The following is a 57,671-nucleotide window of genomic DNA, read 5'->3' on the forward strand; positions in this document are numbered from 1 at the left end:
AGTCCTCGAACACCTCGTCCGGCAAGGCGGCCGGCGTGGCATTGCGCGAAATTTCCAGCGCCTGTTCGGCAGTCATCTGCGTAGCGGTGCCGTGACCAAATTCCAGCACCCGCGCCAGCCACGCGGTCACCGCCGGATAGGCATCCACCAGCGGCGCGGTCACCGGCGTGGCCTTGAGAAACCACAGACAATGGGCCAGGGCAAAGTCGGCAATCGAAGGTTGGCCAAACAGGAAGCCCCCGGCGCCCGCGCGCAATTGCTGCTCCAGGCGCGCCATGATCGCTGGCCATTGATGCTTGGCCAGCTCGGCCGGCAACCTGCTCGCCGTGCCGCCGCTGAACAGTGCGGCGCGGTCGGCGAGAAACGCCTTGACCGCCTCCGGCGGCAATTTGCCGAAGCGCACCGCTACCGATTCGGGCTGGAACACCAGGCTCACGGCCTGGGCGAATACCACACTGTCGGCCCAGGTGGCGAAGGTTTGGGTGATCATTTCCTGGCCGGGCGGGAACAAGGCAGGACTGGCTTTTTCCTGCTCCAGACGACGCGCGATCAGCGCGGTATCGCAGTAGATATCGGCGCCCACCTGCAACACCGGAGTCTTGCGGTAACCCCCCGTCAGGGCGGTCAGGTCCGGCTTGGGCATCACCGGCGAAATATGCACCGAATGCCACGGCAGGCCTTTGAAGCCCAGCAGTAGTCGAGCTTTTTCTGCAAACGGGGACGTTGGATAGTGATGCAGGATGAGCTCAGACATGGGCAGGTCCACTTGGCAAATGAACCCGCAGCTTAACGCGCCACACGCTCAAGTGGCGTGATGAGAAGCTATCAGTCAGATCAATGCGCCACTGCCCGCCAGACATTCCTTGGCGCTCTTCTTCAACTTCTTGATCAAGCGTTCCTGGCGCAACGCCTCGCCCTTGCTCGCACATTGCTCGGTGTACACCAGCGCCACGGCCGGGCTGGACAGGAAGAACCGCGCGCCCTTGCCGCTCTGATGCATGGCAAAGCGGCGCTGCGGGTCGTTGCTGATGCCGCAATAGAGGGCGCCATTGGCGGCACGCACCAGATAGACAAACCAGGGCTTGGCTTCAGCGGGAGGGGTCATGGATCGAGTCGGCACAATGAGAAAGCGCCAAGCTTATCCACGACCGGCCTGAAATGCCTGCAAGCCTTTGCGCGCCTGGGCGCGTACGGCGTTTTTCAGCGCGGGCGACCAGCCCAGCAGCCAGCCTTTCAGGCCCAGGGCCTGGCGCGACCAACGCCACAGGTCGAAGTGGTCGTGGTGTTCGCAAATTTTGCCGTCGCGAAACACGAACCGCGCGCCAATGTCGTTGACCACCGTGTTGCCGGTCGCGCTGAACAGGTACGTGGCGACCCAATGGGCGCTGCCGGTGCTGTCATCGCTGCGTACATGATCGAAGGTCAGGGAGAAATCCTTGGCCCGCGTGGTGAGCATGCGCCACATATCACCGGCGTCGCGACCCCGTAATTCGCCGAACGCCGGATCGCTGAAGACCACGTCGTCGGTATAGCAGGCGGCCATGGCTTCGGCGTCCAGACGCTGGAATGCCTCGTAGAAACGGGTGATCAATGCGGTGTGTGCATCACTCATGTGCGGCTCCGTGAATCGTTTTTTGTAGGAACGCACAATAGTCCGCACGGCAGCGGAAAGCCACGGCATTCACTAAGGCACCATCCCTGCATCCCGCGCATAGGCAAACAAGTCCACATCGGTGGAAATGCACAAGCGGTGCATGGCGGTACTTTTCTGTTTGCTGATCGTGGAAATACTGCGATTGACCCGCGCGGCAATCTGGCTGACCGTCATGCCGCTGGCCAGCATCCTCACCACTTCCTGCTCCTTGCCCGACAGTTGCGGTGCCTGCGTCGGCTGGCCCAGGCCTGCAAGGTCGAGCTGCGCACGCAAGGACTCACTGATAAAGGTGCGCCCCTGCACCACGGTCTGCAGGGCCTGGGGCAACTCGCGCGCCGAAGCACTCTTGGCCACCACCGCTCGTGCGCCATGGGCCAGCGCGGTGCGCAGGGTGGCGACGTTGGCAAACATGGTCACCACGATCACCGGCACCTTGGGGAACTGGCGGTGCAACAAGCCCAGCAAACCGTAGCCATCAGCCTGTTGGTCACCCGGCATGGCGAAGTCCGTCACGATCACATCACAGGGGGTCCTGGCCACCAGCGCCAGCAGCTCATCAGGGCCATTGGCCTCGCCCACGACTTTGCATTTACCACTCGCCTCTATCACGACTTTTTGCCCGACTCGAACGATAGGGTGATCGTCAGCAATAATTATGCGGAGCATCGGTTTTTTCCCATGATGGCAATTAGTTAGTAGCAAAATATCCCGACTGGCTGTAGGCAACAACCGTCAATAACTGCGTGAAATTTGCCTCCCCCCAATGTTTTAAGTGCCGTCAGTTGTTACCCACAGAAATAAAAGAAATTACATACAGAACGGTACTACATTGCAGTGGACGATATTCCTACAAGAACTAAGGATCAGAGGCTTCTCAAGTACTGTAGGTAATGTTCCACATCACGAAAAAAATCCCGCAGCGCCCCTACATTGTCCGAAACCCCCAACTGATTGACCTGTTCCATCAACTGCACGGCCCGTGGTTCAAGGCCCGTGTTTCCCAGAAACGCGACGCTGCCCATCAGACGGTGCAGACGTTGACTGACCAACGTCGCATCCAGGCACGTCAGGGCCTGCTCCAGGATGTCGAGGTCATGACGGGCTTCCTGGATCAGGCTATGTAACAGCGGCTGGGTCATTTCCCAGGAACCGAACATGGCAACCACGCTTGCGCGCGTGGGCCGCCTGGCATGCGCAGACAATGAAAAAGATTCGCCTGCGCCCGTGCGTGCCTGAGGCGCTGCCAACCAATAGCGCAACACTTCACGGAGTTGGGCCAGGCCGATCGGCTTCATCAGCCAGCCATCCATACCGCAGGCCAGGCAACGCTGGATGTCCCCAGGGCCAAGGCTGGCGGTAAGGGCCAATACGCAACAGGCAGGGCTGCGCGCCGCACGTTCGCGACGGCGCAGCTCGCGAGTCATCGCGTACCCGTCCATCACCGGCATGCAACAGTCGGTGATAACCACGTCAAAATGCAGCGCTTGCATCACCATCAACGCCTGTCGACCGTCGCTGCAACAGAGGTGTAATACGCCGAGTTTCTTCAACAGCGAACCGAGCAACAGTCGATACGTGGCGTGATCGTCCACCACCAACACGCGAACGCCGCTTTCAGGCCACACCAGCGCGCCGTCGGGCTCTGCCTGGCATGAACTCCTATCTGGCAACGTGCCCGGCATAAAGCCCTCTTCACGAGAGCGAACTGCTCAGCCGGCATGACGGGGGTCACACGTGAACCTTTCGCCCAAAGACGACGCCCTGAACCTCAACCATGAGATTCAAATAAATGCGCTTCGAGCTTTGAACATATCCGGACGAATGCACATCAGCCATACAACAAGTACGAAAACTCCAGTAGGCGCTTCCCATCTGATAAAGCGATCCGACATTGCCGATCGTGGCTGTACGACATTCGCTCAGTCTCGTATTAGTTGCATTTCCCCGCTCTCCCCCTGGCGATAAATTCCGCAGCCCCCCCTCAAGAGCCAGGCCGCCGATCACTGACGGCGGTCGCCACTGCCTATGCCCCACTTAACGAAAACAGACACGGGAGTTGCCTCATGTCCCCAACAACACGCACTCACTTTTATTGCCACCGTGTCATTCGTATTAGTTGTATTTCCGCCGTCCCACCCCGGCGCTAAATTCCCTGCCGCGCGCCGAGCCGTGCTTTAACGACGGCCTTGAGCAACTGCACCCGGGTGGTTTGTTTTACCCGTGAAATTTTCTTAAACCCCAAGGACGTGTACCTATGGACAGAATCACTCTCGCCTTCCTGCTTGCGGCCTGTGCGCCAGGCGTCTTCGCCGCCAGCCATACCGACCTGAGCGTCTCCGGGGCGATTGTGCCCAGTTCCTGCACGCCCAGCCTTAGCGATGAAGGCTTGATTGACCACGGCAAGATGACCTCCAAGGACTTGCAGGCAACCAAACCCACGCTGCTGGCTCCGGCTGAGTTGCGCCTGGAAGTGCACTGCGAGGGCAAGACTTTTTTTACCCTGTCCACCATCGATAACCGCGCCGGCACTTCGGCCATCAACTGGCGAGACCACGGCCTGGGCCTGAGTCCGAATGACGAGAAGCTCGGCAGCGTGACGTTCACCCTGTTCGACCCGGTGGCGGATGAAAACGCGGTCAACGTGATTGTCTCGAGCAATGGCGCAAGCAGCTGGTCGACATCCAATTACCTGGGCCACGAAGGGCTGACTTCGTTCGCCGCCCTCGGCACCAAAACCCCGATCGCCGTCAAGGACCTGAGCGCGCGGTTGCGGGCGTTCTCGATCATCGTGCCGGCCAACGAATTGACGCTGCTTGATGAAGTGCCGGTCGATGGCCAGGCCACGCTGCAGCTCAAGTACCTGTAAATCCGTTCACTTCCCTTCCCCTGTAGGAGCACCACCATGAAGTCCCTCCATACCCTGTTCGCCGCCTTGCTGCTGACCACTGCCGGCACTGCCGTCGCGGCCTCCAGCGTTGACCTGACCGTGCGCGGCATCATCACCCCCAGCGCCTGTGAGCCTGCGTTGTCCAACGGTGGCGCCGTGGATATCGGCAAGCTGTCAGCGAAGGACCTGAAAGTCGACAAGCCGACTTTTCTGCCCTACCAGACGCTGCAACTGACCGTGACCTGTGACGCGGCGACCCTCATGGCCCTTGAGCCCAAAGACAACCGCGATGGTTCGGAATATGCCAATGATGCGTCCGTGTTTGGATTCGGCATGATCAACGACAGTGAAAAACTCGGCGGCATGGAGCTGACGCTCCTGAATGCGACGGCTGATGGCGTCGCTTCCCGAGTGATCTCATCGCGCAACAACGGCACCAGTTGGACAGCGATACCGTCGTTTGAGAAGGGCTCCATTCTTTCGGTCGCCGCGAGTGACGTGAACACACCCACGCCGGTGCGCCTGATGACCGCCAACGTGCGCATCCTCCCAATCATTGCACCCGCCGCCGGCCTGACCCTGAACAACGAAGTGGCCATCGACGGCTCCGTCACCCTGACCGTCAAGTACCTCTAACGCCCGGTCCGCCATGCCTGCACGGCGTGGCGCGATTGCCACGGATGTCTCCTTAAATCACGGTTTCAAACCTGACCATGAACATGCTCTCGCGCCGTCTGCTGACGCTGTGCCTCTGCCTGCCCGCCACACCTGCGCTGTGTGCGTCGTCCACCGAGATGACATTCACCGGCATCATCACGCCCAGCGCCTGCACACCCTCCCTGTCTTCCGAAGGCATCGTCGATCACGGACGGGTGCCCGCGCGCTCCCTCAACCAATACGAATTCACGCAGTTGCCTACCCGCAACCTTGACCTGGAAGTGAGCTGCAATGATCCGGTGCTGTTTGTGCTGGTCGGCGTGGACAACCGCGCCGCGTCGTCGGTTGGGCCAGGGTTTTATTACGGCCTGGGCAACAACATTCACGCGCCGAGTGAGCGTCTGGGCTCCGTCTCGCTGGCGATCCGCGAAGCGTACGGCGACGGCCTGCGCGTGTTGGTCCTGGCGTCGAGCAACCAGGGCGAGACCTGGTTTCCGGAAGACAATGCGTACCCAAACAATTTCATGGGCTTCGCCACGCCCGGCACGCTGATCCCTGAACCCCATCGCCGGATCGACGCCATCTTGCAGATCGACACGTCGATCAATGCCGCCGCCTTCCTGACCCTCGACCAGGAAGTGCCGCTGGACGGCTCCATCGTGCTCGACCTGAGGTACCTCTAACCATGTTTCCCGTTCTGCGTTTTGCCCTGCTCTCACGGTTATTCAACCTTGTTCGCTACACGGGCCTTTATCTCGCCGCCGTGGCCCTGACCCTGTGGGGCCCGACGTGGGTGCTGGCTGACGGCATGGTGCCGGACACCTCGGTGGTGATCGTCAATGAAGCCGATGGCGAAGCTTCGGTGTCGGTCACCAATACCGACTCAAAGCTGGCGCTGCTGCATGTGACCCTCGAAGACATTCCGGAAGACACCGCAACGCTGCTGTTTGTCACACCCCCACTGACGCGGGTTGAACCGTCCAAAAGCCAGCTGATCCGGTTCATCCTGCAATCACCGACGCCACTGACCACGCAACGCTTGAAACGCGCGATCTTCGAAGGCATGCCCCAGGGCCGTGCCGCCGCCGAGGCCGGCCATGCCCGCGTGGGCGTGACGGTGCGCCAGAACCTGCCGGTGATCCTGCACCCCAAGGGCCTGGCGCCCAACCGCACGCCCTGGACCGGGCTGACCTGGAGCCTGCACGACAGCCGGCTGAGCGTGCACAACCCGACGCCCTACGTGGTGCGCCTGGCTCAGGAATTGAGGCTGCTGCCGGGCAACGGCTCTGCGCTGTTGCCGCGTACCTACGTGTTGCCGGGTGAGACCCTGACGGTCGCCGCCAGCCAGGCCCAGGCCAGCACCGTGCAACTGCAGCCGGCGACCGTCTACGGGTTTGCCGTGGGGCCTTACGAAGCACCCATCACGCTTTGATCAAAGCGCCGCAGGACGAGTTGCGGCGCCCTGACAATGAAGTGGCCTCCCATTGAAGGCCACCAGGAGCCTGCCCGCGTCAGGGATTGGCGCGGCGCAGCTCTCTTATTCGAGTACACCTTGTGAGCACAGTTAAGACTGACCGCGACGGCGAAGCCTTGCCCGGCGTTTCACCGCGCCACTTGCGCCGACTGCTGGCAGGCCTGGCGCTGAGCCTGGGCACCGCGCTGCCCACCGGCACCCCTCTGGCCGACGACAACACCGGTTCGTTCGACCCGCAAACCCTGTCCCAGCGCGGCATCGACCCGCAACTTGCCAACCTGCTGCTACAGGCGCCCCGGTTCGCGTCGGGGCGTCATGCTCTCAACCTCAGCGTCAACGGCCAGCGGCGCGGACGTGTGGATGTGGTATTCGACGACCGCGGCACGCTGTGCTTTAACCAGGCGCTGCTGGACGCGGGCAATTTGCGCGTGCCGCACGCCAATGCCGAGTGCCACGGTTTTCTCGACGCTTACCCGCAAACCGTCATCGAGCAGGACCCGGCCAGCCTCAGCCTGTCGCTGGTGGTGCCCACCGATGCGCTGCGCCCGGCGGTGCAGGACGTGTCCGGCTACCAGACCGGCGGGTTTGCCGGGCTGCTCAACTACGACCTCACCGGTCTGTACAACGAGTACGGCGACGACAACAGCCGCTTCGGCTCGGCCAACACCGAGGTGGGCTTCAATGCCGGTGACTGGATCGTGCGCAGCCGCCAGGTGCGCACCTGGCAGGACAAGGTCTCGCGCACCACGCATCTGGACGCCTACGCCCAGCGCACCTTTGCCGAACAACAGGCGGTGTTCCAGGCCGGGCAGCTCAACCTGTACAACCCGGTGCTGGCCGGTGCGCAAATCACCGGCGCCCAAGTGTTGACCGAGACCGCGCTGCAGGACCAGAACCAGGGCGCGACCATCACCGGCATCGCCAACAGTCCGGCCCAGGTGGAGGTACGCCAGAGCGGCACGCTGATTCATTCCACCGTGGTGCCCGCCGGGCCGTTTTCGCTGACTGACGTGCGGCGTCTGAACGGACGCTCCGATGTGGAAGTCACGATCAGGGAAACCACCGGTGAAGAGCGGCGCTTCACAGTGCCGGCTGCCATGCTGGGCCTGGGGTTACCGGCACCTGGCTATTCGGTGGCCGCCGGCCGCGTGCGCAAGGTCGGTCGAGGTGAAGGCGCAGAACCGTGGGTAGTCAGCGGCGGCTGGAGCGGCGCGTTGCATCCGCAGGTCAGCATTGGCGCCGGCGTACTGATAGCCGAAGACTACCGTGCCAGTGGCCTGAACCTGGGGTGGTTGCCGTGGCAGGATGGCCAGTTCCAAATCTCGACCCGGCTCGCACAAGCCAGCCGCCTGGGCAACGAACGCGGTGTGCAAAGCGATTTTTCGTGGTCCCAGCGCGTATCCGAACGCTGGTCGATCACCACGGCCGGCTCCTGGCGCAGCCTGGACTACCGCGACCTGGAAGACTCCACCTACACCACCACGACCCGCGAGCAGCAACGTTCGCGTTACCGCGACCAGCAAAGCGCCACGGCGTCCTGGTCGCATCCGTTGCTGGGCGCCTTCAGTGCGGGAGTCTCGCGTTCTTCCACTTTCACCGGTGACAGCAGCAGCCGCGCCCTGGCGTCGTGGGGCACCCGTTTTGGCCGCGTGTCAGTGTCGGCCAGCGCCGAATGGCAAGTCGGCGGGCGCCAGCAGAGCGATGACAGTGTGTATGTGAACATCAGCGTGCCGCTGGGCGAAAACCGCAGGGGTCGCGTGTGGGCGCGCAATGCCGGCGGCGAACAGCGCATCGGCGCCGGCCTCAGCGAACAGCTCAACGATCAGTTGAGCTACCGCGTGGGCGTCGAGCGCGACAGTCGCGACCGCGAGGTGGAATCCTCCATCGGCGTCTCGGCCCTGCCCTATTACAGCCAGCTGGACGTCAACTACACCCGCAATAATGCCGAGCGCTCCAGCTATCAAGGCGGCGCGCGCGGGGGCGTGGTGCTGCACGGCGGCGGCCTGACCTTCTCGCCCTACCCGGTGCGCGAAACCTTTGCGCTGATGTCGGTGGGCGACATGGCCGGCATCCAGGTCAACACCCCCAGCGGCCCGGTGTGGACCGACTGGCAAGGCCAGGCCGTGGTGCCGCAACTGAGCCCGTATGGGCGAAGTCCGGTGGAAGTGCAAACCCGTTCGCTGCCGCGCAATGCCGACATCAGCAATGGTCTGGCGGTGCTGTCGGCCGGGCGCGGTGCGGTGGATAAAGTCGAGTTCGGCGTGGCACTGACGCGCCGAGCGCTGCTCAACGTCAGCACCACCGATGGCCGAGCGCTCCCACGGGGCGCGGCCGTGAGCACCGAAGACGGCGAGTTCGTGACCCTGGTGCAAGAGGGCAGCCAGGTGTTCCTGCCGGACGTACTCGACCGCAGCCCGCTGTGGATCAGTGCGCCGGGCCAGGCCCGCTGCCGCCTGGACTTCGAGCTGCCCGAACGCGGCAACCCCGACGTGTATTACGAAACCGCATCGGCGCGGTGCCAACCATGAGGACCTTCACCATGGGTTTGAAACCCGCATTGCTCGCCCTCGGCCTGCTGCCGGGCGCCAACGCCTGGGGCGCGGATGAGTGCCAGTTGAGCCTGAGCGAAACGTTCGTGGATTTCGGCCAGATGAACCGCGCGGTCGCGCTGACGCCAGGGGCCGAACGTTTATTGGGCGAACGCCGCTTGAGCCTGACCCTCAATTGCCCCAACCCCGGCAACATGCGCTTGTTCTATCGCGCACCGGGCGCAGGGCTGGAGCGCTTCGCGTTCACCGCGCGCGGCAGTTACGGGCTACAGGTGAGCGATGCGCTGCTCGACGGTCAGGCTGTGGATCTGGGCTTGCTCGCCGGCAGCGGGCAGTCGCCGGTCAGCACCGCGACACGCCTGCGCTGGCGGCCGGAACACGGCATCGTGCCGATGCACGCCGGGGTCGCGGTGAGCGGGCGCAGTTTTTCCGTGCAGATTCAGGTCAGCGCCTGGGCCAGCGAGGATGCGTCGCGCATCAACGATGCGGTGACGTGGGACGAAAGCGGCGTGTTCGATGCCATCGATGGCGGCCGCGCGCGGGAGCTGCGCCTGCAAGCGCGCTTTGCCCCGGCCGCCTGCACGCCAAGCTTGTCCGGCGGCGGCACGGTGGACTTCGGCAAACTGTCGGTAATGGACCTGAACATGGACAAGGACACCGTCCTTCCCGCGCGGTCCTTGATCGTCAGCGTGGCCTGCGATGCGCCCAGCGCATTCACCCTGCGCCTGGGCGATAACCGCCTGGGCTCGGCGACGGGAGCAGCGGACGACACCTCCTTCGGCCTGGGCCTGGACGCCCGGCAAAACAGGATTGGCCGCTATCACCTGGTGTTCGATCCCACGCGCACCACCGCCGACAACTGGCCGCAGCTGTATCGCACCGATTCGGCCACCGGCACGTCGGCCTGGAGCAGTGCCAGCGCCCTGCCGCTGGCGATAGCCGCCAGTCGTTATCTGGGCTTCAGCACCAGCGCCGGCAGCACCAGCGGCCCCGTGCCAATCAAGCAACTCAGCGCCACCACGAGCCTTGAGGCGGTGATCGCACCGTTGGGTTCACTGGACCTGGGCAGCGAGGTGCGGCTGGACGGCGCGGCCACCCTCGAAATTCATTATCCCTAGGAGCACCGCCATGAAACCCCTGCTATTTGCTGTATTGCCTTTGCTTGCAGGCACCGCGCACGCCGCGTCCACGGTTGATTTGAGCGTCAAAGGCCTGATCACGCCGATGGCCTGCACCCCGCTGCTGTCGAGCGGCGCGCTGGTGGACTTCGGCAAGATCTCGCGTGCCGACCTCAACGTGGAGGTCGGCACGCGTTTACCCCTCAAGTACCTGACACTGACGGTCAACTGCAATGCACCCGGCCGCTTCGCCCTGCGCATGCGCGACAACCGCGACGGCACGGCCCACGTCAACAGCGAAATTTTCTACGGCCTGGGACTGGACACCAGCGGCAACAAGATCGGTGTGTACTCGGTGAGTTTCGACCCGAAACAAACCGTCGTCGACGACCTGGCGGTGGTGTACGGCACCGAGTCCACCACCGGCGGCGTGGCCTGGCGCACCGCCAACCTCAACCCCATCGATATTGGCTCGCGCAGCCTGTTGGGGTTCACCGACGTGATGGGCAGCGTTGCCGGCCCCTCGGCCATCCGAAGCCTGACCAGCACGCTGACGCTTGAAGCCACGCTCAACGCGCGCCAAAACCTTGACCTGAGTGTGGACACGCCAATGGACGGCTCAGCCACCCTGGAAGTTGTGTACCTGTAAAGAAACACCTGAACCAACACTTTCCCTGAAAAAAAGGAATACCCCATGAAGCTCCTGAACACCTTCTTTGTCGCCTTTATGATGGCGGGCGCGGGCAACGCGGTTGCAGCGTCCAGCGTTGACCTGGCCGTCAAGGGACTCATTACGCCCAGCGCTTGCACGCCCGCGCTGTCCAATAACGGAGTGATTGAGCACGGCAAAATTTCCGCCAGAGATCTCAAGCCCACATCGCCGAATTACATCGGCATAAACACCTTGAATTTGGAGGTGAACTGCGACGCAGCGATCCTGTTCGCCCTGCGGACTATCGACAATCGCGCCGGAAGCAGCAACGTCAGCAGGTCATACGGTCTGGGGTTGATCAATGACAATCAGAAACTGGGAAATTTCTGGATGACCCTTGAGAACCCTGTCGCAGACGGTGTCGCGGTAAAGTCTCTCACTTCCGTGGACGGCATCAATTGGTCAGCCGCCGGCGCCTGGTTCTGGGATGTGGGCCTCTGGGCTGCGTTCGCTGCAAAGGATGCCCCAACCCAACCGACCGCAATCCGGTTTCTCACAGCAAATCTTAGAGTGCGCACCTACATCGCCCCCGCCAACGACCTTGACCTGAGCAACGAAGTGCCGATCGACGGCTCGGCCACGCTGGAAGTCAAATACCTGTAGCCCTCAGCGCCGCGCGCGGCCGGCCCCCACGTACAGCGCGCGGCCAGCGCCAAGGCCGGCGATGATGGCGGCCACGCCGATCACGCCAAACGACCAGCCGACCGCGCTCCAGCCGCCGCTCCAGTCGTGGATCAACCCCACGGCCAGCGGCCCCATCGACGCCAGGGTGTAGCCGAAACCCTGGGCCATGCCGGAGAGGCTGGCCGCCACGTGTGCGTCCCGTGAGCGCAACACAATCAGGGTCAGCGCCAGGCTGAACGTGCCACCTTGCCCCAGGCCGAGCAACACCGCCCAGCCCCAGAGGCCGTCCATCGGCGCGTACAGGCAGCCGAACAGGCCGCCGAGCGTCATTAGCATCACCACCACGATCGCCAGGCGCTGATCCTTGCCCCGCGTGGCCAGCCACGGCGCGCTGAGCGCACTGAGCAGCTGCACGACGATCGAGCCGGAGAGCACCAGCCCCGCGTCAGTGGCGCTCAGGCCGCGGTCGATCAGAATCGATGGCATCCAGCCAAACACGATATATGACAGCGACGATTGCAGGCCCATGTACAGGGTCACTTGCCAGGCCAGCGGATCGCGCAACAGACCTTTGACCCGCGAAGCCACCTGGTGAGCGGTGTGTTTGTGCCGGGCCTGGGGCAACCAGAACACTGCCGCGATCAGCGCCGGCAGCATCCAGAAACCCAGGCCGAGCGCCCAGTCGTCTGCAAAGTAATGGCTCAACGGCACCGTCGCCCCCGCCGCCAACGCCGCGCCGAGGCACAGCGCCATGGTGTACACGCCGGTCATCGCGCCAGCCTGCCTGGCGAAGTCGCGCTTGACGATGCCCGGCAACAACACGCCGATGATGCCAATGCTCGCCCCGGCGAGCAGGCTGCCACTAAACAGGCCCACCTCACCGAACGCACTGCGCAACGTGATACCGCCGGCCAGCATCAGCAAAACGCCCAGCACCACGCGCTCGGCGCCAAAGCGCCGTGCCAGGATCGGCGCCAGCGGCGCGAACAGGCCCAGGCACAGTACCGGCAAAGTGGTCAGCAACCCGGCCCTGGCCGCCGACAACCCAAGGCTGTCCGACACCTGGCTGAGCAACGGCGCGAGGCTTGACAGCGCCGGACGCAAATTCAGCGCCACCAGAATCAGCCCCAGCAGCAAGAGCCACGGGCGAGTCACGGGCGCGGGCGGCTGTTGCACTGCGTCGTCGCAGGCTTCGGCGTTAATCAACAGTGCTTCCAGGTCGGGTGTGCGTTGGGCTTGAGGGTTCATGGATCAACTGTAGGAAAAGAAAAAGCAAGGCAGGACAGGTGCGTGGCGCGAACGACCGAGCAACTGGCGGATAGCCCTACAGCCTATTCGGACTTTCCTGCAAGAGCAAAAAAACCCCGGTACCAGACCGGGGTTCACTCATTCAACCATCGATCAATGCAGAATCTGGCTCAAGAACAACTTGGTCCGATCATTCTGCGGATTGTCGAAGAAGTCATTCGGCGCCGCCTGCTCGACGATTTCGCCCTTGTCCATGAAGATCACACGGTTGGCCACGGTGCGCGCAAAGCCCATTTCGTGGGTCACGCACAACATGGTCATGCCGTCTTCGGCCAGGCCGATCATGGTGTCCAGCACCTCTTTCACCATTTCCGGGTCCAGCGCCGAGGTCGGTTCGTCGAACAGCATGATCTTCGGCTTCATGCACAGCGCACGGGCAATCGCCACCCGCTGTTGCTGACCACCGGACAGTTGCCCCGGAAACTTGTGCGCCTGCTCCGGAATGCGCACGCGCTCCAGGTAGTGCATGGCGATTTCCTCGGCCTTGCGCTTGGGCATCTTGCGCACCCACATCGGCGCCAGCGTGCAGTTCTGCAGGATGGTCAGGTGCGGGAACAGGTTGAAGTGCTGGAACACCATGCCCACTTCACGGCGGATCGCTTCGATCTGCTTGAGGTCGTTGGTCAGCTCCACGCCATCGACCACGATGCGGCCCTGCTGGTGCTCTTCCAGGCGGTTGAGGCAGCGGATGGTGGTGGACTTGCCAGAACCCGACGGGCCGCACAGCACGATACGCTCGCCCTGCTTGACGTTGAGGTTGATGTCTTTCAACACATGGAACTGGCCGTACCATTTGTTGACGCCCTGCATCTGGATAATGCCTTCAGGGCTCACAGGCTGTTTGATCGCTTCGCTCATCACATCAACTCCTAACGCTTGTGGCCTGTGTCGAGCTTGTGTTCCAAATGAATGGAATAGCGCGACATACCAAAACAGAAAATCCAGAACACCAGGGCAGCAAACACGTAGCCCTCAGTGGCCATACCCAACCATTTCGGGTCGGCGGCGGCTTGCTTGACGCTGTTGAGCAGGTCGAACAGGCCAATGATGATCACAAGGCTGGTGTCCTTGAACAACGCAATAAACGTGTTGACGATGCCGGGGATCACCATCTTCAGCGCTTGCGGCAGAATCACCAGGCCCATGCTGCGCCAGTAACCCAGGCCCATCGCTGCGGCCGCTTCGTACTGCCCTTTCGGGATGGCTTGCAGACCGCCGCGCACCACTTCGGCCACGTAGGCCGACTGGAACAGGATCACGCCGATCAATGCGCGCAGCAGTTTGTCGATGCCCATGCCTTCGGGCAAAAACAACGGCAGCATCACTGAGGACATAAACAGCACCGTGATCAACGGCACGCCGCGCCAGAACTCGATGAAGGTCACGCAGACCACCCGAATCGCCGGCATGTTCGAGCGCCGTCCCAGCGCCAGCACGATGCCCAGCGGCAACGCGCCGGCGATGCCGACGGTGGCGATCACCAAGGTCAGCATCAGGCCGCCCCATTGGCTGGTCGCCACGTTGGTCAGGCCGAAGGCGCCGCCGTGCAGCAGGAAGAACGCGATGATCGGGTACAGCACCAGAAAGCCCAGGCCGTAGATCGCCTTGCGCGGAAACCGCGAGATGAACAACGGCGCCACGCCAACGATGGCCAGCCACACGGTGAGGTCCACGCGCCAGCGCAGATCGCCCGGGTAGTAGCCGTACATGAATTGCCCGAAGCGCTGTTGGATGAACACCCAGCAGGCGCCCTCCTTGGTGCAGTCGGCGCGCGTGGTACCGACCCAGTTGGCGTCGAGGATGGCCCAACTGAGGATCGGCGGGACCACCAGGTAGATCAGGTAAAACGCCAACAGGGTCAGCAGGGTATTGAGCCAGCTGGAAAACAGGTTGGCGCGCATCCATGCCATCGGCCCGAAAACTTTGTTCGGCGGCGGCATATCAGGTTTGAACGTATGCGAACTCATGCAGGTTTCCTCACCGCTCGATCAGCGCAATGCGCTTGTTGTACCAGTTCATCAGCAGGGAAATGCTGATGCTGATCGCCAGGTACACGCTCATGGTGATGGCAATGACTTCAATCGCCTGACCGGTCTGGTTGAGCACCGTGCCGGCAAACAGCGAAACCATTTCCGGGTAACCGATACCGGCGGCCAGTGACGAGTTTTTCGCCAGGTTCAGGTATTGGCTGGTCAGCGGCGGAATGATCACCCGCAGCGCCTGCGGGATGATCACCTTGCGCAGCGTCGGCCCGGGGCGCAGGCCCAGGGAGCGCGCGGCTTCGGTCTGGCCGTGGCTGACGGACTTGATGCCCGAGCGCACGATCTCCGCGATGAACGCCGCCGTATAAACAGTCAGGGCCAACGTCAGTGCCAGCAGTTCGGGGATCAATACCCAGCCGCCAACGAAGTTGAAGCCTTGCAGTTTGGGCATTTCCCAGTGCAGCGGCGCGCCGAAGATCAAGGCGCACAACGCCGGGATCACGATGAACAGCGCAAGACCGGCCCAGAACTTGTGAAACGGCACGCCCGTGGCCTCGAAGCGTTTGTTGGCCCAGCGCGCCATCAGCACGATGGCGACGACGGCCAGCACCACACTGATCACGAACGGCCAGAACCCGTCGGCAGCCAGCGCCGCCGGCATGTTCAGGCCACGGCTGCTGACGAAGAAGGTATCGCCGAAGTTGTGACTGGCACGCGGCCCCGGCATGGTCAGGAACACCGCGAAGTACCAGAACAGGATCTGCAGCAATGGCGGGATGTTGCGGAACACTTCCACATACACCGTCGCCAGCTTGTTGATCATCCAGTTGGGCGACAGACGCGCCACGCCGATGATGAAGCCGAGCAGGGTCGCCAGGACCACACCGATCACGGTCACCAGCAAGGTGTTGAGCAAGCCGATCACAAACACCCGGGCATAGCTGTCCGATTCGGTGTAGTCGATCAGGTGCTGCGCGATGCCGAAGCCGGCACTGCGCTCAAGAAAGTCGAACCCCGAGGTGATGCCCCGGTGCTGAAGGTTGGTTTGCGTATTGTTGAAGAGGTACCAGCCCAGCGAGACCACCGCCACAATGGTGATGATCTGGAAGAGCCACGCACGCACTTTGGGATCGCTGAAGCTGAGCTTCTGCTTGGGTGCGCCGATTTGATTTTGCATGAAGTGCCCCGAAAAGAATGGAACAGAACATCACCCGGCGGTTGGCCCACCGGGTGACAGAACCATCAGCGATCAGCGCACAGGGGGTGCGTACTGGATACCGCCGTTGTTCCACAGTGCGTTCAGGCCACGGTCGATTTCCAGCGGGGTGCTCTTGCCCAGGTTACGCTCGAACACTTCGCCGTAGTTACCGACTTGCTTGACGATCTGCACGACCCAGTCTTTCTTCACTTTCAGGTCTTTGCCGTATTCGCCGTCGGCACCGAGCAGACGTGCAACGTCCGGGTTCTTGGTGGACTTGGCTTCGGCTTCAACGTTTTTCGAGGTGATGCCGGCTTCTTCAGCGTTGAGCATGGCGTAGCCAACCCAGCGCACGATAGCCAGCCACTCGTCGTCGCCGTTACGCACGACCGGGCCCAGCGGCTCCTTGGAAATGGTTTCCGGCAGAACCACGTAGTCCTTCGGCGAGGCCAGCTTGCTGCGCTGGGCGAACAGTTGGGACTTGTCGGAGGTCAGCACGTCGCAACGCCCGGATTCCAGCGACTTGGCGCTTTCATCGGAGGTGTCGAAGGTGATCGGGGTGTATTTGAGGTTGTTGCCACGGAAGTAGTCGGAAACGTTCAGCTCGGTGGTGGTACCGGCCTGGATGCAGATGGTTGCACCGTCCAGTTCCTTGGCACTTTTAACGCCCAGCTTGTTGTTTACCAGAAAGCCGATGCCGTCGTAGTAGGTGATGAAGCCCGGGAATTTCAGGCCCATGCCCGCATCGCGAGAGCTGGTCATGGTGGTGTTGCGCGACAGAATGTCGACTTCGCCAGATTGCAGCGCGGTGAAACGCTCCTTGGCATTCAACTGGCTGAACTTGACCTTGGTCGCGTCGCCGAAAACAGCAGCGGCCACAGCACGGCAAACGTCAGCATCGATCCCGAGGATCTTGCCGCTGGCATCCGGTACCGAGAAACCCGGCAGGCCGTCACTCACGCCACATTGCACAAAGCCTTTCTTCTGCACGGCGTCCAGGGTGGCGCCAGCTTGGGCAAAACCACTGACACCCAATACAGCGGCCGCAGTCACGATGGCCAGGGTGGATTTCAATACCTTCATTCAAACCTCCAGTTGCTCTTGTTGTGTCGGAGCTCCAACCTCAGCGCACCCTTATGAGGCGATATCGACCCGTGTTGGCTTTTTTTGGGGTCAAGCAGCATGAGATCTTTGCGGTAATTCCAGTTGCTTTCCTACAGGCGGCCGTCACTGATAGTGTTACCGCCCTAGGAGAGTTCTGACATCGACCTACACATAGCAAGGCCCGTACCAGAGTGCTGGCTGAGTCGCTGAGTGCCATGTTCAATGGCAAAAGATTCAACCTTGCGACATTCTCTTAACAGATCAACCAGTGGCGCACCGTTCCGACGCACCCAATCGGCGCGCCCGCACATTTATGGAGCAGACATGACCGAACCCTTGATTCTAGAGCCCGCCAAGCCCGCAGACGCCTGCGTTATCTGGCTGCATGGCCTGGGCGCTGATCGCTACGACTTCATGCCGGTGGCCGAAGCGCTGCAGGAAACCCTGCTGTCGACCCGCTTCGTGCTGCCCCAGGCGCCGACCCGCGCGGTGACGATCAACGGCGGTTACGCGATGCCCAGTTGGTACGACATCAAAGCCATGAGCCCGGCACGCTCGATCAGCCTGGAAGAGCTGGACGCGTCCACGCAAATGGTCACGGACCTCATCGAAGCGCAGAAGAGAACCGGAATAGACGCCTCGCGGATTTTTCTCGCAGGCTTTTCCCAGGGTGGCGCAGTGGTCTTTCACACCGCGTACCTGAACTGGCAGGGGCCGTTGGGTGGCGTGATCGCCCTCTCCACCTATGCGCCTACCTTCGACGACGAGCTGCAATTGTCCGCCAGCCAACAGCGCATTCCGGCGCTGTGCCTGCATGGCCAGTACGACGAGGTGGTACAGAACGCCATGGGCCGCAGCGCCTTCGAGCATTTAAAGAGCCATGGTGTCACCGTGACATGGCAGGAATACCCAATGGGCCACGAAGTGTTACCTCAGGAGATCCACGACATCGGTGCCTGGCTGCTCGCGCGGCTGAGCTGACACCGGCGTTTATGTAGCCGTATGACAGACGCACTACGCCGCGCCCGATTCTTGCATTACACTGGCCGGCGTACATTCCTTAACCCATTAATGAGATCACCGTGCTCAAAGCACTCAAGAAGATGTTCGGCAAAAGCGAGGCTGAGCCGCTCGCGCCAGTTGCCAGTGCGCCTGTCCCTGCCGCCCCCCGCCGCACGGACGGTCGTCAACCAGGACGCAGCGCGGCGATTGCCCAGCCGCCTGAACCTGCCGCAACGGTGGAACCCGTCGCCGCTCCCAGGCCACCTCGCGAACGTGCGCCCAAGCCCAAACCGGTAGTCATCCCCTGGAAACTCGAAGACTTCGTCGTCGAGCCTCAGGAAGGCAAGACCCGCTTCCACGATTTCAAGCTCGCCCCGGAACTGATGCACGCCATCCAGGACCTGGGCTTCCCGTACTGCACGCCGATCCAGGCTCAGGTGCTGGGCTTCACCCTCGCCGGCAAGGACGCCATCGGCCGCGCCCAGACCGGCACCGGCAAGACCGCCGCGTTCCTCATCTCGATCATCACCCAGTTGCTGCAGACGCCACCGCCCAAGGAACGCTACATGGGTGAACCGCGCGCGCTGATCATCGCCCCCACCCGCGAGCTGGTGGTGCAGATCGCCAAGGACGCCGCCGACCTGACCAAGTACACCGGCCTCAACGTCATGACGTTCGTGGGCGGCATGGACTTCGACAAGCAGCTCAAGCACCTCGAAGCGCGCCACTGCGACATCCTCGTGGCCACCCCTGGCCGCCTGCTCGACTTCAACCAGCGCGGCGACGTGCACCTGGACATGGTCGAAGTGATGGTGCTGGACGAAGCCGACCGCATGCTCGACATGGGCTTCATCCCGCAAGTGCGTCAGATCATTCGCCAGACCCCGCCAAAAGACGAGCGCCAGACCCTGCTGTTCTCCGCGACCTTCACCGAAGACGTGATGAACCTCGCCAAGCAGTGGACCACCGACCCGTCCATCGTCGAGATCGAAGCGCTGAACGTCGCCAGCGAAAACGTCGAACAGCACATCTACGCCGTGGCCGGTGCCGACAAGTACAAGCTGCTCTACAACCTGATCAACGACAACGGTTGGGAGCGGGTGATGGTGTTCGCCAACCGCAAGGACGAAGTGCGCCGCATCGAGGAGCGCCTGGTGCGCGATGGCGTTAACGCCGCGCAACTGTCGGGCGATGTGCCGCAACACAAGCGCATCAAGACCCTCGAGGGCTTTCGCGAAGGCAAGATTCGTGTGCTGGTGGCCACCGACGTGGCCGGGCGCGGGATTCACATCGACGGCATCAGCCATGTGATCAACTTCACCCTGCCGGAAGTGCCGGACGACTACGTGCACCGCATTGGCCGAACCGGCCGTGCCGGCGCTGCGGGTGTGTCGATCAGCTTTGCCGGGGAAGATGACTCGTATCAGTTGCCGTCGATCGAGACGCTGCTGGGGCGCAAGATCAGCTGTGAAACGCCGTCGACGCATCTGTTGCGAGCCGTCGAGCGCAAGCGCCCTTAAGGGCTAATGTGGGAGGGGGCTTGCTCCCGATAGCAGGTTGTCAGTCAATGATGTTCTGACTGATCCACCGCTATCGGGAGCAAGCCCCCTCCCACATGTTGATCTCTGCTGGTGTTGAGAGAGGTGTCCGGCTGGCTATTTCCAGCGCTCCGCTGCCGCGTGATCACTGCTGCGCCCTTCCACCCAGCGTGGCCCGTCCGGCGTGTTTTCCTTCTTCCAGAACGGCGCCCGGGTCTTCAGGTAATCCATCACAAACGCACAGGCATCAAACGCAGCCTGGCGATGGGCACTGGCGGCCGCGACGAACACAATCGGCTCACCCGGTTCCAGCGCGCCAATGCGGTGCAGCACTTCCAGCTTGAGCAACGGCCAGCGCTGCCCGGCCTCCACGCCGATTTTGGCCAGGGCCTTTTCGGTCATGCCGGGATAGTGCTCCAGAAACATCCCCGACACATCGCGCCCATCATTGAAGTCGCGCACATAGCCGACAAAACTGACCACCGCGCCCACACCGGCATTGGCCGCGTGCATCGCATTGACTTCGGCCCCCGGGTCAAAGGCGTCGGCCTGCACACGAATCGCCATGCTCAGCCTCCGGTCACGGGCGGGAAAAACGCGATTTCATCACCGGCCTGCACCGGCTCATTGAGGTCGCACAATTGCTCGTTGCGCGCGCACATCAAGCTGCTCTCGTTGAGCACTGCAAATTCAGGGTCGCTCGCCAACGCCAGGCGCACTGCATCGACGGTGGCGAAATCGCCCTCCATCTCCAGCGAATCAAAGCCCACCGCTTCGGCGTAGCGCGCAAAAAACAGCACGTTGATACTCATTGCTCCTCCGCCTTGAAGTGCCCGCTCTTGCCGCCGAGCTTTTCCAGCAGGCGCACGCTTTCGATGGTCATGCCACGGTCCACGGCCTTGCACATGTCGTAGATCGTCAGCGCGGCAACACTGGCGGCGGTCAGGGCCTCCATCTCCACGCCGGTCTGCCCGGAGAGTTTGCAGCGCGCCACGATGCACACGGTATCCACGCCTTCGGCGCTGAGTTCGACCTTGACGCCGGTGAGCATCAGCGGGTGGCAGAGAGGGATCAGGTCACTGGTTTTTTTTGCCGCCTGGATCCCGGCGATGCGGGCCACGGCGAACACGTCGCCCTTGGGGTGGGCGCCGTCGACAATCATTTGCAGGGTGGCCGGCAACATGCGCACCCGCGCTTGGGCCACCGCCTCACGGAACGTCACGGACTTGTCAGTGACGTCGACCATATGGGCGCGACCTTGGGAATCGAGATGAGTCAGCACAGCGTTACTCCTGAACAGGAGCACCGATTGTAAACCTTACACACAATAAATGTGGGAGCCGGCTCCCACAGAAAGCCAGCTCCCACATTGACCGCGTTTATAGGTGAGATTCGGCGTATTCAGCCAGAATCGAGCGGGGTACCCCTTGCAGCGCAATGTGCACGCCGTTCGGGAAGTCCTTGAAGCGTTCCGTCAGGTAAGTCAGCCCGGAGCTGGTCGCGGACAGGTAAGGGGTGTCGATCTGCGCCAGGTTGCCCAGGCACACCACTTTGGAACCCGCGCCGGCACGGGTGATGATGGTTTTCATCTGGTGCGGCGTAAGGTTCTGGCATTCATCGATCAGGATCAGGCTCTGCTGGAAGCTGCGACCTCGAATGTAATTGAGGGATTTGAACTGCAACGGCACTTTGCTGAGGATGTAGTCGACGCTGCCATGGGTGTTTTCATCATCCATGTGCAAGGCTTCGAGGTTGTCGGTGATCGCCCCCAGCCACGGCTCCATTTTCTCCGCCTCGGTGCCGGGCAAAAAGCCGATCTCCTGGTCCAGGCCCTGCACACTGCGGGTCGCGATAATGCGGCGATAGCGCTTGGTGACCATGGTCTGCTCGATGGCGGCCGCCAGGGCGAGGATGGTTTTCCCCGAGCCTGCGGCGCCGGTCAGGTTGACCAGGTGAATGTCCGGGTCGAGCAACGCATACAGCGCCAGGCTCTGGTAGATGTCACGCGGTTTCAGGCCCCAGGCTTCCTGGTGCAGCAGGGGCTCCTGATGCAGGTCGAGGATCAGCAGCTTGTCGACCTGGATCTCTTTGATCCAGCCCACAAAACCCTGTTCGTCGATGATGAATTCGTTGATGTGCACGGATGGCAGATTGTCGATCAACTGCACCTGGTGCCAGGTGCGGCCATGGTCCTGACGGGTGTCGACCTTGGCCACCAGGTCCCAGAACGAGCCCGGCACCGTGTGGTACCCGCGCGAGAGCATCGACACGTCGTCGACCAGTTGGTCGGTGCTGTAATCCTCGGCCGCGATCCCGCATGCGCGGGCCTTAAGGCGCATATTGATGTCTTTGGTCACCAGCACCAGGCGCAGGTCCTTGTCGCGCGCGTGCAGGTCGATCAACTGGTTGATGATCTTGTTGTCGTTGAGGTTTTCCGGCAGCAGGCTGTTGGGCTCGCCGCGCTTGCTCATCAGGATCGACAACAGGCCCTTGGGTCCGCTTTTGCCACGCTGGATCGGCACGCCTACTTCAACGTCTTCGGGCGAAGCCTCGCCCAGCGTCTTGTCGATCAGACGAATGGCCTGGCGGCATTCGGCGGCCACGCTGTGGTGCCCGCTTTTGAGTTTGTCGAGTTCCTCAAGCACGATCATGGGGATGGCGACGTGGTGTTCTTCGAAGTTAAGCAGTGCGTTTGGATCGTGGATCAATACGTTGGTATCAAGCACATAAAGGATTGGCTGGTCGGAAGAAGGGTTACGTCCATGATCATCCATACTCGGTCACCTTTGTGGGAGCCATTCGACGCAATACCTGAGCGGTGCTGCGCCTCGATTCGACCACCGCGCACACCTGAGTGACGTCAAGTGCGTTGCCCACAGGAGGAGTCTTGGAAGACGCCACCTGTGTTGCAGGGTTCGGCGGTCTGACTTCGTAATACCGCAAAACCCATGACAGAAAAAAGCACTTTGACGCTTTTTTGAAGTTTATTTTTCAGGATGACGAATAGCACTAGCCGAGTGCCATCTACCCCGCTAAAGTCGGAAGTCCGCCCGCCTTGAAATGTTTCGAAAAATCACCGCAAAAACGCCTCACACCCAACAGGGCCGGGCACTTGCGCTTTTCAGCGAAACGCCTCCCGACAGTCCTGCCAGCCCAACCCGCTCTGCGCCGTTTCATGCAGCAACATCGGCAATGCCAGCCGTGCCCGGTCCTGAGTGTCGTGGAACACGATCACGCCTTTGCGCCATAGCAGCATCAGGGTGAGCACCCGCTGCGCCGACTCATCGGCCTTGAGCTTGCCCGGCTCGTCCTGGGAATCGATATCCCACAACGCCACCTGCAAACCCTGTGACTGGAAAAACCCCTGGCTGTCGGCACGACGCTGCCCATAGGGCGGCCGGAACTGCGGCACGTAGTTTTCCGGCATCAGGTTCTGCGCCAGCGTGGCGCTGCGGGTGATGGAGCTTTGCCAGTCGACCCAGTGACTGTGGGAACGGTACTGCCAACCCTGAGTACCCACGCACTGCCCCTGATACAACGCCTGCACGTCGCTGGCAGAGCTGCGCTCCACACGGGTTTGCAGGCTGCTGCCGAGCACGAAGAAGGTTGCGTTCATTTTCTGTTTGCGCAGGTAATCGGTGAGCCAGTCGGTATTGCCGCCGACCGCTGCCGGGCCGCCATCGAAGGTGAGCAGGAACAGGCGGTCATTGAATTCGTCGCCGTTGCGTTCATGGTCGCCGAAGCGCGCGACTTCGCTGCTGATCTGCGGGAACAGGGCCGCCTTGCGCAGCAATTCGTTCAGATAACGCTCATGGAAGGCGTGGCTGGGTGCGGCCCAGCCTATATAGAAGGAGTCTTCGCTGAGTTCCAGCTTGCCGGCCTGTTCGCGCAGGTCGTCCATGCTTTCCACCAGATAGCAGAACGAGGCATCTTCCTCGCAGCTCTGCTGGGCGAAGGTGTAGTTCGCCAGCAGGCGCTTCCACAGTTGCCGGCGCAGGTCGTCGAGGGCGGCCAGGTTGATGATCTTCAAGCCCAGGCGCTGCTTGAGCGCGGGCTCGTCGAGGGCCTCGCTGGCCAGCAGGCTGCGGGAGAACATCAGGATTTCGGCGCGTGAAGCTACGTCGAACAGCGCCGGGCTGCCGAGTTTTTCGGGCCAGGTGCCGCGGTCCAGGCTGGCGACATCCACGGGCGCCGCCTGTGCATTCAGGCAAAACAAGCAAGCCGACAACAAAAGCGCTATTCGCACACGGGGTCTCCCTCTCCAGAGTCGTCGCGCACTATAGCCGATCGTGATGGGACTGGATGGAGTCGGATCAGGTTGAGCTTGAACGACTCCATCACGACAAAGACAGAAAAGTCCGACAGCTATTGCATTCGAATTGGTAAGAGCCCTCTGTATTTCCTCAGCACTATTGAAGCACCCAATCATAGCTTCCTAGGATTGCGTCCGTCTCAACTGACCCTGGCGCATTACAAGGAAGCCCCATGCCCCGTCAAAGCGACCTGCGTTACACCTTCGAACCGCTGCGGGGCGATCCCTTTGAGGTGGTCTCGTTCACCCTCGAGGAAGGCCTCTCCCAAACCTTCAAACTCGAACTGGAGCTGGTCAGTCACCACCCCGCCATCGACTTCTACCGCATGCTCGACCTGGCAGCAGTGTTCACCATTTGGCGCAACGACACCCCGGTGCGCTACGTCCACGGCCTGGTCAGCTTGTTTCAACAAGGCGACACCGGCTTTCGCCGCACCCGCTACGCCGCCATAGTCGAGCCAACCCTGAAGCGTTTTGATCTACGTTCCAACTGGCGCATCTTCCAGGCCCAGACCGTGCCCGACATCATCACCCGCATGCTGGCCGAGCAAAAGCTCACCGACCTGCGCACGAAAATCTGCTTCGAGCACCAACCCCGCGAATACTGTGTACAGGCCGGCGAAACCGACCTCGATTTCATCGCTCGCCTTGCCGCCGAAGAAGGCCTGCTCTACACCTTCGAACACCGCGCCGACGGCCATACCCTGGTCCTCACCGACCGCGTCGGCGGCCTGGGCACCATCGGCACGCACACCGATTGCCCGGTGATCTACCAGCCCATGGCCGGCGGTGATGCCACGGAACCGGCACTGACCCGCTTCCACTACACCGAACAAGTGCGCACCGCGCGCCAAGTACAGCGCGACTACACCTTCACCCACCCGCGCTACAACCAGCAGCATACCGCCACCGGCGACCAGGACCTGAACAACCAGCACAAGGATTACGAACGCTACGACTATCCCGGCCGCTACAAACGCGACATCGCCGGCAAGCCTTTCACCAAGACCCGCCTGACCGCCCTGCGCAATGACGCCAAACTGGCCCATGTGGAAGGCGACGATGAACGCCTGCAACCGGGATTGGCCTTCGACCTCAACGAACATCCCCGTGAGGACTTCAATGATCGCTGGCGAACCATCGCCATCAAGCATGAAGGCAAGCAGCACACCAGCCTGCAGGAAGAATCATTTGGTAGCGGCCTCGGTACGTCTTACTCGTTGAAAGCCAGTGCCATCCGCTGGACTTCGGATTGGAAGGCGCCGCTGCGGGACAAACCCTGCATCGACGGCCCGCAGATGGCCTCGGTGGTCGGTCCGCCGGGGGAAGAGATCTATTGCGATGAATGGGGACGGGTCAAGGTGCAGTTTCCGTGGGACCGTTCGGACAAAAACAACGACCAGAGTTCGTGCTGGATCCGTGTAGCGCAAGGCTGGGCCGGCGCGACCTGGGGCGCCATGGCCGTGCCTCGGATAAATCAGGAACTGATCATCAGCTTTTTGGATGGTGATCCTGACCAGCCGATCGCCACCGGCCGCACCTACCGCGAGACCAATCTGCCGCCGTACCAACTGCCCAAACACAAAACGCGGATGACCATCAAGAGCCGAACCCACAAGGGCGAGGGTTTCAATGAGCTGCGCTTTGAGGATGAGCTGGGACACCAAGAGGTGTTCATCCATGCCGAGAAAGACAAGAACGTCCACATCAAAAACAACAACGGCATCTTCGTCGGTAACGACCGCAATGAGCGGGTTGAGCACGATGAAAAAATAGAGATTGGCCATGACCGCACAGAGCAAGTCGGCAACAACGAAACGGTGAGCATTGGTCAGGATCAATGCCATGCCGTCGCTCGTGATCGGTTTCACCACATTGGCCACAACCACGAAATAACCATCGGCAACAATCGAATTGAATGGGTTGGCAATGAACGCCACGACAAAACGGGGACTCACCATCACATCCAAACCGGCGGAAATGTTGATCACAACGTACAAAGTCATTATCGGCTGACAGCGGGCAAGGCCATTGAACACAAGACGACGTGCTATGAAGTTAAAGCAGGTCAGCGGATTGTCTTCAAGGCCCCCGGCGGGACTCTTACCCTCGACGAGAATGGCATCTCATTGGACGGCATAGTGATCAGCATAAAAGGTCAGGTTGACCTGTCGGGGGGCGCTAAAACCCATGACGGCTGGAGGGGCGAAGGCAGCCCTGCAACGGGCAACTTACAAGAATTTTTTATTCTACGCGACGCTAATACCGGTAATCCGGTAGTTGATCGACCTTATGAAATATTGCGCGGCAGTGGCCACACCTTACGCGAAAGAACCGACGCCGAAGGTAAAACCAAAATCGTCAAGTCAAGCGATGCAGAACCCTTGGAAATCCAAGTATTCGCTGACGAGAAAAACCGGGTGAAGCTCAGTGCCGGATACTGGGATGACTTTAGCGTGATGGACATCGACTTTTCTTCAAGTCCGACGTCGAAGGATAACTAACTCATGAGTGAACCGTTAAAACCGCGAACAGCAAGCCGTGCCCCTGACGGCAAAACCCGCAGCGTCACCAAACCCTCTAACAGCGGTAGGGTATTGCCTGTCACCGACCCGCTCGATTTATGGTATCTGTGTGAAAAAGCCTCCTACGCTAAAGCAACCCCATACAAGCGGGCGAAAGACGGCTCTCCGATGTATCAGCGCACCGTATCGCAGTTAGTACGCTGTGATAACGAAGCGTTCAAGTATCACTTTCCATACTGTGGTGAAGTTGGGTTTGATATGAGCAAAAGCCCGCCACAACCTATCATGAGCAAACGCGAACCTCATCGTCCCAGCAGTTTTCCACTCTCTCAATACCAACAGTTGCGTAATCGCCATTTTGAGCAACTGGCAAGCCTGCGCGTTGAAACCGATCTACTGAGCAAAACCGACCTTGAACAGATGCTGTCCCCCTCGCCACCCACTGGCAACGGTGCGCTGTGGATTGATGGACAAAAAAACCCTCGTGGATTGCTGCGTATTCCTGATGTGCTGCGCCTTAGGGCGTTCGGTAATCCAGGTAAGTCGCAATACAGTCAACGTAATTTGTCATCGGTGATTGAGATGAAATTTCCAGGGGATAGGCTGGCTCGCGATCAACAAACAGCCTACGAGGATATTGCGGGGGATTATCAGAAGCTGAGGCTCCTTGAGACTAAAAATTGTGACTCAAGCGACAAGCAAAAATGGCGTGAGTGGGTTCGCTCTTCGATAAGCGAGCCCGTGTATAGACCAGTCGAACAAGTCATTAGCCTGGCATCCCGTGCGTCCGCAGCCAGACACAAGCTGTTGGTGGGCCGCATAGATGCTGAACATGCAGCGGCGCGGCTGAGACTGGAAACCCAGTTCGTCGCGCCGGGAACTCCAGTGATGACAGCGGCACCGGATCAGCGGGCGATACAGGCACAAAACCAACGAGCGGTTGCAAGCATTGAAATGACGCTGGCGGCGCCCTTTGTCGCTATTGGCGCTGCAATGGTGTCTATGGCGGCCGCACCTGCTACTGCTACTGCAGAAGCGACTGCTCTGGTCGCCAATGCGGGTGGGCATTCGATCCGTTTCAAACCTTTTATCACTGCTGCCAAGCGAGTTTTCGCCGGTGGCAGTGCAGGGGCTGGAACCGCCATGCCCGCCTTTGCCCAAGGCAACAGAGTGTCGTCAGGCTCATCTTTCTTCGACGACGATCATGACACTCAGGCCCGATGGGCTGAATGGAAGCAACGCCAGCAACACCAACAGACCACCCTCCATAACTATGTGTTTTGGGAGGATGTACCGGAGGCAAATCATGAATGAAGAGCAGTTTTTCAAAGACTTCAACGCCCATCGCTGGGACTTCACCATCGTCGATGAAGAAGATGAAGAGCAGCCGGTCCTGCAAGTTGGGTTAGTAGCAACTTTTTATCTGGTGGATGCCTACCTTCCCGTTCGCAGGAAACATATTGCCGAAGCCTTTGAACTCTATTGCGAACACTTTGGTGAAAAATTGGTATGGGGTTACACGGGAGGCGAGAAAATGATTGAGCGAAACTTCAGCCCACAAGCCATGCAAGATTGTATTTCATATATACAATCGGATGGCCTTGTGGAGTCAGCCGCACTTATGTGGTCATCCAACAAGAGCTTTCAAAATGTCGGCACTTATATGTTCGACGCATACTCGCCTGCCGGCTGGTACGAAAAAGTTCATAGCTCAATAACCACCGTAAGGCTGTACCTTCCGACTGACGAACTTAAAGGTGCGGGCAAGAAAAAATTTGACAACCTTATTATCAAAATGTGCACTATTTTACGTCCATTGCACGGGGCCGCAGGACTAGGTATTCAACACAGTTACGAATGGGAAAATTATCAGCACATTGAATATGAGCTAGTACAAGAGTACCGGGGTGTAGACCTGTGCATTCCCAGCGGCAATAAAAAATGGCGAACCGGCTACAGCAACCTCAACTGGTACACCTACCTGGCCCACCACTGGGTAAGCAAACTAGGTAAAACCGAGGACCTGCTCGAACAACTCAACGACGTACGCATAGGTATCTTGCCTTACGAGTGGGGTACGATTTTTCGCGCCGGCGACTGGCCGGCTCTGGGCAAAGCCAATGTTGACCCACGCCCCGAGTTATATGTGATGGTCAATGAAGTACTCAAACCATTGCGTGTCAGCAATATTGGCTCACTGCACTATGGCTCGATTGCCGGCGAAGTGCGCCTCAACGAGCGCACCAGCAACCAATGGCTGCGCCGCTTTGACCTCCCCAAAGACACTCCGAAGCAACAGCCTTCACCGCTGTACCGCCGTATATCAGCAACAGAGCAACAACAGTTGAACGCCAGCAGGAAGATGTTTGACGACCTGCTAAACCAGGTACCTGATGACAAATCCAAAATGTAATCGACCCTGCTGGCCTCAGTGCCTTCGAGTTCGATCGCCATCCCGTCGATAAATCGCCGGATGTTGAATTGCAGTTCTGAACAACAGGAGTGAAAAATGAGGGCGTCCACACCCAGCAAGAACGTGCCTACCGAGGGAGAGAGCAGCCTGCTATTCAACTATTTGCCGCAGGACACCGGCAGCGAAGCCGCGGACCTCAGTGTGGAGCAGACCAAACCAAAGCCACCCGCTCTCCTCGCGGATCCGGAATTCGACATGCGCGGCGTGGCCTGGAACCCGTTATGCGATGCCGCCACGCCGCTGATCGGCCTGGTGATCCGCCTGCGCCGTCTGGACCCGCACGATGACGTGCCCGCGCTGTACCAAAGCGTCAGTAACCAGATCACCACGATCATGGAAGAAGTCAGCCAACTCGACTACGACGCCGGCATGCTCAAGGCCTACTCCTACAGCTTGTGCCTGCTGGTGGACGAGGTGGTCATGCGCACCACCTGGGGCAGGCTCTCCACGTGGAGCGCCCGTTCATTGCTCAGCCAATTCCATGGGGAAACCCAAGGCGGCGAAAAATTCTTCACCGTGATGAACAACATGATCCCCGAAGCGGCCCGGTACCAGCATGTGCTGGAGTTCATGTACCAGTGCCTGGTCTCCGGTCTCAAGGGCAAATACGGCGCCCACCCCAAGGGTGATGACGAAATACAGAAAATCATCGACCAACTGCACGGCCTGTTGCGTCCCTTGCGCGGCGAGACGCCCACGCGCCTGACCAACCCGCTGGCCAACGTTGCGCCGCGCAATGACCGGCTCAAACGCGCCTGGCCATTGTGGACGCCTTGGGCCTTGGCGGCTGTCGTGCTGACGGCCGCCTACACGATCTACACGATCCGCCTGAACGCCATCACTCAGGAAGTGCTGGTGTCCCTGGAGCGGATTCTCAACCTCTAACCGATTTCCAGCGTGTTCTTCCCAGCGGGCCCATGGCCCGAGACACTTTGGTCGTTTATTCAGCACTCATCATGTGCCTATCACCATCATAGGTGGAGTCGAAACGCCCCAACCCCTAGAATCCCGCCCACGCTACACGCCACGATTCCAGGAGCCAATCTCATGCTGATGGTGATATCCCCCGCCAAAACCCTCGACTTCGAGTCAAAACCGGCCACCCCGCGCTTCACCCAGCCGCAATACCTCGACCACTCCCAGGAGCTGATCGAACAACTGCGCCAACTGACACCGGCGCAAATCAGCGAGTTGATGCACGTCTCCGACAAGATCGGCGGCCTCAACGCAGCGCGTTTCGGCAGCTGGACGCCCTCCTTCACTCCCGAAAACGCCAAGCAGGCGCTGCTCGCGTTCAAGGGCGACGTCTACACCGGCCTCGACGCCGACACCTTGAGCGACGCCGATTTCAGCTACGCCCAGGACCACCTGCGCATGCTGTCGGGCCTCTACGGCCTGCTGCGCCCGCTTGACCTGATGATGCCGTACCGCCTGGAAATGGGCACCAAACTGGCCAACGCCCGTGGCAAGGACCTGTACGCCTTCTGGGGCACGCGCATCAGCGAATGGCTCAACGAAGCGCTGGCCGCGCAAGGCGATGATGTACTGCTCAACCTGGCTTCCAACGAATACTTCTCGGCGGTCAAACGCCCGGCCCTGAACGCGCGGATCATCAACACCGAGTTCAAGGACCTGAAGAACGGCCAGTACAAGATCATCAGCTTCTACGCGAAAAAGGCCCGAGGCCTGATGAGCCGCTTTGTCATCGAAGAACGCATCAACGATCCGGCCAAACTCAAGCAGTTCGACGTGCAGGGCTATCGCTTCAATGCAGAGCAGTCCAAACCGGACAAGCTGGTGTTCCTGCGCGATCACGCACCGGCATAAAGCCTGAAAGCCTCTGAACGCCAAAGGTGAGAGCGGGCCCCCCTCCCACCTTTTTGTCTGAACCTCAGGCCTGAAAACGTCGTATTTTTGGCGTCAAAAAAAATTCACATGAAATCCTGAAAAATCTTTCACTCGACATTCGTCGATTTTTTTCGTAGTGGCACCACTTTTCCAAAACACTAGTGGCACAAAACTATCTCCGCGCACCATGTCCCCATAACTACTGGCTTAAATAGCAAGTGCTATCAATATAATAGCAGTGCCATCTTTTCTAATATTTCAAGAAATTTCCAGAAACAGGATGAGTGGCCAGGAACTTCATCTCAAAGCACCGCTCATACCACCGGTAACGAAATTCTATGTTTCTGTAGGAGATGACTTACATGGCAGACCAACGGAAGTAGCGAAGTTGTCACATCAACTTTCGCTCAGGGGTCAGAACACCAACCCACTAGTTAAGAGCGGCGATAAGGATGCATTGCCACACACTATAAGGCCAAGGCCGAGCTTCCCCTGATGGGTCAGTGAGATAACCCAAGGCATTGATAATTAAAGGCTTATAGCCACTATCAAGGCTTTGTGGCACTGGCGCCACGTCCTTCTCCCAGGAAGGCTGGCTGCATTTGAGGGCAAGCCCCAATAACAAGGCCACGTTGCGCACAACTTGAGTGCCATTGTTAGTCACTCGTTATTCAACATGCCTGCATGCGGCAAGTCGGCGTCTATTCGCCTAACTTTCGCGGCATTAGTGACGCTTGCAAACATGAACTCCGGCCATCCAATGGCAATGATTTAAATACAGAGGTAATTGCGATGCGCATCAGCATATTTGGTTTGGGTTACGTTGGCGCAGTCTGTGCCGGTTGCCTGTCTGCCCGTGGCCACGACGTGGTTGGCGTAGACATTTCCAAGGACAAGATCGACCTGATCAACGCTGGCAAATCGCCCATCGTTGAACCTGGTCTGGGCGAGCTGTTGAGCCAGGGTATCGAAACCGGCCGGCTGCGTGGCACCACCAACTTCGCCGAAGCGATTCGTGACACCGACCTGTCGATGATCTGCGTCGGTACGCCAAGCAAGAAGAACGGCGACCTGGAGCTGGACTACATCGAAGCCGTGTGCCGCGAAATCGGTCTTGTGCTGCGTGACAAGGCCACCCGTCATACCGTGGTAGTACGCAGCACCGTGTTGCCAGGCACCGTGGCCAACGTGGTTATCCCGATCCTCGAAGACTGCTCCGGCAAAAAGGCCGGTGTCGACTTCGGCGTCGCGGTCAACCCGGAATTCCTGCGTGAATCCACCGCCATCGCCGACTACGACCTGCCGCCGATGACCGTCATCGGCGAATTCGACAAAGCCTCCGGCGATGTCCTGCAGTCGCTGTACGAAGAACTCGACGCGCCGATCATCCGCAAGGACATCGCCGTTGCCGAAATGATCAAGTACACCTGCAACGTGTGGCACGCCACCAAAGTGACCTTCGCCAACGAGATCGGCAACATTGCAAAGGCTGTCGGCGTTGACGGTCGCGAAGTGATGGAAGTGGTCTGCCAGGACAAGACCCTCAACCTGTCCCAGTACTACATGCGCCCAGGCTTCGCGTTCGGCGGCTCGTGCCTGCCAAAGGACGTGCGCGCCCTGACCTACCGCGCCGGCTCCCTGGACGTGGAAGCGCCGCTGCTCAACTCGCTGATGCGCAGCAACGAATCCCAGGTGCAGAACGCTTTCGACATCGTCTCCAGCCACGACAAGCGCAAAATCGCCCTGCTGGGCCTGAGCTTCAAGGCCGGCACCGACGACCTGCGCGAAAGCCCGCTGGTGGAACTGGCCGAAATGCTGATCGGCAAGGGCTATGACCTGAGCATCTACGACAGCAACGTCGAGTACGCCCGCGTACATGGCGCGAACAAGGACTACATCGAGGGCAAGATCCCCCACGTGTCGTCCCTGCTCAATTCCGATTTCGACGATGTGATCAACAACTCCGACGTGATCATCCTCGGCAACCGTGACGAGAAATTCCGCGCGCTGGCGCAGAACGCACCGCACGGCAAGCAAGTGATCGACCTGGTGGGCTTCATGTCCAAGGCCACCTGCACAACAGGTCGCACCGAAGGCATTTGCTGGTAACAGCAACGGCGAGTTTCAAGCTGCAGGCGCACTCGGCACCTGCGGCTTGAAGCCTTCTTCACCTTCGGATGACGCTTATGTCCAAGTTAAAACATGTACTCCTGCAATCGGCTGGCTGGCTGTTCTTTCTCAGCCTGCTGATGGGACTCGCCCTGCTGCTGCCGGCGAGCACGTTCGACTCCGAGTCGAAGAATTTTATTTTCCTGATTGGCGCCGTGGGTATCTGGCGCTATTCGATGGGTGCGACGCATTTCTTTCGCGGCATGCTGTTTTTGTACGTGGTGTACCCGCACCTGCGCCGCAAAGTGCGCAAGCTGGGCAAGGCTGCCGACCCGTCCCACGTGTTCCTGATGGTCACCAGTTTTCGTATCGATGCGCTGACCACCGCGCAGGTCTACAGCTCGGTGATTCGCGAAGCCATCGAATGCGGCTTCCCCACCACCGTGGTCTGCTCGCTGGTGGAAATGTCCGATGAGCTGCTGGTGAAAAGCCTGTGGGAGAAGATGAACCCACCCGAGCACGTGAAGCTCGACTTCGTGCGCATCGCCGGCACCGGCAAGCGCGACGGCCTGGCCTTCGGTTTCCGCGCCATCTCCCGCCACCTGCCGGATGACCGCGCCGTGGTCGCCGTGATCGATGGCGACACCGTGCTCGCCGAAGGTGTGGTGCGCAAGACCGTGCCGTGGTTCCAGTTGTTCGGCAACGTCGGCGGCCTGACCACCAACGAGTTCTGCGAAGTGCGTGGCGGCTACATCATGAGCGAATGGCACAAGCTGCGCTTCGCCCAGCGCCACATCAACATGTGTTCCATGGCCCTGTCCAAGCGCGTGCTGACCATGACCGGGCGCATGTCGGTGTTCCGTGCCAGCGTGGTCACCGACCCGGGCTTTATCGCCGACGTGGAAAGCGACTCGCTGCAACACTGGCGCCTGGGCCGCTTCAAGTTCCTCACCGGCGACGACAAGTCCAGCTGGTTCAGCCTGATGCGCCTGGGCTACGACACCTTTTACGTGCCGGACGCCGCGATCAACACCGTGGAACACCCGCCGGAAAAGAGCTTCATCAAGGCCAGCCGCAAGCTGATGTTTCGCTGGTATGGCAACAACCTGCGCCAGAACTCCCGTGCCCTGGGCCTGGGTGTACGCCGCCTCGGTCTGTTCACCAGCATCGTGCTGTTCGACCAGCGCGTGTCGATGTGGACCTCCCTGCTTGGCCTGACCGTGGCGATCATCGCCACCTTCAAGTACGGCGGCGCCTTCATCCTCGCGTACCTGCTGTGGATCGGCATCACCCGCCTGATCCTCACCCTGCTGCTGTCGTGCTCCGGCCACACCATCGGCCCGGCTTACCCGGCGATTCTCTATTACAACCAGATCATGGGCGCGCTGGTGAAGATCTACGTGTTCTTCCGCCTTGATCAACAGTCCTGGACCCGCCAGGACACCAAACTGACCCGCGATTTGGCCAGCTTTCAACGTTGGTTCAACACCTGGTCGTCTCGGACCATGACCTTCTCCGCCGGCAGCATTTTCGTCGCCGTGTTGCTGATGATGGTCTGACCCTGCCAAGCCTGAATTAACTTAAGGAATTGCCCTGATGAACAGCCAAGTAAACGCCAACGTTGTCCACGAATCCGAAGCCCAGCGCCAGCATGCCCGGGTCAAAATCCCGGCCAAGCTGCGCTTTTTCAACACCGACCGTACCCAGACCGAAGCCCGGGTGATCGACCTGTCCGCCGGCGGCCTGGCGTTCACCGCCACCCAGCCGTTGACCGTGGGTGAAGTGCACAAGGGCCGCCTGCAATTTGTGATCGACAACCTCGGCCTGGCGATGGATGTGGAGTTGCAGATCCGCTCCCACGACCGCCAGACCGGCCGCACCGGTTGCCAGTTCCAGAACCTCGACGCCCAGGATATTTCCACGCTGCGCCACCTGATCACCTCGCACCTGTCCGGCGACATCGTGACCATGGGCGACGTGCTCGCCACGCTGCAGCGCGACAACTTCACCAAGGCGCGCAAGGTCAAGGACGGCGGCAGCGGCATGACCGCGTTCGGTCGCCTGCGCGCCGTGGTGTTCAGCGCCGGTATCTTCATCGTCGGCCTGGCGGCATTCGGGTTTGTCTTCAAGTCGGTGTATGGCATGTACTTCGTCAGCCACGCCCAGGCCGGTCTGGTCAGCGTGCCCGGCATGAACGTGACCATGCCGCGCGACGGCACCGTGCAGAGCCTGCTCAAAGGTGACGCGATTGCCGCCAAAGGCGCACCGCTGGCCACCTTCAGCACCAGCATGCTCGACGTCCTCAAGGGCCATCTGGACGAAGACCAGCTGCAACCGGCCAAGGTTGAAGAGCTGTTCGGCAAGCAGATGACCGGCACCCTGACCTCGCCGTGCGATTGCGTGGTTGCCCGGCAAATGGTCGCTGACGGCCAATACGCCAGCAAAGGCGATGTGATCTTCCAACTGGTGCCACGCGGCGCCCAGGCCAACGTGGAAGCGCGCTTCACCTACCGCCAGTTCGGCGACGTACGCCCCGGCACCCCGGTGACGTTCCAGGTGGCCGATGAAGAACAGGTGCGCACCGGCACCATCGTCAGCAGCACCAGCCTGAACAGCGCCGACCTGTCCTCCGACATCCGCGTGCAGATCAAGCCCGATGCACCGCTGGACAGCGCCTACGCCGGCCGCCCGGTGGAAGTCACCAGCGACCGTGGCCCGTCGCTGAACTGGCTGATCGACAAAGCCATGGCTCACGGTCTGTAAGCGAGGACATGCCTGTGAAGCCTATTTCAAGCACAACACAATCGCTGTGGGAGCGGGCTTGCTCGCGATGGGATCAGCGCGGTTTGCCTGATTCACCGAGTCGCCTGCATCGGGGGCAAGCCCCCTCCCACATGGGTTCGGTGGCGTTGCTGGCGGTTGCGGTGAGCCTGGCCGGTTGTGCCGGCCTGCCCGACCAACGCCTGGCCAACGAAGCCCTCAAGCGCGGCGACACCGCCACCGCGCAGCACAATTACCAGCAACTGGCTGACCTCGGTTACAGCGAAGCCCAGGTGGGCCTGGCCGATATTCAGGTGGGCACCCGCGATCCTGCGCAAATCAAACAGGCCGAAGCCACTTACCGCGCGGCGGCCGACACGTCGCCGCGCGCCCAGGCTCGCCTCGGCCGCCTGCTGGTGGCCAAGCCGGGCAGCACCGAAGCCGAGCACCATGAAGCCGAAGGCCTGCTGAAAAAAGCCTTTGCCAATGGCGAAGGCAACACGCTGATCCCGCTGGCCATGCTGTACCTGCAATACCCGCACAGCTTCCCGAACGTGAGCGCGCAGCAACAGATCACAAAATGGCAAGCCGCCGGTTACCCGGAAGCCGGCCTGGCCCAGGTGCTGCTGTATCGCACCCAGGACACCTACGACCAGCACCTGGCTGACGTCGAGCGCATCTGCAAGGCCGCGCTCAACACCACCGACATCTGCTACGTCGAACTGGCCACCGTGTACCAGAAACAGGCCGCGCCGGAAAAACAGGCCGAGTTGCTCAAGCAGCTCGAAGCCGGCTACAGCCGTGGCACCGTCACTGCGCAGCGTGTCGACAGCGTCGCCCGCGTGCTTGGCGATGCCACCCTCGGCACCCCGGATGAAAAAACCGCCCAGGCCTTGCTGGAAAAAATCGCCCCTGGCTACCCGGCCTCCTGGGTCAGCCTGGCGCAACTGCTCTACGACTTCCCGGAACTGGGCGACGTCGACCAAATGATGCAGTACCTGGACAACGGCCGCGCCGCCGACCAGCCGCGCGCCGAACTGCTGCTGGGCAAGCTCTACTACGAAGGCAAGTGGGTGCCGGCAGACGCCAAGGCCGCCGAAGCGCATTTCGAAAAAGCCGTGGGCCGGGAAGTCGCCGCCGACTACTACCTCGGCCAGATCTACCGCCGTGGCTACCTGGGCAAGGTCTATCCGCAGAAGGCCCTGGACCACCTGCTGACCGCTGCGCGCAACGGCCAGAACAGCGCCGACTTCGCCATCGCCCAACTGTTTTCCCAAGGCAAGGGCACCAAGCCCGACCCATTGAACGCTTATGTCTTCAGCCAGCTGGCCAAGGCCCAGGACACCCCGGAAGCCGTTGAGCTGGCCACCCAGCTCGAAGCGCCGCTGACGCCTGAGCAACGCGCCGAAGGCCAACGCCTGGTGCAACAGGAACTGGCCGCGCGCGGCACCCTGGCCCAGAGCACGCTGCAATTGCACGCCCTGGATGAAGAAGACGACGGCGAGGAATCCCTATGAAGCTCAACCCATTCGTCAAGGCCGGTATCGGCCTGACCTTCGCCCTGCTGTGGTCGTGCCCGACCCTGGCCGCGCTCACCGAAGCGAAGAACTTCGGCCTGGAAGTCAAAGTCACCGGCCAGTCCGAAGACGACCGCGACCTGGGCACCCAGAAAGGCGGCGACGTCAACGGTATCGGCATCGACCTGCGCCCGTGGATCTACGGTGAAAGCGGCAACTGGAGCGCTTACGCCATGGGCCAGGCCGTGGCCTCCAGCGACATCATCGAGACCGACACCCTGCAACAGTCGGCCGATGACGAGAACCAGCAAACCAGCAATAGCGACCGCAAGACCAAAAAGAATTACTTGGCGATGCGCGAATTCTGGGTGGCGTACGGCGGCTTCACGCCCTACCCCGGCGAGCTCCTCAAGTTCGGTCGCCAGCGCCTGCGCAATGATGACGGCCAATGGCGCGACACCAACATCGAAGCGCTGAACTGGACCTTCGACACCACCCTGCTCAAGGCCAATGTGGGCGCCGCCGAACGCTTCAGTGAATACCGCACCGACCTCAAGGAACTGTCCCCGGTCGACAAGGACCGCCAGCACCTCTACGCCGACGCCGCCTACCAGTGGACGCCGGGCCAGTGGATCGGCCTGCGCGGCCACCACACCCATGACAACGGCAAGCTCGACTTCCCGGAACCGGGCGTGGCCACCGACTCGCTGGACAAGCGCGAAAACGGCGACCTGACCTGGCTCGGCATCGAAGCCAACAGCGACGCCTATAACTGGCGCAACACCAACACCGTCAACTACTGGGCCAGCGTCACCGGCATGAAAGGCGACCGCGATACGGTCAACGCCCTGAACGCCGACGGCAGCCGCCCTGCCACCGCCAAGCGCAGCGACAACATCAGCGGCTGGGCCACCGACCTGGGCGTGCGTCTGCGCCTGGACCCGCAGTGGCAAGTGGGCGCGGCGTACTCCCGTGCCAGCGCCGAGTACGAGCAGAACGGCCTGCAAAGCAACCGTTCGAACTGGACCGGCACCCAGTCCCGCGTGCACCGCTTCGGCGAAGCGTTTCGTGGCGAGATGAACAACATGCAGTCCATGAGCCTGTTCGGTTCCTGGCAGCTGCGCGAGGACTACGACGCCAGCCTGGTGTACCACAAGTTCTGGCGCGTGGACGGCAACAAGCCGGTGGGCAGCAACGGCATCGACGCGGTGCAGAACAACACCGATGACGTGACCGGCGCGATCCTCTCCAGCACCTCGCTGCCGCTTGAAGACGGCAAGAAAGACCTGGGCCAGGAGATGGACCTGGTCGTCACCAAACACTTCAAGAAAGGCCTGCTGCCGGCCGCGCTCAGCCAGTCGATTGACGAGCCGTCGGCGCTGGTGCGTTTTCGTGCCGGTGTGTTCAAGCCGGGTGATGCCTATGGCAGCCAGGTCGACTCGTACATGCATCGCGCCTTTGTCGACGTGATCTGGAAGTTCTGATGGGAGCCTGTGCAATGAATGCTCAAAGCCTACTCGTCGCGGCAATGCTGATGGCCAGCGCCACGGCTTTTGCCGACACGGCGGCCAAGGCGCCGACCATCGCCAAGGAACTGCAACAGGCCAAGACCTACACCATTTCCAGCCCGCCCACCGCGCCGCTGGAAATGGCCAAGCCGGCACTGCCCGACCTCTCGGGCTACACCGCGGCGGCGATGGAAAAGAAGATCGTGCGCAGCAAGCCGGGCAAGGTCAGCATCCGTCGCATGATGCAGGAAGACGCGCTCAAGGACTTTATCGGCGGTGACAACAAGATGGCCGAATGGGTGGTGCGCCAGCACGGCATTCCCCAGGCGATCTTTGTCGACGACGGCTACATGAACCTCAAGGACCTGTTGGCCAAAGTGCCCAAACAGTACTTGAGCGAAACGTCGCCGGGCGTATTCCTGGCCAGGCTGCCAATCGTGGTGGGCCGCAAGGGCATCCTCGAAATCGACAGCAAAACCCAGGAGCTGCGCCTGTCCCAGCAAGCCGGTTCGTTCCTGATCAACGACGGCCAGCTGTTTGTGCGTGACACCCGGATCACCGGTTGGGATGAAAAAGCCAACGGCCCGGCGCTGTTCAAGTCGCCCAAGGAGTTCCGCCCGTTCCTGCTGGCCTGGGGCGGCACCCAGACCTATATCGCCAACAGCAAGATGGCCAGCTTCGGCTACGCCAACAGCAAGTCGTACGGGGTGAGTATTTCCCAGTACACGCCGAACATGGCCAAGGTGCTCAAGCGCCCTGAGCCGACCGGCTGGATCATCGATTCCGAGTTTTCGGACATGTGGTATGGCTTCTACTGCTACGAGACCACAGGCTTTGTGATCAAGGGCAATACCTACAAGGACAACATCGTCTACGGCATTGACCCCCACGACCGGTCCCACGGCCTGATCATCGCGGACAACACCGTGTACGGCACGAAGAAGAAGCACGGCATCATCATTTCCCGGGAAGTGAACGACAGCTTCATCTTCAACAACCGCAGCTACGACAACAAGCTCTCGGGCCTGGTGATCGACCGTAACAGCCAGAACAACCTGATCGCCGACAACGAGATCTACCGCAACCACACCGACGGCATCACCCTCTATGAGAGCGGCGACAACCTGCTGTGGGGCAACAAGGTGATCAGCAACCGTCGTCACGGCATTCGCGTGCGTAACAGCGTGAACATCAAGCTGTACGAAAACACCTCGATGGCCAACGGCCTGACCGGCGTCTACGGCCACATCAAGGACCTGACCGACACCGACCGCGATATCGCCCTCGATCCGTTCGACGCCAAAGTCTCGCTGATCGTGGTCGGCGGCGAACTGGCCGGTAACGGCAGCGGACCGCTGTCGATCGACTCACCGTTGAGCATCGAGCTGTACCGCGTGTCGATGCTGGCACCGACCAAAACCAGTGGCATCAGCTTCTCCGGGATTCTCGGTGAGCGCCAGGAAGAAATTCTCGACCTGCTGGTGCGCCAGCAGAAAGCCGTGCTGATCGACCCTGTCGAACGCCAGACCGAAATGCTGGACTGAGGATGACCCTTATGCACCCACACATGATCAAACTGCTGAGCCTTTCGGGTCTGACCCTCGGCCTGCTGGCGGCCAGCCAGGGCGTGCGCGCCGACGAAGTGAAGGCGCCGACCTTCACCGCCGAACCGTGCTGCAGCCTGTGCCCGGCCGCCCATGACGCGAAGAACTACACCACGCGCTACCAGCAGAACTTCACCACTCTGGTGCAAGCCCAGGGCGACTGGCTGTTCCGTACCCAGGAAGACCTGCGCACCGAATTCGACACCAGCCCCGCCGGCTACAAGCGCCTGCAACAACTGCACGATGCGTTCAAGGCCAAGGGCGTGGAACTGGTGCTGGTCTACCAGCCGACCCGTGGCCTGGTGAACCGCAACAAGCTCAACCCGGCGGAAAAAGCCTCGTTCGATTTCGACAAGGCACTGGGCAACTACAAGACCATGCTCGGCCGCTTCGCCAAAATGGGCTTTGTGGTGCCGGACCTGTCGCCATTGACCAACGAGCAACTGCCGGATGAATTGCCGGCCCACGACTTCTACTTCCGCGGCGACCAGCACTGGACCCCGTACGGCGCCCAGCGCACCGCGAAGATCGTCGGCGCCAAGGTGCGCTCACTGCCCGAATTTGCCGATATTCCCCGCCAGGAATTCGAAACCAAGCGTTCCGGGCGCATGGGCAAGACCGGCACTCTGCACAACATGGCCGGCCAGCTGTGCGGCACCAGCTACGCGATCCAGTACATGGACCAGTTCACCACCGAGCCCAAGGGCGAAGCGGGCGACGGCGACCTGTTCAGCGATTCGGGCAACCCGCAGATCACCCTGGTGGGCACGAGCCACAGCGGCAAGAACTACAACTTCGCCGGCTTCCTGCAGCAGGAAATCGGTGCCGACATCCTCAACGTCGCCTTCCCCGGCGGCGGCCTGGAAGGCTCGATGATCCAGTACCTGGGCAGCGAAGAATTCCAGAAAACCCCGCCGAAAATTCTTATCTGGGAATTCTCGCCGCTGTACCGCCTGGACCAGGAAACCATCTACCGCCAGATGATGGCGCTGCTCGACAACGGCTGCGAAGGCAAGCCTGCGCAGATGAGTGCCAGCACCACGCTCAAACCCGGCAAGAACGAACTGATGGTCAACAGTTCGAACAAGGACCTGCGTAACGTGAACCACCAGGTCGATATCCGCTTCGCCGATCCGTCGGTGAAAACCTTGCAAGCCACCCTCTGGTACATGAACGGGCGCCACGAGGACATCAAGATCGAGAAACCCGAAACATCCGATACAGACGGGCGTTTCGCCTTTGAACTGCGCACCGATGAAGACTGGGCCTCGCAGAATTTGCTGGCCGTGGAAGTGCAGGGCCCCGAAGCGGGCGCTGCCGCGCAGAAAGTCGAAGCGAAAATTTGCACACGCAACGTATTCCCAGGCGGTGGTCAGCAGACCGCCCAACTCGGGAAGTGAGGTTACTTATGCAAAAATTATTGATTCCATCGTTGCTCAGCCTGGCGATCTTCGCAGGTGCCGCCAACGCCGCCGCGCCGCTGCGTCCGCCCCAGGGCTATTTCGCACCCATCGAAGCGTTCAAGACCGGCGACTTCAAGGAAAATTGCGACACCATGCCCGCGCCCTACACCGGGCCGCTGCAGTTTCGCAGCAAGTACGAAGGCTCCGACAAGGCACGTTCCACGCTGAACCTGCAGTCGGAAAAAGCCTTTCGCGACAGCACCGCCGACATCACCAAGCTGGAAAAAGACACCAGCAAACGCGTGATGCAGTTCATGCGTGACGGCCGCCCGCAGCAGCTTGAATGCACGCTGAACTGGCTGGTGTCGTGGGCCAAGGCCGACGCCTTGATGTCCAAGGACTTCAACCACACCGGCAAGTCCATGCGCAAATGGGCGCTGGGCAGCATGGCCTCGGCCTATGTGCGCCTGAAGTTCTCCGACTCGCACCCGCTGGCCAATCACCAGCAGGAATCGCAGCTGATAGAAGCCTGGTTCAACAAGCTGGCCGACCAGGTGGTGAGCGACTGGGACAACCTGCCGCTGGAGAAAACCAACAACCATTCCTACTGGGCCGCCTGGTCGGTGATGGCCACGTCCGTCGCCACCAACCGTCGCGACCTGTTTGATTGGGCCGTGAAGGAATACAAGGTCGGCGTGAACCAGGTCGACGACCAGGGCTTTTTGCCCAATGAATTGAAGCGCCAGCAACGCGCCCTGTCGTACCACAACTACGCCCTGCCGCCGCTGTCGATGATCGCCAGTTTCGCGCTGGTGAACGGTGTGGACCTGCGCCAGGAAAACAACAGCGCGCTCAAGCGCCTGGGCGACAAGGTGCTGGCCGGGGTCAAGGACCCGGAAATCTTCGAACAGAAGAACGGCAAAGAGCAGGACATGAAGGACCTGAAAAAGGACATGAAATTCGCCTGGCTCGAACCCTTCTGCACCCTCTACACCTGCGCCCCGGATGTGATCGAGCGCAAGCACGGCATGCAACCGTTCAAGACCTTCCGCCTGGGGGGTGACCTGACCAAGGTCTACGACCCGGCGCATGAAAAAGGCAACAAAGGTTCCTGAAAAATTAACTGACTGAACTGGATTCAAATGTGGGAGGGGGGCTTGCTCCCGATGGCGGTGTAACAGTCGCCCTCTGTGTTGAATGACACACCGCTATCGGGGGCAAGCCCCCTCCCACAGTTTGAGCCGGTTTCGTCAGTAGGAATGTTGTACCGCCCTCCCCGTCTTTTCGTGGGGGGTTTGGGGGGGGCTGCGGCCCTTGACTGTTGGTTAAACATGGAGAGATCGGGATGGTTTTCTCGTCCAATGTGTTCCTGTTTCTGTTCTTGCCGATCTTTCTCGGCTTGTACTATTTGAGCGGGCAACGCTATCGCAACCTGCTGCTGCTGATTGCCAGCTATGTGTTCTACGCCTGGTGGCGAGTGGACTTCCTGGCGCTGTTCGCCGCCGTCACGCTGTGGAATTACTGGATCGGCCTGAAGGTCGGTGCCGCCGGTGTGCGTACCAAGCCGGCCCAGCGCTGGCTGCTGCTGGGCGTGGCCGTCGACCTGTGCATTCTCGGCTACTTCAAGTACGCCAACTTCGGCGTCGACAGCATCAACGTGATGATGAAGTCGGCGGGCCTGGAGCCGTTCATCCTCACCCATGTACTGCTGCCGATCGGCATCTCGTTCTACATCTTCGAGTCCATCAGCTACATCATCGACGTGTATCGCGGCGACACCCCGGCCACGCGCAACCTCATCGACTTTGCCGCATTCGTGGCGATCTTCCCGCACTTGATCGCCGGCCCCGTGCTGCGTTTTCGCGACCTGGCCGACCAGTTCAACAACCGCACGCACACCCTGGATAAATTCTCCGAGGGCTGCACGCGGTTCATGCAGGGTTTCATCAAGAAGGTATTCATTGCCGACACCCTCGCGGTGGTGGCCGACCATTGCTTCGCCCTGCAAAACCCCACCACGGGCGATGCCTGGCTCGGCGCGCTGGCCTACACCGCGCAGCTGTACTTCGACTTCTCCGGCTACAGCGACATGGCCATCGGCCTGGGCTTGATGATGGGTTTTCGCTTCATGGAAAACTTCAAGCAGCCGTACATCAGCCAGTCGATCACCGAGTTCTGGCGGCGCTGGCACATCAGCCTCTCCACCTGGCTGCGTGACTACCTCTACATCACCCTGGGCGGCAACCGCAAAGGCACATTGACCACCTACCGCAACCTGTTCCTGACCATGCTGCTCGGTGGCCTGTGGCACGGCGCGAACATCACCTACATCGTGTGGGGCGCGTGGCACGGCATGTGGCTGGCGATTGAAAAAGCCATCGGCCTGAACACCGCGCCGCGCAGCTTCAACGTGGTGCGCTGGGCTTTCACCTTCCTGCTGGTGGTGATGGGCTGGGTGATCTTCCGCGCCGAAAACCTGCACGTGGCCGGGCGTATGTACGGCGCCATGTTCAGCTTTGGCGAGTGGTCGCTGTCGGAACTCAACCGTTCCAGCCTCACCGGACTGCAAGTGGCAACCCTGGTGGTGGCCTACGCAACCCTGGCGTTCTTCGGCCTGCGCGACTTCTACACCAACCGTCCTGCGGACAAAGCCAAACCGGCCGACCCGAGCCTGATCAAGGCCGTACCGGGCGACAACCCCGGCAGCATCCATCAGCCCGGTTTCAGCGTGGGTCGCGATGCGGCTGTGCAACCGGCCTACTGGACCGCTGACTGGCCACGCTACGCCATGCGCGCGGCGGTGCTGCTGCTGTTCGTGGCATCGATTCTGAAACTGTCGGCGCAGAGTTTCTCGCCGTTCCTTTACTTCCAATTCTGAGGGAGCCGACCATGACCCGTTCATTACGCGTCCTCTATATCAGCCTGTTCCTGGCGTTGCTGCTGGCTCTGGGCGCCTGGTCGCTGCGCAGCTTCATGGGCTTCAGCACCAACGCCGACGCGACCGTGCTCAACGGTCGCTGGACCAAGGCCGTCGAGACCCATTACGACGAAGAGTTCCCGATCAAACGCCTGGGCACCAACCTGTGGGCAGCGCTGGACTACAAGCTGTTCAACGAAGGCCGCACCGGCGTGGTACTGGGTCGCGATCACTGGCTGTACAGCGATGAGGAATTCAACGCCATCGCCAACCAGGACCAGAACCTGCAAGACAACTACGCGCTGGTCGAGGGCGTGCGCCAGAAGCTCAAGGCCCGTGGCATCCAGCTGGTGATGGCGATTGTGCCGGCCAAGGTGCGCCTGTACCCGGAGCACCTGGATGAGGTGAAACCGGCGAGCATCCACGCCAACCTGTACCAGGACTTCCACGCCCGTGTCGCCGCCGACAAGATCGTCGCGCCGGACCTGCTGGGGCCGCTGCAACAGGCCAAGCTGGCTGGCACGCAAGTGTCCCTGCGCACCGACACCCACTGGACCCCGGACGGCGCGGAAATCGCGGCCAGGCAGTTGGCCAAAACCATCGCCGAGAAAACGCCGTTGAGCGGCGAGCCGCAGCGCTTTGTCACCGAGGCGGAAAAAACCGAGCCGCACAAAGGTGACCTGCGCCTGTTCCTGCCCCTGGACCCGCTGTTCGAAAACCTGATGCCGCCCAAGGAACCGCTGCAAAAACGCGTGACGCACCTGGCGCAAGACAAAGGCGACGACGCGCTGTTTGCCGACAGCGAAACCCCGGTGGCACTGGTGGGCACCAGCTACAGCGCCAACCCCAACTGGAACTTCGTCGGCGCGCTCAAGCAGGCCCTGCACAGCGACGTCATCAACTACTCCGAAGACGGCCACGGCCCGATCTTGCCGATGCTCAGCTACCTGAAAAGCGATGACTTCAAGAACAACCCGCCGCAAGTGCTGATCTGGGAGTTTCCTGAACGTTATCTGCCTGTGAACAACGAAATCGGCGACGCCGACCCTGACTGGGTTGCGCAGCTCAAACAAGCCGGTATGCGCCAGCAAAACATGGCGTCGAACAACACCCTTAAAAAATCCGAGACGCCCGACCGGGCGCAAAACTGAAAGAGAGGTAACTCACATGACTTTCACTACAACTGCGCGCCATCTCACCAAGTCCCTGGCTATCGCTGCCGGCTTGAGTTTCGTATCGATGTCCGCCTTCGCCGGTGGTGACGCCGCCCTGTACGGCCCCACCGCGCCAAAAGGCTCGAGCTTTGTGCGTATCTACAACGCCAGCAACCAGGAAGTCAGCGCCACCGTGGGCAACACCAACCTCAGTGAGGTTGCGCCACTGGCCAGCAGCGACTTCAGCTTTATGCCCGGTGGTGACTACAGCGCCAAGGTCGGCAGCCAGACCGTGCCGGTCAAACTGGCCGCCGATCACTACTACACCCTGGTCAACAGCGGCAGCGGCCAGCCGCAACTGATCGAAGAGCCGCCGTTCAAGAACAAGCAGAAAGCGCTGGTGCGTGTACAGAACCTCAGCGACAAGGCCCTGACCCTGAAAACCGCCGACGGCAAGACCGATGTGGTCAAGTCGGTGGCCGCCAAGGGCCGTGGCGAGCGTGAAATCAACCCGGTGAAGGTAAGCCTGGCGTTGTATGACGGTGACAAGAAAGTCGGCGATGTGAAGCCGGTTGCGTTGGAACGGGGTGAAGCGGCGGTGCTGTATGTCACCGGCACAGGTTCGAGCCTGTCGCCAGTGTGGGTGAAACGCCCGGTATCGACCCGCTGATCAGCTTTTGAAATTGACTCTGACTCAATCGATTCAAGGAGAAATACCGATGATTCCAGTAATCCTTTCCGGCGGCAGCGGCTCACGTCTTTGGCCGCTTTCGCGCAAACAGTTCCCAAAACAGTTCCTGGCCCTGACCGGTGAGCACACCCTGTTCCAGCAAACCCTGGAGCGCCTGGTGTTCGAAGGCATGGACGCGCCGATTGTGGTGTGCAACAAGGACCACCGTTTTATCGTCAACGAGCAGTTGAGCGCCCGCAAGCTCGAGTGCCAGCGCATCCTGATGGAACCCTTCGGCCGCAACACCGCGCCCGCCGTGGCGCTGACCGCGATGATGCTGGTCAACGAAGGCCGTGACGACCTGATGCTGGTGCTGCCGGCCGACCATGTGATCGACGACCAGAAAGCTCTGCAACGCGCCCTGGCCCTGGCCACCGTGGCCGCCGAGCGCGGCGAGATGGTGCTGTTCGGCGTCCCGGCCACCCGTCCGGAAACCGGCTACGGCTACATCAAGTCCGCCAACGATTCGCTGCTGCCCGAAGGCGTCAGCCGCGTCGAGCAGTTCGTGGAAAAACCCAATGAGAAGCGCGCCGTCGAGTTCGTCAAAAGCGGCGGCTACTTCTGGAACAGCGGCATGTTCCTGTTCCGCGCCAGCCGCTTCCTCGAAGAGCTTAAAAAGCACGATCCGGACATCTACGACACCTGCCTGCTGACCCTGGAGCGCAGCGAGCAGACCGCCGACACCGTGACCTTCGACGAAGCCACCTTCGCCTGCTGCCCGGACAACTCCATCGACTACGCCGTGATGGAAAAAACCCAGCGCGCCTGCGTGGTGCCGCTGAGTGCCGGCTGGAGCGACGTGGGCTGCTGGGCCTCGCTGTGGGCGGTCAACGAAAAGGACGCCAACGGCAACGTGAGCAAAGGCGATGTGGTGATCCAGGACAGCCGCAACTGCATGGTGCACGGCAACGGCAAGCTGGTGTCGGTGATCGGCCTGGACAATATCGTCGTGGTGGAAACCAAGGACGCGATGATGATTGCCCACAAGGACAAGGTCCAGGGCGTCAAGCAGATGGTCAACACCCTCAACGAGCAGGGTCGCAGCGAAACCCAGAACCACTGCGAAGTCTATCGTCCGTGGGGTTCCTACGACTCGGTGGACATGGGCGGGCGCTTCCAGGTCAAGCACATCTCGGTCAAGCCGGGCGCGTGCCTGTCGCTGCAGATGCACCACCACCGCGCCGAACACTGGATCGTGGTGAGCGGCACCGCCGAAGTCACCTGTGACGAGAACGTGTTCCTGCTCTGCGAGAACCAGTCCACCTACATCCCGATCGCCTCGGTGCACCGCCTGCGCAACCCGGGCAAGATCCCGCTGGAGATCATCGAAGTGCAATCGGGCAGCTACCTGGGCGAAGACGACATCGAGCGCTTCGAAGACATCTACGGCCGCTCGACGCCGCTGGAACGTGGCGTGTCGGTGAAAACTATCGCGCAGTAACACGGTCGTACAGGAAGCCCTCACCCAACCCATTGCGTCCCCTATCCGCAGTGGCTTGGGTGGGGGCTTTTTGCATTGGGGGTCCAGGTGAAACCGGTCGCCCTGCATTTACACTATAAGCGGTGTTTTCCCATGAGAAATGACGCGATCGACTAACTCGCCAGCAGGACCGCCGCGGTACTTCAATGGAATTGAAAACGGTACATCCACATAGAAGATATGCGGATTATCGGTGCTTTTTATGACATTCAACCCCGAGGTATTGACCTCATAGTAGTGCGTCATTTTATCTAACGCATTGCCATACTTGCGCTTGCCGAAGATGGTTTCGGAAATCTGCCGGGTCGGCATATCCCCTGGTGCCAGATCGGTAAAATAATGCCTGCCTCGCTTGCCGGGCAGAGGGCGACCACTCAAGTCCGAACTTGAAGGCGAAAGACTTCGATCGGCCGTGATCGCAGCATGCGGCTTGGCGCCCGTGTAGTGATAAAAAACGTTTTTGCCTTTTACGGGCGGTTCCATCAGCGCTTTTTCACCCGGAAAGCTTTCGGGTATTTTGGGTCGCTTATAGGCCGGTTGACCAATGATCCCGCTACTGCTGCCAGCGGGGCTTGTAGAACTGCCCTGGTGCACAGGCCGTTTGGTTCGTTGTGCAGACACCGTGGTGTTTGGCGCCCCACCCGGCAACCGGCTCACTCGCCACTGCCCCCCACCGGCGCTTTCCAGAAACGCTTGTACTCTAAAGAGTTTTGGCGTGTTCACGGACGCATTGGGATCTACGACAGCAACTCGTCCGTCCCGTGCATGGAAGGCCGAATCAATCTGATACACCCTGCTGACCTTGCTATCGTCGGTAAAGCGCACATACCAGTTTTCGCCGACGTTGTAGGTCCCGTCGGGCCGCAAAGGCCGGCCGCTAATGACATTATCCGGCACCGCGAAGACGCTCAGGTTAAGGTTTTGGCTCGTGCCGGCCGCAGGTGTTGACGCGCGGACGATGGCTGACGTGGCCGGTGGGACGGCATTGCTGAATAAGGGTCGCAACGGCGCGGCACGAACGATAGGAATACCCGACGCGGCCAAGGTAAAATTCGAATAAATGACACGTGCCACGCCTGGACTTTTGATCAGCCGTGGCAGAACTCGGGTGCTGGCGCGCAACACCGTCATGCCTGCCTTGCCTAAGCGAATCCCCATGGACGCGCCTCTGCCGACAACCGGCAACAAGTCCCAAAAGATCGAAGCCACCTCAATGCCAAACTGGACTTTATTGGTTTGCGATTGAGCCGCGACTTCTGCGCTACTGACGGATTGGTGGTCCGCTTGATCGATAAAAAACCCGACTTTCTGCTTGTACAGCTCATCCTGAAAGTTGCCTTCTATCGGCATAAGTGTGGCGGGAGTTTGCGTCAACTTTAACAAGTTGATGAGCGAATCAATATAGCGCAATGGGCTCTTAGCCACATCGAACGAGTTTTTCTTAAGCGCCGAGACGGCCTGAGCCACATCATCTTTACCAACCGGTGTTTGTCTGCTCGCGATGTACAGCTTCCACTCTTTCTTCTCCACCAGGGCATTCAGAGCATTCATATCCGCCACTTCGCGAAAAATCACACCATCGGGTGCGTCCGGCGTGCACAGCACCTTCTGAGCGTCGGTGTCATTGCCAATGACCATGATACCCTCAACCGGCAAACCACGATGAACAAGGGTATTGGCGACAATTTTTTTTGCATCAACTTCAGGGCGGTCAGCCTGATCAGGATAATCAAGAACTGCCGCGACCCACTGCGCCCCCCGTTTGCTGCGGGTGTCCTGGGTGGCTTGTGCCTGATAGGCGTCGGGGTTGAGTGCTGAGATAAAAGCCTCTTTATTCAGGCTGTCGCTCAAACTGGTTTTCCATGCTTTGCGCAGCTCGCCTGCTAACCCCGACGGGGCATCGGTGACCAATGCCTTCTTAAGCATTTCGGTATACGCACCGCCCACATCAACAGTATTCACTAGCTCCCTGAGCACCCGGTCTTCCAGGACCACCGGTTTACCGCCGTCGCCCAGGACGGGATTACCGTGAATGTCGTTCAGCGGCAGCTTGTAAGTCGTGTGGGAAAAAAGACCGCTCTGCAGGGCCGGAAACTCGCTAGGGTTTTTCAACGCCAGATCCGTCAGCGTGACTTCGCGGTAGCTGATATTGGCCGCATGAGAACGACTACTGAATTTGCCATTGTGAAGAGCGGACGTTGTCTTCACCTGCACCCGTAGCGAGTCAGCATCCACCTGTGCAGAGGGATACAGCTTTTTGATGGCCTCGTTCATCCTGTCTCGGGAAAAAGTGCCCAAGGACGGGATTTTTTCGAACAGCGGAGCCAGCGCGCGCCTGCTTTTTTCCTCCGAGTAATGCAGAAAATCAAACAAGGCATCCTGCGCAGGGCTCAGCTTTTTCAGCCACTCTGGCGCCAACTTGTCGACCAGCTTTTCATCCCGCGCCGCCATCGCGTTTTCCCCACTGAGCAAATACGACCAGTCAGCGTCATCATCTATACGCTTCAACGACTCCGGTTCTTGCGATACTCGGGCAAAGGCCGCTTTGATTTCTTCCTGCTGGCGCTTGAGCATCCAGGGGATTGCCTCCGCCAGCACATCCCCCGTCAGGGGTTCAGCGCTGAACATCACGTCTGCACCAGATGGAGGCTCAGGCTTGTTTTGCAACGACAATGGCAGGGTTTGCCGCAACAGATCAGCATTGATTCCACCCGCATCAATGCGCTGTGCAATCACTTGGCGTGCCTGAGCTGGAGTAGCGTACTCTTCGATCCCTTCACCGGGGGTACACAACACAACCGGCCCGTTTGCATCATCCAGTTGCAGGGTCCGGCCCTTCGTCCAAGTGGGAGGCGTAGAGTGGGAACCGTCGGTCTTGGTGATGAGAAAGCATCCAGCCATCAAGGCACCCCGCTCAGTACCGTCATCAATGGTAAGCGGGTATACACCAGGGCGCGCACCGTTGGGGAAGGCATTTTCGCGTTCGGCCAACGTTGGGTATTGCAGTGCGGTGTCGAGCAATTGCTTGCCCGCAGCGCTTAGTGTTCCATCGCTGGCACGCAAGGCGGCAAGGGTCGACAACTGCTGCTTGTGCAGAGTCAACAAATCGTCCTGAGGGGCTGACAGAACAGCGGGATTCCTCCTTGTCGGGCGCGGATTTGTCCAGTATGTCTGAAGAGCCTTTGGAAATTCCGTGACAACACGCTGGGCAACCTCATCCAACGAGAGTTTGGTCACCAAATCGTAACTCCCATCAAATACATCGGAAAGCACAGCGCTGTCGCTTTCGACCTTTTGGCCAGGGTTGGCCAGGAGTGCCGCAATCTTCAGGTTCAACGCCTCCAGCAACGGCCGCGAATCCAGCGTTCGAATGCTGCCATCGCTCTGTGAGATGCGATGCCTGTATTCCAGATCTTCAGGCTTCAGGTTCGGCTGATCCGCAAACATTTTTGCCAGTTCCTGCTTCAGGAAATTCTGAAAGCTTGGTTGCTTACTGTGCAAACGTTGCATGTCACGGGTAAGGGAGCGGTGTTGAGAATTAAATGCCTCCTGATCGCTGACCTTGAAGTGAGCGACCAGCTCAGGGTATTCCACCCAAACCGGTGATATTCCGAGCGAGGTGGGTAGAGGAATACCGGTTGGTGCGTAAGTCAAAACAGGTGAAGAAGGCGCGGTATTTTTCAAGCTGTCATCAGCGCCGGCGGCTCCAACATCGGTTTTGTTCAAGGGATTGTGAGCTTGCGCATGGTCGAGGCGAAGTGAGTTTCGAGCCGATCCCAACATATAAAAATAGTCCTGCTGAGTGAAGTGAGTGTGTCACTACGCTCCCTGTAGATCACCGGCTAAGTGGCTGTTCAATACCTGGCGGTTCCTCGTGAATGTAAGACCAGTTGCTCTGGTACTGTGGGCAACCTCCAGCGGTCCCCGCAGGTGACCAGTGAAGACCGGCTTTGCGTAAAGCCCATACAGGCCCCCCCCGCCCCGGACGTGCGCATAGTCAAGCGTGGCTGTGGACGAGTAGAATGGTTCATCTATCGATGAGATTGCCCCCCATGTTCTTCGGCGTTCTCCTGATCATCACCTGGCTGATCCTGCTGCTGCGCTACCCGGCCAAAGCCTTGCCGGTGTCCCTGGCCGCCGCCGCAGGCCTGGGTCTGGTCGCGGTGTGGGTGGTGTGGCTGGACAACCGCGAAGCCTCGCAACTGGCGCGCCTTGAACTGCGCATTGTCTACGCACCCCAGGAATGCCCCGCCGACCGCCCACTGAAACTGACCCTGAACAACGGCAACGACGTACCCCTCATCGAACTGCGCTGGCGCGTCGCCGCCTACGCACCGGGCGACAGCGTGAACCTGGCCGACAACGTCTACGCCGCTCCGCGCTATCGCGGCCCCGGCGAACTGCAGGCCGGCGCCACCTGGGACGACTGCCTGCCCACCCCGCCGCTGCGCCCCGGTTACCGCGCGCAAACCCTGGAATTTCGTGCCGAGCACCTGCAAGGCAGTTTCTCGGACTGACAAAGGATTGACCCATGCCCAACGTACTCATCACCGGCTGCTCCAGCGGCATCGGCCGCGCCCTGGCCGACACGTTTAAAAGCGCAGGCTTCGACGTGTGGGCCAGCGCCCGCCGCGCGGACGATGTCGCCGCCCTCGCCGCCGCAGGCTTGCGGGCCGTGCAGCTGGACGTCAACGACAGCGCCGCCCTGCAGCACCTGGCCGAGCAACTGGGCGAGCTGGATGTGCTGGTCAACAACGCCGGCTACGGCGGCATGGGGCCGCTGCTCGACGGCGGCACCGAGGCCATGCAGCGCCAGTTCGAGACCAATGTGTTTTCCGTTGTCGGCGTGACCCAGGCGCTGTTCCCGGCCCTGCGGCGCAGCAAGGGCCTGGTGGTGAACATCGGCAGCGTCTCCGGTGTGCTGGTCACCCCGTTTGCCGGTGCCTACTGCGCCTCCAAAGCCGCCGTGCACGCCCTGAGCGACGCCTTGCGCATGGAACTGGCGCCGTTCGGCATCCGCGTGATGGAAGTGCAACCCGGCGCGATCAATACCCAATTTGCGAAAAACGCCGGCGCCCAGGCCGAACAGTTGATCAACGAACAATCACCCTGGTGGCCCCTGCGCGAAAGCATCCGCGCCCGCACCCAGGCCTCACAGAACAAGCCGACACCCGCCAGCGTATTCGCGGCGCATGTGCTCAAGGCCGCGCAACAGCAACAGCCCCCGCGCCTGCTGCGCTCGGGCAATGGCAGTCGGGTGTTGCCGTTGATGGCGGCGTTGTTGCCCAAGGGCTTATTGGAAAAAGCATTGAAGAAACGCTTTGGCTTGAATGGGAGTTTATAAATGATCGACTACAGCGACTTTTTCGAAGAAGTGATCCAGACCCACATCGAGATCGAACAATGGTTCGCCGGTGTGGCACCGGAAGGCACACTGCAGCATTTACTGGCGCGCTTTTCGCCGGAGTTCACCATGATTGCGCCGTCCACCGGTACGCGCATGAATGCGGCCGGGGTCAATTATCTGTTTACGCGGCTCGGCGGGCAGCGCCCGGGGTTGAAGATTACCTTGAGCGAGCTGACCGGCATTGATCGGCACGCGCGCGGGGCCATCGTCAGTTACCGCGAGCATCAGGTCGATGACAGCGGCACCCAGACGGACCGCCGGGCCACGGTGGTGTTCGAGAAGCTGGCCAGCGGCGCCCTGCTGTGGCGCCATTTGCACGAGACCTACTGCCAGGCCTGATCGGCCCATTCCCCCAAGGCTGGCCCGCGCGCGCGGTCGCCAGCCCGCTCATTTCGCCGCAATACAATTTCGCTACAGAACTGAACGGGCGCTATGGGTACAGTCGCGTCCTGAATCCAGACTCAGCATCCTCAGACCCCTCTCGCGTTTGTCGTTGATCGTAGTCCGCCTCGATCCCATCACGCCCTTGGGTGACCCCTATCAAGCTTTTCAGCAGATCGCGTTCGTGCCGCACGCTGTGCACCCTGTCCCTGGTGTTGATCGCCGGCTGCTCGGTCGCCCCATTGCCTGCCTTGAAACCGTCCACGCCGCAGGCCTGGCGCAACACACCGCCCGCCCTGGCGGCGCAAAAGCCCGATTTGAATCAGTGGTGGCACGCCTTCAATGACCCCGAACTCGATGCCCTGGTGGCGCGTGCCCTGCACCACAATCTGGAGGTGGGGGCGGCCATCGAGCGGTTGCGGGCCACCCGCGTGCTCAGCCGTAGCGCGCAGGCGCCGTACCTGCCGTCGCTGGGCGTGAAAACCCACGATGCGATCAGCCCCGACACCAGCACCTCGTACTTTCTGATCGGCTTCGATGCGCAGTGGGAGTTGCCCCTGTTCGGTGCCCGGCAGAGTGCCGCGCGCCTGGCCCAGGGTCATGAAGCGCTGGTGCAGGCCGATGTGCGCAGCGTGCAAGTGTCACTGGTGGCCGAGCTCACGCGGCAGTGGCTGGAGCTGCGTTCGGCGCAACAGGCGCAGCTCAGCCTGACCCGCCAGCGCGACACCCAGCGGGAAAAACTGACGCTGCTGCGCGTGCGCGAGCACTTGGCCCTGGCCTCGCCCGCCGAAGTGGCCGCCGCTGAAGTGGAACTGGCCCAGGCCGAGATGAGCCTGAGCGCGCCGCGTCAGTTGATCAACCGCCATGCGCAGCAGTTGGCGCTGCTGGCGGGCCAACCCGAACCGGACGCGCGCTGGCTGCAACCGCGACCGCCGCCCACCCTTGGCTCCTGGCAACTCGACAACCTGCCGGCGGACCTGTTGCGCACGCGCCCGGACATCGCTGGCGCCGAGGCACAGGTGCTGGTCGCCGCCGGGGAGCTGGGCATGAGCCGCGCCGACATGTACCCACGCCTGAGCCTGGGCGCCTCGTTGCAGTGGTCGGTGAACATCGCCAGCAACCGCAAACGCACGCCCAGCGGCAACGGCATTTTCTCGGCAGGACCGGGCATCAGCATTCCGTTGTTCGACTGGGGCCAACGCGCCAGCGCCGCTCGCGCCAGCGACCACCTGCTGCAGGCCGCCCTGCTGGATTATCGCCAGGCCGTCCTGCAAGGCGTCACCCAGGTGGAAATGGCGCTGGGGGACCTGGAACAGACACGGCTGCGTGAACAGGCATCCCGCCAGGCACAGGCAGCAACGCAAGCACGCCTGCACGCCTTGCGACAGCGCGCGCAGCTGGGGTTAATGAGCACGCTGGCGCTGGCGGGCGCCGAGGTGCAGGCGCAGCAGGCCCTGCAACAGGCCGACGCTGCCAGCACTGAACGGGGTATCGCCTACATCGCGCTGTACAAGGCGCTTGGTGGCGCGCCGTTGCCGGCAGGCGCAATCAAGGAAGCGGACTGATGGTCGCGCTCGCCCGCCTGACCCTGATCCATGAATGGCGCCGCTTCCTGCCGGCAATCATTGCCGTGGGCTTCGCCGGGTTGCTGCAATTGCTGCAGGCCGCGCTCGTGCTGGGCATCTTTGGCAGCGCCAGCGTGTATATCACCGGCTCCACGGCCGACCTGTGGGTTGGCTACCCCGGCACCCAGAGCGTCAACCTCGGCAGGCCCATCGATGCCGGCGTGGAGATGCGCTTGCGCATGGACGCCGATGTGGTGCGGGTGGAACCGTTTCGCTGGGTCGACGCCGATTGGCGCGGCGCACGGGACACCGGCGGCGTGTCGGTGTTTGTGTCGGGTATCGACGCGGGCCCGCAAGGCCTGATGTTTGAACGCGTGCTATCGACCGATCTGCGCGCACGCCTGGACGAACCCGGCGCCGTGATCATCGACCGCGCCGACCTCGACAGCCTGGGCGTCAACCTGGGGGACGCCGCAACCATCAACGGCCATCGCGTGCGCGTGGTCGGCATCACCAGCGGCCTGCGGGCGCTGGGCGGGGTGAACGTACTGGCGTCGCTGACCACCGCGCGACAACTCGACACCACCGCGCCCGCAGACCGCATTACCTACCTGGTGGCCAAGGTGCGCGACCCCGCCCAGGCCGAAGCGGTTGCCGCCCGCCTGGGCGACGGCGCCGCGTTCGGCAGCTACGCAGTGTGGACGGCACAACAGTTCGCCCAGCGCTCGCAGTTGTACTGGATGTTCGACACGGGCGCCGGGGCCGGCGTGCTGTTTCTCGCCGCCATCGTGTTTCTGGTGGGCGCCGTGATCACCAGCCAGACGCTGGTGGCGGCGGTCGTCGGTTCAATCCGCGAATACGCCACCTTGAACGCCCTCGGCGTCGGCGTCACGGCCCTGCGCAAAGTGGTGATGGAACAGGCGTTCTGGGTCGGGGCCCTGGGCCTGCTCGGCAGTTCGCTGCTGGCCGGGCTGTTCTTCGTACTGGCCGGCTACTACAACGTGCCACTGCAACTCTCGCCCATTGCCGCGCTGGCATGCCTGCTGCTGAGCATGACCCTGGCCCTGGTCTCAGGCCTGGCGGCCATCCGCACCCTGCGTCACGCCGACCCGGCGAGCCTTTTGAGATGAACCGCCCATGCGCGTCATGACCTCGGCAGCACCCTTCACCCTGCACGCCAGCGGGATCAGCAAATCCTTTACCTCGGGACGGGTGGTAACCCCCGTGCTGCACGACATCACCCTGGCGATACGGCCGGGCGAACTGACCCTGATCTCCGGCCCGTCCGGCTGCGGCAAAAGCACCCTGCTTGCGATTCTCAGCGGTCTGCAACGGCCCGACCGCGGCAGCGCCAGCGCACTCGGGCACGACCTGGCCAGCCTCGACGCGCGCGCCCTTGAGCAGTTTCGCCTGCGACACACCGGCTTTGTGTTCCAGGGCTTCAACCTGTTTCCGGCGTTGACCGCGCTGCAACAGGTGGCGCTGCCGTTGGGCTACCTCGGGCTGCCGGCCAGGGAAATCCAGCAACGCGCCATCGAAGCGCTGGAAGAGGTCGGCCTGGGTACGCGCCTGAAACTGCGCCCGGCCGAATTGTCCGGCGGCGAAAAGCAGCGCGTCGCGATTGCGCGGGCAGTGGCCAAGGCGCCCGAGTTGTTGTTCGCCGACGAACCGACCAGTGCGCTGGACGCCGCCAACGGCCACATCGTGATCGACATCCTGCACCGCATCGCCCGCACCCGGGGCACCACGGTGCTGTGCGTCAGTCATGACCCGCGCTTGATCAGCAATGCCGACCGGGTGTTGACCATCGAAGACGGCCGCATCCTCAACGACACCCCTTTTCCCTTCCAGCCGGCGGCGCCCGCCGGTGCCCAGGAACCCTGCGCATGAACCCACGTCTGTTTCGCCCCTGGCTGTTGTTGAGCAGCGCACTGCTGGTGCTGAGCGCCTGCTCCCGTGAAGACGTCCCGACCAGGCCCGCTGCGGCGCCCCCGACGTACCTTGCGGTGGCGCGCGGCCGCATCGACGTGGAGGGCGGCCTGCTCAGGCTTGGCGTCACCCGTGACGGCGTGGTGGCCGAGATCAAGGCCAATGAAGGCGAGTCCGTCAAGCAGGGCCAGTTGCTCGCCACACTGGACAGTGAGGCCGCGCAACTGGCGGTGGCTGCCGCG

49 protein-coding genes and 1 pseudogene (2 of these 50 only partly in view) are annotated in these 57,671 nt (G+C 61.0%); 34 read left to right on the forward strand and 16 right to left on the reverse strand.

The window, feature by feature from the left end:
• From TU79_RS03645 to TU79_RS03665, 5 genes are all read right to left on the reverse strand, one after another.
• Positions 1–754 carry the 5' portion of a glutathione S-transferase family protein gene (locus TU79_RS03645; RefSeq protein ID WP_057006769.1) on the reverse strand. Its footprint begins 182 nt before the window's first position, so the window shows 754 of its 936 coding nt (coding positions 1–754); it begins with the start codon at positions 752–754; its stop codon lies off the left edge, out of view.
• A gap of 75 nt (positions 755–829) precedes the next feature.
• The gene (locus TU79_RS03650) at positions 830–1,105 is read right to left on the reverse strand and encodes a GIY-YIG nuclease family protein (RefSeq protein ID WP_057006770.1); all 276 of its coding nucleotides are present in this window, start codon (positions 1,103–1,105) and stop codon (positions 830–832) included.
• A 33-nt stretch (positions 1,106–1,138) separates the two neighbouring features.
• On the reverse strand, positions 1,139–1,612 hold the full coding sequence (locus TU79_RS03655; RefSeq protein WP_057006771.1) for a nuclear transport factor 2 family protein: 474 nt from the start codon (positions 1,610–1,612) through the stop codon (positions 1,139–1,141).
• A 72-nt stretch (positions 1,613–1,684) separates the two neighbouring features.
• The gene (locus TU79_RS03660) at positions 1,685–2,320 is read right to left on the reverse strand and encodes a response regulator (RefSeq protein ID WP_057006772.1); all 636 of its coding nucleotides are present in this window, start codon (positions 2,318–2,320) and stop codon (positions 1,685–1,687) included.
• Between the two features lie 197 nt (positions 2,321–2,517).
• Positions 2,518–3,336: a response regulator gene (locus TU79_RS03665; RefSeq protein WP_057006773.1), complete on the reverse strand. Its 819-nt coding sequence runs from the start codon at positions 3,334–3,336 to the stop codon at positions 2,518–2,520.
• A gap of 572 nt (positions 3,337–3,908) precedes the next feature.
• Here TU79_RS03665 and TU79_RS03670 point away from each other — a divergent pair.
• The 8 genes from TU79_RS03670 (at position 3,909) to TU79_RS03705 (ending at position 11,654) form a co-directional block, all read left to right on the forward strand.
• Positions 3,909–4,520 (forward strand): DUF1120 domain-containing protein, encoded by a 612-nt coding sequence (locus TU79_RS03670; protein ID WP_057006774.1) that lies wholly within the window; start codon positions 3,909–3,911, stop codon positions 4,518–4,520.
• Positions 4,521–4,556: 36 nt separating this feature from the next.
• Entirely contained in the window at positions 4,557–5,177 is a 621-nt protein-coding gene (locus TU79_RS03675) for a DUF1120 domain-containing protein (RefSeq protein ID WP_057006775.1), read from the forward strand.
• Between the two features lie 77 nt (positions 5,178–5,254).
• Positions 5,255–5,881, forward strand: coding sequence for a DUF1120 domain-containing protein (locus tag TU79_RS03680; protein ID WP_057006776.1), 627 nt, complete (start codon positions 5,255–5,257; stop codon positions 5,879–5,881).
• Positions 5,882–5,883: 2 nt separating this feature from the next.
• Positions 5,884–6,630, forward strand: a complete 747-nt coding sequence (locus TU79_RS03685) for a fimbria/pilus chaperone family protein (protein WP_082638342.1) — start codon at positions 5,884–5,886, stop codon at positions 6,628–6,630.
• Positions 6,631–6,752: 122 nt separating this feature from the next.
• The gene (locus tag TU79_RS03690) at positions 6,753–9,200 is read left to right on the forward strand and encodes a fimbria/pilus outer membrane usher protein (protein ID WP_057006777.1); all 2,448 of its coding nucleotides are present in this window, start codon (positions 6,753–6,755) and stop codon (positions 9,198–9,200) included.
• Between the two features lie 11 nt (positions 9,201–9,211).
• A complete protein-coding gene (locus TU79_RS03695; protein WP_057006778.1) occupies positions 9,212–10,339 on the forward strand; it encodes a DUF1120 domain-containing protein in 1,128 nt (375 codons plus the stop codon).
• Between the two features lie 10 nt (positions 10,340–10,349).
• On the forward strand, positions 10,350–10,988 hold the full coding sequence (locus TU79_RS03700) for a DUF1120 domain-containing protein (RefSeq protein WP_057006779.1): 639 nt from the start codon (positions 10,350–10,352) through the stop codon (positions 10,986–10,988).
• A 45-nt stretch (positions 10,989–11,033) separates the two neighbouring features.
• A complete protein-coding gene (locus TU79_RS03705) occupies positions 11,034–11,654 on the forward strand; it encodes a DUF1120 domain-containing protein (RefSeq protein WP_057006780.1) in 621 nt (206 codons plus the stop codon).
• Between the two features lie 3 nt (positions 11,655–11,657).
• Here the strand turns inward: TU79_RS03705 and TU79_RS03710 are convergent, their stop codons facing one another.
• From TU79_RS03710 to TU79_RS03730, 5 genes are all read right to left on the reverse strand, one after another.
• Entirely contained in the window at positions 11,658–12,923 is a 1,266-nt protein-coding gene (locus TU79_RS03710; protein ID WP_057006781.1) for a CynX/NimT family MFS transporter, read from the reverse strand.
• 153 nt (positions 12,924–13,076) lie between these two features.
• The gene (locus TU79_RS03715) at positions 13,077–13,841 is read right to left on the reverse strand and encodes an amino acid ABC transporter ATP-binding protein (protein ID WP_003171943.1); all 765 of its coding nucleotides are present in this window, start codon (positions 13,839–13,841) and stop codon (positions 13,077–13,079) included.
• An 11-nt stretch (positions 13,842–13,852) separates the two neighbouring features.
• Positions 13,853–14,950 carry an amino acid ABC transporter permease gene (locus TU79_RS03720; protein ID WP_057006782.1) on the reverse strand — a complete coding sequence of 366 codons (1,098 nt, stop codon included), beginning with the start codon at positions 14,948–14,950 and terminating at the stop codon, positions 13,853–13,855.
• Between the two features lie 10 nt (positions 14,951–14,960).
• Entirely contained in the window at positions 14,961–16,142 is a 1,182-nt protein-coding gene (locus tag TU79_RS03725) for an amino acid ABC transporter permease (protein WP_057006783.1), read from the reverse strand.
• A gap of 72 nt (positions 16,143–16,214) precedes the next feature.
• Positions 16,215–17,246: an amino acid ABC transporter substrate-binding protein gene (locus TU79_RS03730; protein WP_053254520.1), complete on the reverse strand. Its 1,032-nt coding sequence runs from the start codon at positions 17,244–17,246 to the stop codon at positions 16,215–16,217.
• A 345-nt stretch (positions 17,247–17,591) separates the two neighbouring features.
• Here TU79_RS03730 and TU79_RS03735 point away from each other — a divergent pair, with 345 nt between their 5' ends.
• Both TU79_RS03735 and rhlB read left to right on the forward strand, forming a co-directional pair.
• The gene (locus TU79_RS03735; protein ID WP_057006784.1) at positions 17,592–18,248 is read left to right on the forward strand and encodes an alpha/beta hydrolase; all 657 of its coding nucleotides are present in this window, start codon (positions 17,592–17,594) and stop codon (positions 18,246–18,248) included.
• A gap of 95 nt (positions 18,249–18,343) precedes the next feature.
• Positions 18,344–19,789, forward strand: a complete 1,446-nt coding sequence (rhlB, locus tag TU79_RS03740; RefSeq protein ID WP_173670285.1) for an ATP-dependent RNA helicase RhlB — start codon at positions 18,344–18,346, stop codon at positions 19,787–19,789.
• Positions 19,790–19,924: 135 nt separating this feature from the next.
• Here the strand turns inward: rhlB and moaE are convergent, their stop codons facing one another.
• From moaE to TU79_RS03765, 5 genes are all read right to left on the reverse strand, one after another.
• A complete protein-coding gene (gene moaE / locus TU79_RS03745) occupies positions 19,925–20,374 on the reverse strand; it encodes a molybdopterin synthase catalytic subunit MoaE (RefSeq protein WP_057006786.1) in 450 nt (149 codons plus the stop codon).
• Between the two features lie 2 nt (positions 20,375–20,376).
• On the reverse strand, positions 20,377–20,619 hold the full coding sequence (gene moaD, locus TU79_RS03750) for a molybdopterin converting factor subunit 1 (RefSeq protein WP_057006787.1): 243 nt from the start codon (positions 20,617–20,619) through the stop codon (positions 20,377–20,379).
• On the reverse strand, positions 20,616–21,089 hold the full coding sequence (moaC, locus tag TU79_RS03755) for a cyclic pyranopterin monophosphate synthase MoaC (RefSeq protein ID WP_057006788.1): 474 nt from the start codon (positions 21,087–21,089) through the stop codon (positions 20,616–20,618). Before moaC ends, moaD begins: the two co-directional genes overlap by 4 nt.
• Before the next feature lie 97 nt (positions 21,090–21,186).
• The gene (locus tag TU79_RS03760) at positions 21,187–22,581 is read right to left on the reverse strand and encodes a PhoH family protein (RefSeq protein WP_057006789.1); all 1,395 of its coding nucleotides are present in this window, start codon (positions 22,579–22,581) and stop codon (positions 21,187–21,189) included.
• Positions 22,582–22,928: 347 nt separating this feature from the next.
• Positions 22,929–24,053 carry a polysaccharide deacetylase family protein gene (locus TU79_RS03765; RefSeq protein ID WP_057006790.1) on the reverse strand — a complete coding sequence of 375 codons (1,125 nt, stop codon included), beginning with the start codon at positions 24,051–24,053 and terminating at the stop codon, positions 22,929–22,931.
• Between the two features lie 239 nt (positions 24,054–24,292).
• Between TU79_RS03765 and TU79_RS03770 the strand changes: the two genes are divergently transcribed.
• The 17 genes from TU79_RS03770 (at position 24,293) to TU79_RS03850 (ending at position 48,108) form a co-directional block, all read left to right on the forward strand.
• On the forward strand, positions 24,293–26,623 hold the full coding sequence (locus tag TU79_RS03770) for a type VI secretion system Vgr family protein (protein ID WP_231986897.1): 2,331 nt from the start codon (positions 24,293–24,295) through the stop codon (positions 26,621–26,623).
• A 3-nt stretch (positions 26,624–26,626) separates the two neighbouring features.
• Entirely contained in the window at positions 26,627–27,958 is a 1,332-nt protein-coding gene (locus tag TU79_RS25955) for a VRR-NUC domain-containing protein (RefSeq protein WP_139136806.1), read from the forward strand.
• Entirely contained in the window at positions 27,951–29,057 is a 1,107-nt protein-coding gene (locus tag TU79_RS03780) for a type VI immunity family protein (protein ID WP_057006792.1), read from the forward strand. Before TU79_RS25955 ends, TU79_RS03780 begins: the two co-directional genes overlap by 8 nt.
• Before the next feature lie 96 nt (positions 29,058–29,153).
• Positions 29,154–30,002 (forward strand): type IVB secretion system protein IcmH/DotU, encoded by an 849-nt coding sequence (gene icmH / locus TU79_RS03785; protein ID WP_057006793.1) that lies wholly within the window; start codon positions 29,154–29,156, stop codon positions 30,000–30,002.
• Positions 30,003–30,164: 162 nt separating this feature from the next.
• Positions 30,165–30,944 (forward strand): peroxide stress protein YaaA, encoded by a 780-nt coding sequence (gene yaaA, locus TU79_RS03790; RefSeq protein WP_057006794.1) that lies wholly within the window; start codon positions 30,165–30,167, stop codon positions 30,942–30,944.
• A gap of 813 nt (positions 30,945–31,757) precedes the next feature.
• Positions 31,758–33,074 (forward strand): nucleotide sugar dehydrogenase, encoded by a 1,317-nt coding sequence (locus TU79_RS03795; protein WP_057006795.1) that lies wholly within the window; start codon positions 31,758–31,760, stop codon positions 33,072–33,074.
• 77 nt (positions 33,075–33,151) lie between these two features.
• Positions 33,152–34,633, forward strand: coding sequence for a mannuronan synthase (gene alg8 / locus TU79_RS03800; RefSeq protein ID WP_162276077.1), 1,482 nt, complete (start codon positions 33,152–33,154; stop codon positions 34,631–34,633).
• A 37-nt stretch (positions 34,634–34,670) separates the two neighbouring features.
• Positions 34,671–35,837, forward strand: a complete 1,167-nt coding sequence (locus TU79_RS03805; protein ID WP_057006797.1) for an alginate biosynthesis protein Alg44 — start codon at positions 34,671–34,673, stop codon at positions 35,835–35,837.
• Between the two features lie 131 nt (positions 35,838–35,968).
• A complete protein-coding gene (algK, locus tag TU79_RS03810) occupies positions 35,969–37,351 on the forward strand; it encodes an alginate biosynthesis TPR repeat lipoprotein AlgK (protein WP_057006798.1) in 1,383 nt (460 codons plus the stop codon).
• Entirely contained in the window at positions 37,348–38,835 is a 1,488-nt protein-coding gene (locus TU79_RS03815) for an alginate export family protein (RefSeq protein ID WP_057006799.1), read from the forward strand. Before algK ends, TU79_RS03815 begins: the two co-directional genes overlap by 4 nt.
• Entirely contained in the window at positions 38,835–40,403 is a 1,569-nt protein-coding gene (gene algG, locus TU79_RS03820; RefSeq protein WP_057006800.1) for a mannuronan 5-epimerase AlgG, read from the forward strand. Before TU79_RS03815 ends, algG begins: the two co-directional genes overlap by 1 nt.
• A gap of 11 nt (positions 40,404–40,414) precedes the next feature.
• Complete coding sequence (locus tag TU79_RS03825) at positions 40,415–41,863, forward strand: alginate O-acetyltransferase (RefSeq protein WP_057007056.1); 1,449 nt, start codon at positions 40,415–40,417, stop codon at positions 41,861–41,863.
• Between the two features lie 8 nt (positions 41,864–41,871).
• Positions 41,872–42,981, forward strand: coding sequence for a mannuronate-specific alginate lyase (locus TU79_RS03830; protein WP_057006801.1), 1,110 nt, complete (start codon positions 41,872–41,874; stop codon positions 42,979–42,981).
• 230 nt (positions 42,982–43,211) lie between these two features.
• Positions 43,212–44,744 (forward strand): MBOAT family O-acyltransferase, encoded by a 1,533-nt coding sequence (locus TU79_RS03835; protein ID WP_015371217.1) that lies wholly within the window; start codon positions 43,212–43,214, stop codon positions 44,742–44,744.
• An 11-nt stretch (positions 44,745–44,755) separates the two neighbouring features.
• Positions 44,756–45,934, forward strand: coding sequence for an alginate O-acetyltransferase (locus TU79_RS03840; RefSeq protein ID WP_057006802.1), 1,179 nt, complete (start codon positions 44,756–44,758; stop codon positions 45,932–45,934).
• A gap of 16 nt (positions 45,935–45,950) precedes the next feature.
• A complete protein-coding gene (locus tag TU79_RS03845) occupies positions 45,951–46,607 on the forward strand; it encodes an alginate O-acetyltransferase AlgF (protein WP_057006803.1) in 657 nt (218 codons plus the stop codon).
• 49 nt (positions 46,608–46,656) lie between these two features.
• Positions 46,657–48,108 (forward strand): mannose-1-phosphate guanylyltransferase/mannose-6-phosphate isomerase, encoded by a 1,452-nt coding sequence (locus TU79_RS03850; protein ID WP_057006804.1) that lies wholly within the window; start codon positions 46,657–46,659, stop codon positions 48,106–48,108.
• A gap of 108 nt (positions 48,109–48,216) precedes the next feature.
• Here the strand turns inward: TU79_RS03850 and TU79_RS03855 are convergent, their stop codons facing one another.
• Positions 48,217–51,873, reverse strand: a complete 3,657-nt coding sequence (locus TU79_RS03855; RefSeq protein ID WP_175437650.1) for a dermonecrotic toxin domain-containing protein — start codon at positions 51,871–51,873, stop codon at positions 48,217–48,219.
• A gap of 326 nt (positions 51,874–52,199) precedes the next feature.
• On the opposite strand from TU79_RS03855, the gene TU79_RS03860 reads away from it, so the two are divergent.
• The 7 genes and pseudogenes from TU79_RS03860 to TU79_RS03890 all read left to right on the forward strand — a co-directional run.
• Complete coding sequence (locus TU79_RS03860; RefSeq protein ID WP_057006806.1) at positions 52,200–52,664, forward strand: hypothetical protein; 465 nt, start codon at positions 52,200–52,202, stop codon at positions 52,662–52,664.
• A 14-nt stretch (positions 52,665–52,678) separates the two neighbouring features.
• Positions 52,679–53,491 (forward strand): SDR family oxidoreductase, encoded by an 813-nt coding sequence (locus TU79_RS03865; protein ID WP_057006807.1) that lies wholly within the window; start codon positions 52,679–52,681, stop codon positions 53,489–53,491.
• Complete coding sequence (locus TU79_RS03870; RefSeq protein WP_057006808.1) at positions 53,492–53,893, forward strand: hypothetical protein; 402 nt, start codon at positions 53,492–53,494, stop codon at positions 53,891–53,893. It begins immediately after the preceding gene.
• Positions 53,894–54,084: 191 nt separating this feature from the next.
• Positions 54,085–55,500 (forward strand): efflux transporter outer membrane subunit, encoded by a 1,416-nt coding sequence (locus TU79_RS03875; protein ID WP_057006809.1) that lies wholly within the window; start codon positions 54,085–54,087, stop codon positions 55,498–55,500.
• Positions 55,500–56,630 carry an ABC transporter permease gene (locus TU79_RS03880; RefSeq protein ID WP_057006810.1) on the forward strand — a complete coding sequence of 377 codons (1,131 nt, stop codon included), beginning with the start codon at positions 55,500–55,502 and terminating at the stop codon, positions 56,628–56,630. Before TU79_RS03875 ends, TU79_RS03880 begins: the two co-directional genes overlap by 1 nt.
• A 109-nt stretch (positions 56,631–56,739) precedes the next feature.
• Positions 56,740–57,390, forward strand: a pseudogene (locus tag TU79_RS03885) (ABC transporter ATP-binding protein); the annotation flags it as partial.
• Positions 57,387–57,671, forward strand: the beginning of a protein-coding gene (locus TU79_RS03890) for an HlyD family secretion protein (RefSeq protein ID WP_057006812.1). The gene runs 618 nt beyond the window's last position; only the first 285 of its 903 coding nucleotides appear in the window; it begins with the start codon at positions 57,387–57,389; the stop codon falls past the right edge of the window. The pseudogene TU79_RS03885 and the gene TU79_RS03890, both read left to right, overlap by 4 nt.

The organism is Pseudomonas trivialis (genome assembly GCF_001439805.1).
Taxonomy (GTDB): Bacteria; Pseudomonadota; Gammaproteobacteria; order Pseudomonadales; family Pseudomonadaceae; genus Aquipseudomonas; species Aquipseudomonas trivialis.

Bases quoted from the DNA above. Each gene is read 5' to 3' on its own strand.
- TU79_RS03845 (WP_057006803.1), top strand. From the start codon at position 45,951: ATGACTTTCACTACAACTGCGCGCCATCTCACCAAGTCCCTGGCTATC.
- TU79_RS25955 (WP_139136806.1), top strand. From the start codon at position 26,627: ATGAGTGAACCGTTAAAACCGCGAACAGCAAGCCGTGCCCCTGACGGC.
- alg8 (WP_162276077.1), top strand. From the start codon at position 33,152: ATGTCCAAGTTAAAACATGTACTCCTGCAATCGGCTGGCTGGCTGTTC.
- TU79_RS03675 (WP_057006775.1), top strand. From the start codon at position 4,557: ATGAAGTCCCTCCATACCCTGTTCGCCGCCTTGCTGCTGACCACTGCC.
- TU79_RS03825 (WP_057007056.1), top strand. From the start codon at position 40,415: ATGCACCCACACATGATCAAACTGCTGAGCCTTTCGGGTCTGACCCTC.
- moaD (WP_057006787.1), bottom strand. From the start codon at position 20,619: ATGAGTATCAACGTGCTGTTTTTTGCGCGCTACGCCGAAGCGGTGGGC.
- TU79_RS03780 (WP_057006792.1), top strand. From the start codon at position 27,951: ATGAATGAAGAGCAGTTTTTCAAAGACTTCAACGCCCATCGCTGGGAC.
- TU79_RS03705 (WP_057006780.1), top strand. From the start codon at position 11,034: ATGAAGCTCCTGAACACCTTCTTTGTCGCCTTTATGATGGCGGGCGCG.
- TU79_RS03670 (WP_057006774.1), top strand. From the start codon at position 3,909: ATGGACAGAATCACTCTCGCCTTCCTGCTTGCGGCCTGTGCGCCAGGC.
- TU79_RS03735 (WP_057006784.1), top strand. From the start codon at position 17,592: ATGACCGAACCCTTGATTCTAGAGCCCGCCAAGCCCGCAGACGCCTGC.
- moaE (WP_057006786.1), bottom strand. From the start codon at position 20,374: ATGGCGATTCGTGTGCAGGCCGACGCCTTTGACCCGGGGGCCGAAGTC.
- TU79_RS03840 (WP_057006802.1), top strand. From the start codon at position 44,756: ATGACCCGTTCATTACGCGTCCTCTATATCAGCCTGTTCCTGGCGTTG.
- TU79_RS03795 (WP_057006795.1), top strand. From the start codon at position 31,758: ATGCGCATCAGCATATTTGGTTTGGGTTACGTTGGCGCAGTCTGTGCC.
- TU79_RS03725 (WP_057006783.1), bottom strand. From the start codon at position 16,142: ATGCAAAATCAAATCGGCGCACCCAAGCAGAAGCTCAGCTTCAGCGAT.
- TU79_RS03880 (WP_057006810.1), top strand. From the start codon at position 55,500: ATGGTCGCGCTCGCCCGCCTGACCCTGATCCATGAATGGCGCCGCTTC.
- icmH (WP_057006793.1), top strand. From the start codon at position 29,154: ATGAGGGCGTCCACACCCAGCAAGAACGTGCCTACCGAGGGAGAGAGC.
- TU79_RS03710 (WP_057006781.1), bottom strand. From the start codon at position 12,923: ATGAACCCTCAAGCCCAACGCACACCCGACCTGGAAGCACTGTTGATT.
- TU79_RS03760 (WP_057006789.1), bottom strand. From the start codon at position 22,581: ATGGATGATCATGGACGTAACCCTTCTTCCGACCAGCCAATCCTTTAT.
- TU79_RS03860 (WP_057006806.1), top strand. From the start codon at position 52,200: ATGTTCTTCGGCGTTCTCCTGATCATCACCTGGCTGATCCTGCTGCTG.
- algG (WP_057006800.1), top strand. From the start codon at position 38,835: ATGGGAGCCTGTGCAATGAATGCTCAAAGCCTACTCGTCGCGGCAATG.
- TU79_RS03865 (WP_057006807.1), top strand. From the start codon at position 52,679: ATGCCCAACGTACTCATCACCGGCTGCTCCAGCGGCATCGGCCGCGCC.
- TU79_RS03805 (WP_057006797.1), top strand. From the start codon at position 34,671: ATGAACAGCCAAGTAAACGCCAACGTTGTCCACGAATCCGAAGCCCAG.
- TU79_RS03685 (WP_082638342.1), top strand. From the start codon at position 5,884: ATGTTTCCCGTTCTGCGTTTTGCCCTGCTCTCACGGTTATTCAACCTT.
- TU79_RS03680 (WP_057006776.1), top strand. From the start codon at position 5,255: ATGAACATGCTCTCGCGCCGTCTGCTGACGCTGTGCCTCTGCCTGCCC.
- TU79_RS03660 (WP_057006772.1), bottom strand. From the start codon at position 2,320: ATGCTCCGCATAATTATTGCTGACGATCACCCTATCGTTCGAGTCGGG.
- TU79_RS03700 (WP_057006779.1), top strand. From the start codon at position 10,350: ATGAAACCCCTGCTATTTGCTGTATTGCCTTTGCTTGCAGGCACCGCG.
- TU79_RS03720 (WP_057006782.1), bottom strand. From the start codon at position 14,950: ATGAGTTCGCATACGTTCAAACCTGATATGCCGCCGCCGAACAAAGTT.
- TU79_RS03830 (WP_057006801.1), top strand. From the start codon at position 41,872: ATGCAAAAATTATTGATTCCATCGTTGCTCAGCCTGGCGATCTTCGCA.
- TU79_RS03655 (WP_057006771.1), bottom strand. From the start codon at position 1,612: ATGAGTGATGCACACACCGCATTGATCACCCGTTTCTACGAGGCATTC.
- TU79_RS03730 (WP_053254520.1), bottom strand. From the start codon at position 17,246: ATGAAGGTATTGAAATCCACCCTGGCCATCGTGACTGCGGCCGCTGTA.
- algK (WP_057006798.1), top strand. From the start codon at position 35,969: ATGGGTTCGGTGGCGTTGCTGGCGGTTGCGGTGAGCCTGGCCGGTTGT.
- TU79_RS03850 (WP_057006804.1), top strand. From the start codon at position 46,657: ATGATTCCAGTAATCCTTTCCGGCGGCAGCGGCTCACGTCTTTGGCCG.
- yaaA (WP_057006794.1), top strand. From the start codon at position 30,165: ATGCTGATGGTGATATCCCCCGCCAAAACCCTCGACTTCGAGTCAAAA.
- TU79_RS03650 (WP_057006770.1), bottom strand. From the start codon at position 1,105: ATGACCCCTCCCGCTGAAGCCAAGCCCTGGTTTGTCTATCTGGTGCGT.
- TU79_RS03835 (WP_015371217.1), top strand. From the start codon at position 43,212: ATGGTTTTCTCGTCCAATGTGTTCCTGTTTCTGTTCTTGCCGATCTTT.
- TU79_RS03770 (WP_231986897.1), top strand. From the start codon at position 24,293: ATGCCCCGTCAAAGCGACCTGCGTTACACCTTCGAACCGCTGCGGGGC.
- TU79_RS03665 (WP_057006773.1), bottom strand. From the start codon at position 3,336: ATGCCGGGCACGTTGCCAGATAGGAGTTCATGCCAGGCAGAGCCCGAC.
- TU79_RS03870 (WP_057006808.1), top strand. From the start codon at position 53,492: ATGATCGACTACAGCGACTTTTTCGAAGAAGTGATCCAGACCCACATC.
- TU79_RS03815 (WP_057006799.1), top strand. From the start codon at position 37,348: ATGAAGCTCAACCCATTCGTCAAGGCCGGTATCGGCCTGACCTTCGCC.
- TU79_RS03695 (WP_057006778.1), top strand. From the start codon at position 9,212: ATGGGTTTGAAACCCGCATTGCTCGCCCTCGGCCTGCTGCCGGGCGCC.
- TU79_RS03715 (WP_003171943.1), bottom strand. From the start codon at position 13,841: ATGAGCGAAGCGATCAAACAGCCTGTGAGCCCTGAAGGCATTATCCAG.